This is a genomic window from Undibacterium sp. SXout20W (assembly GCF_049340285.1).
In the GTDB taxonomy this organism is placed as follows: domain Bacteria; phylum Pseudomonadota; class Gammaproteobacteria; order Burkholderiales; family Burkholderiaceae_D; genus Undibacterium.
This window is the reverse complement of sequence record NZ_JBMPPH010000002.1, coordinates 172,021-215,625: the sequence shown is the minus strand read 5'-3', so window position 1 is coordinate 215,625 and position 43,605 is coordinate 172,021. Positions and strand designations below refer to the sequence as shown.

Below are 43,605 nucleotides of genomic sequence, written 5' to 3'. Positions count from 1 at the left end.
GTCTTGGGTAAGATGTGTGTATGTCATTTCGGGCAACTTTGACTTGGAGGTCTGGAAGGCCGGATGCTACTGCATCTTCCCACCTTTAACCATTTATCTTCAGTTGCACTTCATAGTTGAACTCGCGATTCATTAAAATTTGATTATTTCTCTAATTTACCTCTTTAGGCTTCGCTTCTTCGCGGCGATTAAATCCTGCCACCATGTCAAAGCGGAACAAACGGCATTCCAAAGCACCGTTAAAAAATGGCGTCTTGCGCGATTCTTTTAAGCGCAGCATTTTTGGCACAGTTAAATCGGCCGTGAACAAGAATACACTCCAACCTGCAAAACGTTGCTTCAAAGTTGTACTAAATGCCGTAAAAAATTCTTTTGCCAGTTCATCTGTTTCAAGTGTACTGTCACCACGTACTCCGATCCGTTCACCGTAGGGTGGGTTGGTCAGCAATACGCCTGGCTGCGTCGTCGGTGCTTTAATTTCTTGCGCTTCAATTTGCTTCAGAGGCACTTCAAAGCGAATTCCTGCTTTATTCAAGTTATTACGCGTCATGACCACCATATCACCGGAGATATCACTGCCAAAAATACTTGGTTCTGCAGGCAGAGGATGAGGTTTGGCGCTCGCTTTGATTGCTTGCCATTCTGCCTCATCAAATTGATGAAACTTCTCAAATGCAAATTCACGCTTCAAGCCCGGCGGGATGCCCGCCACAATTTGTGCTGCTTCGATCAAAATTGTGCCCGAACCACACATAGGATCAAACAAGGGTACGCCGGGTTTCCAACCAGCCGTACGCAACAAGCCTGCCGCCAGATTTTCACGTAAAGGTGCGTCACCGGTTTCCATACGCCAGCCACGTTTAAACAAAGCTTCGCCGGACGTATCGAGATAAATTGTAAAGTTACGTGCATCCATAAAACCAACGATGCGCATATCAGGTGTTTTGGTATTGACGGAAGGACGTTGGGTGAACTGATCGCGGAAGCGATCGCAGATCGCATCTTTAATTTTGAGCGTTGTAAATTCCAGACTCTTGAGTGGTGACTTAACAGCGGTCACATCAACGCGAATTGTATGGTGATAGCCGAACCAGTCTTCCCATGGTTGCTCCAACACCAGATCGTAAATATCGTTCTCATTCACATAGCTCGATTGCGCCATGCGCATCAAGACACGTGAGGCAATGCGTGAATGCAAATTGATACGCCAGCTATCTTGCAGACTACCAGAGCAATGGACGCCACCTGGCACCTGATTGTGCACCGCCATGGTTTTACCAAGCGCAGCAATTTCAGTGAGCTCTTCAGCGAGCGCGATTTCCATACCACGTGGGCATGGGCAAAAATAGGAATGTTTTGTCATGGGGAACCTTTTATCCGTTAAAAATCAAAAAACCTTCGCAACGACCAGACGGGTCGTTGCGAGAAATACATTACATCAAATTCTTTACTTCGTTTCTGTAAAGAACAAAGCAATAAGCAATAAGCAATAAGCAATAAGCAATCAGCAATCAGCAATCAGCAATAGCAGGCAGCTTACACCCGCCCTACACAAGCAAATATACCAACTTAAAATGGTTGGACAACGACCATGATTAACACGATCAGCAACAAAATCACAGGGACTTCATTAAACCAGCGGAACCAGACATGGCTACGTTGATTCACGCCTCTTTCAAATTTTTTGAGCAAACTACCACAAGCATGGTGATATCCGAGCAACAGCAATACGCACGTCAATTTAACGTGCATCCAAGCATTGCCCGGACCTTTGCCGATACCAATGACCAGCCACAAATATAAACCTAAGGCCAACGCTGGCACTGCCAGGATCGTCATAAAACGGTACAGCTTACGGGCCATTAATAATAAACGCTCCGTGGTCGCTGAATCATTCTCCATCGCCAAATTCACCAAAATGCGTGGCAGATAAAACAGACCCGCAAACCAGGAAATTACAAACAAAATATGAAACGCTTTAATCCAGAGCATTGTTTTCTTTCAAATTTATTGACGGATTTCGCCATGACCAAAAACCACATACTTTAACGACGTTAAGCCCTCTAAACCAACCGGGCCACGCGCATGCAGTTTGTCATTGGATATACCAATTTCCGCACCGAGACCGTATTCAAAACCATCCGCAAAACGGGTCGAGGCATTCACCATGACCGAGGCTGAATCCACCTCTCTTAAAAACCGCATAGCGCGAGTATAGTCCTCGGTAATAATCGATTCTGTGTGCTTCGATGAATAATTGTTGATATGCGTGATTGCCTCATCCATATCAGCGACGACTTTGACGGCCAATATCGGCGCCAGGTATTCGGTGCTCCAATCAGCGGATGTTGCGTGCGCTAAATGTGGATAGTTTGGCAGAATCGCAGCAGCCGCCTCGTCACACCGCAGTTCTACCTGTTTGCTGGCATACAGGTCGCTTAAAGCAGGTAAAACCTGGGCTGCAATGCCTTGCGCAACGAGCAAGGTTTCCATCGTGTTGCAAGTGCCGTAGCGGTGGCATTTTGCATTGAAAGCGACATCAATTGCTTTTTGAAGGTCTGCTTTATCGTCGATATACACATGGCAAATCCCGTCCAGATGTTTAATCATCGGTACGGTAGCTTCACGGATCAAACGTTCGATCAAACCTTTGCCACCACGAGGCACGATCACATCGATATATTGCGGCATGGTAATCAGTTCGCCAACGGCAGCACGATCGGTGGTTTCAACGATTTGCACCGCATCTGGTGGCAAGCCGGCACCTGCCAGACCTTCTTTAACAATTTTTGCGAGTGCTTGATTGCAATGAATTGCTTCCGAACCACCACGCAATATGGTCGCATTACCGCTCTTAATGCATAAACCCGCAGCGTCAACGGTGACGTTGGGACGAGCTTCATAAATTATTCCGATGACGCCCAGTGGAACACGCATTTGCCCCACCTGAATCCCAGTCGGGCGATATTTCATATTCGATATTTCACCAATTGGGTCGGCCAGACTGATGATTTGCTCCAGCCCCTCTGCCATGGTGGCTATCGCTTTATCGGACAATGTCAATCGATCGAGCATCGCAGGGTCCATACCTGCCGCACGGGCAGCTACCAGATCGAGCTCATTGGCGGCACGCAATGCGGCAGCATCGCGCCGGATAGCGTCAGCAATCAAACGTAGTGCCGTATTTTTGGCGGCGGTATCGGCTCTGGCCATAGCGCGCGAGGCGGCGCGGGCACGCAAACCGAGGTCATTCATGTAGTGCTTAATATCCATGATGTCGTTTTAGTGTTTTCGGGGAATATACTCCCCCTATGTATTTTTAAACATCCATTATTTATAAGGACGTATGATATATATTTTTCAGATACTCCCCTATTTTTAAGGAAAGCCTAACAAATATTATGCGGTATTATCTGCATCTTCTGAATGCGCGCAAAACCTTGACGTAGTTCAGTAACTAAGAGGTGCGAGCAACGCGTAACCCTAGTTGCAATATGGCATCCCAGGCATCGCCTGCAAATGCTTTGGCGCGTAAGCCTTTGACCATTTTATCGACTTGCGATGCTTCTTGCAGTGCGGTTTGCAACGTCGGCAAACTGACTCTGCGCAATGCTGGCTCCATGAGTTTTTCTCTAGGTCCCCAGATGCGATATTCTTTGAGCAAAGCTGACAAAGGGCGCCCCTGGCTCATGCCAGATTTCAATTTCAATAGCGTGCGAATTTCTTCCGCCATCGCCCATAAGACCAAGGGCAATGCCTCACCCTCGCCTTTCAAGCCATTCAACATGCGGGACAAGCGAGCCACATCGCCGCTCAGCATCGCTTCGTTGAGTTTAAAGACATCATAGCGGGCAACATTCAATACGGCATCGTGAATTTGCTCAAAACTCAGTGTGCCCGCCGGATGTAACAAGGCCAGCTTTTGAATTTCCTGGTGCGCGGCCAATAAATTACCTTCAACACGGTCCGCGATAAAATCCAGACTTTGACGGTCCGCACTTTGCTGCTGCATCGCCAATCGCTGATTAATCCAATTGGGTAATTGATTTCGCTCGACCAATGGAATATCAATGTACACTGCAGCCTGCTGCAAGCTGGTGACCCACGCAGCCTTTTGCGTTGCCCAATCTAACTTAGGCAAAGTAATCAGAGTTAAATTATCTGGCGATAAATTACTGACATAATCTTGCAGCGCCTGTCCACCATCTTTGCCCGGCTTGCCGGTCGGGATGCGCAGATCAATTAATTTTTTATCGCCAAACAAAGACTGCGACTGATTAGCGGCGAGCAACGCGCCCCACTTAAAACTGCGCTCTACACTTAAAATTTCACGCTCAAAAAAACCTTGCGCCTTGGCGGTGCTACGAATTTTATCGGCAGCTTCCAGCGCCAACAAATGCTCATCACTGGTGATCACATACAGTGGCGCCAGTGTTTTCGCCAGATGGCCATCGAGGGCATCGAAGCGTAATTGCATATCAATCGTCCATTTTCACGAGAGAAAGCCGACGCATCACTTGCTGAACCAAATCTTTTTGCATATCGCGGTACAAGGTCGCCTCTTCCGATTCTTTTGCCAAAACCACGGCTTCGTTATAAGACAAGTTCCGTTTCAACTGCATTTTAACGGGTTCCAGAAATTCCTTGCCCCGGGCATCCCGCAAACGAAAGCTGAAGTTGTAGATCAGGGTATATTCGCGTACCCGACCTTGGCTATTCAACGACAAAATTTGCTTTTCCTTAGACTCTTGCAACACATCCATGATCACCTGCGCGCCCTCGGCGCTGGTTAACACGTCAGTATGTCCATTGGCATTCAATTGCCGACGTAGCTCACCGCCAAGTGGTGAGGTTTCCGGTATCGCGACATAAATAGAATGAAACGGAAAATCGACGGGGCCACGCATTTTAAATCCGCATGCCGACAAACTCATGAACATGGCAACGATCAGCAGCCAGGTCAGTTGACGGTGAAAAAATAAGCGCATGCGGACTTCTCCTGACTAACGGTTAAACAACAATATTGACCAACTTACCAGGCACAACGATCACTTTCTTTGGCGACCCTTCAAGGAAACGTTGCACGCTTTCACTCGCCAATGCGGTCGCTTCGAAGGTTGCTTTATCCGCGTCTTTGGCGACCTTGATACTGCCACGCAATTTACCATTCACTTGGATCATTAATTCGATTTCGTCTTGCACCAACGCAGCTTCGTCAACCACAGGCCATGGTGCATCAATCAATTCGCCAAGTTCAGACGCAAAGCCTAACTCTTGCCATAAGGCGTGCGTAATATGCGGGCAAACTGGATACAAACCACGCAACAAGACGCTGAACGCTTCACGTATCGCTGCCGCATGACCTTCAGCTTCCGACTTAAACGACTCAATAGTATTGAGTAATTTCATCGCACCAGAAACGACCGTGTTGTATTGCAAACGGTCGTAATCACCATCGATTTGCTTCAAGGTCAGATGCACTTCACGACGCAAGGCTTTAACGTCTGCAGCATAACTTGCCGGCGCTGTCGTTCCCGCGGCAACAGTCCCTGATAAACGCAGGGCATTTGCCCACAAACGACGCAAATAGCGCGATGCGCCTTCGACACCACTATTGCTCCATGCCGCGCTTTGATCCGGTGGGCCTGCAAACATGGTGAATAATCGCGCCGTATCAGCACCGAATTGGGTAATGATATCTTTTGGTTCAACGACGTTATTTTTGGACTTCGACATTTTTTCAATGCCGCCCATTTGTACAGGCTGACCGTCGCTTTTCAAGATCGCAGAAATCGGGCGACCTTTGTCATCGTGCTGAACTTCGATTTCATTCGGATAAAACCAGGTTTTTTTGCCGTTTGCTTCTTCACGGAAATACGATTCATTGAGCAACATTCCTTGCGTGAACAAGTTTTTGAATGGCTCATCAATCTTCACCAGACCCAGATCGCGCATCGCTTTGGTCCAGAAACGCGCATACAACAAGTGCAACACCGCGTGTTCTACACCACCGATGTACTGGTCCATCGCCATCCAGTAATCATTGCGCTCATCGACCATTGTCTTGGCATCCGGGCAGGTATAACGCATGAAGTACCAGCTCGAATCCACGAAGGTATCCATCGTATCGGTTTCACGGTGCGCTGGTTTGCCGCATTTTGGACAAGGCACGTTCAAAAATTCGGCGTGGGTTTTCAATGGATTGCCGGAACCGTCAGGAATACATTCGGTTGGCAAGACCACTGGCAAATCTTCATAAGGCACAGGTACATCACCGCAGCATTCGCAGTGGATGATAGGAATTGGCGTGCCCCAGTAACGTTGGCGTGAAATACCCCAGTCACGTAAACGCCAGGTGGTTTTCTTTTCGCCTAATTCTTTAGCAACTAAATCCGCAGCAACTGCATCGACGGCGGCTTTAAAGTTCAGACCGTCATATTTGCCGGAATTGATCATGACGCCGCGTTGTTTATCCCCGTAGGAGTCTACCCATGTGTCGGTCGTAAAAGTTTCACCTTCTACTGCAACAACTCGCTTGATCTTGATACTGTATTTTTTTGCAAACGCAAAGTCACGCTCATCGTGTGCCGGAACGCCCATCACAGCGCCATCGCCGTAGGTCATTAGCACATAGTTACCAACCCAGACTTCAACTTGTTCGCCAGTCAAAGGATGCGTCACAAACAAACCGGTAGGCAGACCTTCTTTTTCTTTGGTTGCCATTTCGGCTTCCGTCGTACCGCCTGCTTTACATTCTTCAATGAAAGCGGCGAGTTGCGGATTGTTTTTTGCAGCCAAAGTCGCCAACGGATGCTCTGCCGCCACCGCGCAGAATGTCACACCCATAATCGTATCTGGACGCGTCGTGAAGACAAACATTTTACCGTCTTGCACCAATGCGCCAGATTCGTCAGTGATCTGATGCGTGAACGCAAAGCGTACGCCTTCGCTCTTACCGATCCAGTTGCGCTGCATAGTGCGGACTTGTTCTGGCCACCCATCGAGCGTTTCTATGCTATCCAATAATTCGTCGGCATATTGGGTTATGCCGAAGTAGTAACCTGGAATTTCGCGCTTTTCAACCAAAGCGCCCGAGCGCCAACCACGGCCATCAATGACTTGTTCATTCGCGAGCACAGTTTGGTCAATCGGGTCCCAATTGACGACCTGCGTTTTTTTGTAAGCGATACCTTTTTCCAGCATCTTCAAAAACAACCATTGATTCCAACGGTAGTAATCTGGATCACAAGTCGCCACTTCGCGGGACCAGTCAAATGCCAGACCCAGCGGTTGCATTTGTGACTTCATGTCTTCAATGTTCGCATACGTCCATGCGGCTGGCGATTTTTTATACGCAATCGCGGCATTTTCCGCCGGCAGACCGAAAGCATCCCACCCCATAGGCATCAGGACGTTATAGCCCTTCATACGTAGCTGGCGTGCCAACATATCGTTGATGGTGTAATTACGGACGTGACCCATGTGCAATTTACCGGAAGGGTAAGGTAGCATGGAGCAGGCGTAATACTTGCCTTTCGGGAAACGAGGGTCGTTTTCCGTTGCCGTATAGGCATCAATTTTTTCCCAATGGGATTGCGCCGCTTGTTCGACGTCGGAGGGAGTATATTTTTCTTGCATGGCGTGACCGGAGATAGGTGCGAAAATGACTCAGAACCTTAGATTATAACTGGTTAAGCGTCTTTTTAGAGCAAAGCCGAGGCTTCACTTTGAGGTATCGGTGACAAAAGAGATTTTATTGAGACCTTTTGCCTGGGCTGCTGCCATCAGTTTGGCAATCATTTCATAGCGTGTGGCTTGATCTGCTCGCAATTGCACATCGGGCGGTGAAGTTTGACGCCCAGCCTCTGCCAATTTCAACTCCAGTGCCGGAAAGTCGATGCGGTGATCATTCCAGAATACTTGCCCTTCGGCATCGATAGAAATATGCAATGCCTCGATTGGCTGCGGAGAAGCCTTAGCGACCGTTTTTGGTAAATCCAGCTTAACCACTGGCGTCATCAGCGGTGCGGCAATAATAAATATCACCAATAACACCAACATCACGTCCACCATGGGAGTGACATTAATGTCTACCATGGTTGGTAGCGGTTTCGAGGCGTTGCCATGTTGAAATTGACCGAATGCCATTTGACTTTAGCCCAATGCCTGAGATGCTTAAGTTGCTTACGATGCTTGAGTAGATGCTCTATGACTATTTTGCTCACGTTGCCGACTCAAGTGAACATGCAAATCATGCGCAAAACCATCTAATTCAGCCAGAGAAATGCGATTAATTCGGTTAAACACATTGAATGCCAAGACTGCTGGAATCGCCACCATCAAACCAAGTGCCGTCATGATTAGCGCCTCGCCCACGGGCCCCGCCAGTTGATCGATTTGCACTGCGCCCTCAAGCGAAATATTGGTCAGAGCATGATAAATCCCCCAGACCGTACCTAATAGTCCGACAAATGGTGCCGTTGCACCGATCGACGCCAATGAGGTCAAGCCATTTTCAAGGCGGATAGTCGCATTCTGCAATGCCTGACGTAGCGCCCGCGTCAACACTTCACTGACGTCACGATCTGCACACAGGGTCGCGAAATACTGCTGTGGCTCGGCAGCATCGACCGCGGTTTGTGCCAACGATACGAACAATTTTTCTTTATCGCTGAACCGTAACAAGGTCACAGCGTCATTGATCGATGGCGCCTGCCAGAATGAACCCAACTTACCGGCTGCCTGACGAACTCGCCAAAACGTCCACGCTTTAGCGAGAATCAACGTCCAGCAAGCTAACGACATGATGAATAACAAATAGGCAATGGCATGCCCAAATTGATCCGATTGCTGCCAATAGTGCGCGATTGCGTTCTGCATGAAAGCGGGTTAGCGCAGATTTAACACATCAAACATGTCAAACAAGCCAGTTGGCTTATCCGCCAGATAGCGTGCCGCGCGCAAGCTACCATGGGCATAAGTGACGCGACTTGACGATTTATGTGAAATCTCAACGCGTTCCCCAATACCTGCAAACAATACTGTGTGATCACCCACAATGTCGCCACCGCGTATTGTGGCAAACCCTATCGATGAAGGATCACGTTCGCCAGTTACGCCTTCGCGAGAAAACACGCCGACCTCATTCAGATCACGACCCAGCGCATCGGCGATCACTTCGCCCATTTTCAATGCCGTACCAGATGGCGCGTCGACTTTGTGACGGTGGTGCGCCTCGATAATTTCGATGTCGTAGCCCGTCGCAAAGCTTTTTGCCGCCATTTCTAGTAATTTGAGCGTGACATTCACGCCAACGCTCATATTCGGCGCGAACATGATGGCAGTTTTCTCTGCTGCTTTGGCAATCGTCGCTTTGCCCGCGTCGTCAAAACCTGTGGTGCCAATAATCATCTTAATACCATGCTCGGCACAGTAAGCCAGATGTTTTAAAGTGCCTTCTGGACGGGTAAAGTCAATCAAGAAATCAGCATCTGCCAATCCAACCGACAAATCAGACTCAATCTTGACACCGGTCGGTTTTCCAAGAAACGCACCCGCATCAACGCCCAACGCAGGCGATGTAGCAACATCCAGCGCGCCGCTCAATTGCAGATCCGCTGCCGCAACGATGGCTTCGACTAACATTTGCCCCATCCGCCCTGAGGCGCCAGCGACGGCTACTTTTAATACTGTCATACTAGATTCTCTTTATTTTTTATCTTTTTTCTTAGGATTGCCATCGATATCGTTCAACGATTCAACTTTTTCTAAGCCCAAGGCAGATTCAGTAATCCGCGCCAAATATTCTTTTTCCGTCGGCAAATTGCCGCCTTCAAATTTTGACACGGTATTATTTTTAAAATAAATCGTCACCAGACTTGATACTTGCTCGCCTTTTGGTTTAGTCAGACGGAATGGAAAATCCCAACGATCTTCGTGAAACATATCTGTCAGCAACGGCGTACCAAGAACGAAGCGCACTTGCTCACGCGTCATTCCTTCTTTGATTTGCGCCATCATTTCTTCGGAGACGAAATTACCTTGTTGCACACTAATGCGATAAGGTGAAATGTACCCTAGGAATTTTTTGACCCCAGTTGGCGTATATACTTGTGTCCCACTAGCGGTGTTGACCACCGTGTCAGGTGCGTTTGCATTCTGATCGGCGAGGACAGACGTTTTGGACGCGCAAGCGGACAGACTCACCAGCAATGCCATACTTGTATAACGTAAAGCATTTGCTTGATTCAATTTCGAAAACAACAATCGCATAGGTACCCTCAGTATTTGAGCAATATGCCCTAAAACCCGATATCATAAAGCAGATAGACATCTTTTGACCGAAAACATGACAAACAGCACGACAAATCTCAAAGCAAGCGGCCTGAAGGCGACTTTGCCACGACTAAAAATCCTTGAAATCTTTCAAAATAGCAAAGTAAGACATCTGACGGCTGAAGATGTTTACAAGATATTACTGAACGAAAACATGGATGTCGGACTGGCAACAGTGTACCGTGTACTCACGCAATTTGAGCAGGCTGGCCTGCTCCACCGCAATCATTTTGAGACCAATAAAGCTATTTTTGAACTGAACGAGGGTTCTCACCACGATCATCTCGTCTGCTTAGACTGTGGCCGCGTAGAAGAGTTCTTCGATGCTGAAATAGAAAAAAGACAGCAAACTATTGCTTTGGACAGGGGCTTTAAAATTGCCGACCATTCACTGGCGATTTACGGAAGTTGCACCAAAGAAAATTGCGAGCACAAAGAAAACTGAGCGAAGCGACCGATCGGCGCTTCCAGGAAGACGAACTTGCCAGAATTTGAGGGGCGGGTGCAATCCGCCACCCTCTAAAACCTTCAAGAAATTTATTTTGAGAGAAACAAAAATCCAAAAAACGCGAACGATTTAATTTTTTGGCTTGATCTTGGCAACGACCCCGCCAACGGTATCAATAATTTTTTGTGCATTAAACGGCTTCAGGATAAATCCATGTATTCCCGCTTTAACTGCCTCGGCAATTGTTTCACTGTCCTTGCTTGCGGTCACCATCAAGACCATCGCTTCAGGAAGCATATCTTTAATTTTAGGCAATATTTCCAGACCACCAATTTTAGGCATCACCACATCTAACAAGATCAGATTAGGTCTGTGTCTTAATACTAGTTCCAAACCTGTGCCGCCATCAGCTGCTTCACCGACAACGTTATATCCCTCGCTACGCAAGACAACCCTCAACACTTCGCGGGTAATATCGTTATCATCAATCAACACGATAGAGACATTTTCTTTCAACATAATGAACCTTTCTACTGACTCAAAGCATTAGAAAGCAATTTAGCAGTGATATCAACAATAGGAATAACCCGCTCATACGCCATTCGCGTCGGGCCTATCACACCTAAAGTCCCGACGATTTTGCCGTTTACGCCATAAGGCGCCGTAACAATACTCATCTCATCCATTGGCACCAACTGCGACTCGCCGCCAATAAAAATCTGCACGCCCGTTGCTTTACTCGACACATCCAATAGTTGCATTAAGCCACTTTTTTGCTCAAACATGTCAAATAATTTCCGCAAAGAATCCATGTTTGAAGATAAATCTTGCACATTAAGCAAATTTCTCTCGCCAGAAATCACGACTTCTTCGCCTTGCTCAGCCAATGCATCACTACCCGCCTCGACGGCAGCCTGCATCAGGCTCGTCATGTCAGACTGTAATTGACGCAATTCACTATTAATACGCAAACGCGCCTGATCAAAACTCAGACCGCTGAAATTCTGATTCAGATAATTTGCTGCCTGGACCAATTGCCCAGGTGTGTAATCCGCCTCGGTTAACAATAAACGGTTATGTACATCGCCAGAAGGGGCAACAACTACCAACAGAATACGCTTTTCAGACAAGCGCAAAAATTCGACTTGCTGAAAAATCGATTCTGTACGTGGCGTCATGACAACACCAGCAAACTGCGATAACGACGAAAGTATCTGCGCCGCATTAGCTATAATTCTTTGCGGTTGCTGCGTTAAAAAACCAGGCTGCAAACGCGAACTTAATGCACTTTCGTCAATTTCTTGCACAGTTAGCAACTCGTCGACAAAAACGCGATAGCCTCTTGGGGTCGGAATACGACCCGCCGACGTATGCGGACTAGCAACAAAACCTAGCTCTTCGAGATCGGCCATCACGTTACGGATGGTCGCAGGAGAAAGCTCAAGACCAGAAATTTTCGATAAAGCACGCGACCCTACAGGCTGACCATCAGCGATGTAGCGTTCAACGAGCGCTTTTAACAATGTTTGGGCACGAATATCAAGTTGCATAAGTGCATTTTATTCCAGCCAAGCCAATATGAACATAAGGAATTTCATAACCATTGTGACAAATCATGCAAATCGTTAAATTCCGCATCTGGTTTGATATGTTGATGGCGCACCTCCTCAGTCGGTACCCCGCGCCGGTTCATCCATGCTGCTTGCAAACCGGCTGCTTGCGCTCCTTGTACATCAAGTAATAAGTCATCACCAACATACAACACTTCCGCTGGTGACAAACTCAGCGCGTCGCACGCGGCATGAAATATCCGCGGGTCCGGTTTTGCGCAGCCGAACTGATGAGCGGCAATCGATACCTGAAAATAAGACGCCAACCCAATCGCTTGCAAATCAGCAAAACCATTCGATATGGTACCCAATTTGACCCTTTGCCCTAACTGTGTCAAGGCCGCAGTCACATCGGGGTAAAGACTGACCTGATTACGTGCTGCCGCAAACACCGCCATGGCGTGATCTGCTTTGGCACCATCCTCACCGTGCTGTACAAATACATCTTGCAGCAAACGATGGCGCAAAGCCCATAAGTCGAAGCTAAATCGCGGATTTGTTGCTACCAGAGCCTGGCGCCTGGCGCGTAAAGACGCGATGTCATAGTTCGCGGTGACACTCGGCACATGCTCCTGCATCCAGGCGTACAAAGTAGCTTCTGCGTGCTGAATGACCGGCGCCACTGGCCACAAGGTGTCGTCTAAATCGAGCAATACCGCTTTAATTGTCATATCGTGCACTCAGTTAGTTCATTTTTGGCGTAATTATGGTCTAATCTGACGAATCACGTCACCCCTCATTTTCTATGACTGTTCAGGCTAAAACAATTGCACTAGTTGGTAAATATAATGCGGCTGGCATTACTGAGTCGATGTACGAATTGGCACGTTTTCTGAATGATGCCGGACATACCGTGGTTCTGGAAGCAGAAACGGCAAGTTATATTCAAATTGAGGGACTCGCATCGATGTCCGTCGTGGACATAGGAAAAACAGCAGATGCGGCAATTGTGGTCGGTGGCGATGGAACGATGCTGGGTATTGCGAGGCAACTCGCGCCTTACAACGTGCCCCTGATCGGGATTAACCAAGGCAGACTCGGCTTCATTACCGATATTCCATTGGATCGAATGATTCCCGTCATCAGCGAGATGCTGCAAGGGAAGTATGTTTCTGAGCGACGTAGCTTGCTACAGGCCATTGTGGTACGCGAAGGTAATCAAATTTTTAGCGGTGTCGCTTTTAACGATATCGTCGTTGCGCGTGGCGCAGGCTCCGGCATGGTGGAGTTACGGGTCGAGGTCGATGGACTCTTTATGTACAACCAGCGTTCGGATGGCTTGATTATTTCGACACCAACGGGTTCAACTGCTTACGCACTTTCAGCAGGTGGCCCTTTGTTACATCCAAGCCTGAGTGGCATTGTCATGGTACCAATCGCTCCGCACGCCTTATCAAACCGCCCTATCGTGCTGCCAGATAGTAGCGAAATCGTCATTGAAATCGCAGCCGGTCGCGATATCAGTGTGAATTTTGATATGCAAACATTTGCCAGTCTGGCCCATCAAGACAGAATCGTTGTAAAACGCTCTGCACATACGGTGACTTTTTTACATCCACATGACTGGAATTACTACAATACCTTGCGTGAAAAATTGCATTGGAATGAATATCCTTCTGTGGAAGGCGCACTTAACTAGTCAGGGATTGTTACAATAGTCAACAATCTGATTTTCGCTCACTAACGTTCATTACACTTACTACACTCCCGCTATTATGCTGCGCACGCTCGCTATTCGTGATTTTGTTATTGTTGATATTTTAGAGCTCGAATTCTCTTCTGGTTTCAGTGTATTGACAGGTGAAACTGGTGCTGGAAAATCAATCTTGATCGACGCCCTTAGCCTTGCCTTGGGTGGACGCGGCGATGCCAGCATGGTGCGTGAATCCGCCGCCAAAGCCGATATCAGTGCCGAATTTTCTATCAACGATACCGTCAGTGTCTGGCTAGAAAATAACGATTTCAGTGACCCTGACCAACAACTGATTTTGCGGCGTACGATCGACAACGCAGGACGCTCAAAGGCTTGGATCAATGGGATTACCGCAACGGCCGCTCAATTACGCGAACTGGGCGATTTGCTGGTCGACATTCACGGCCAGCATGCGCATCAATCTTTGCTCAAAAGTGAAGCACAGCGCGCACTTCTCGACATGCAAGGTGGCTTGGAAACACAAGTCATAGAGGTCGCCAACTTATACAAAGCCTGGCGTAGCTTGAGCAAACAACGCGAAGAATTTGAAACCAACGCTAAGAGCGTTTTACAAGAACGTGAACGTCTTGAATGGCAGGTCGGCGAACTCGATAAATTGCAGATTAAACCTGGCGAATGGGAAAATATCACCCAGGAACACAGTCGCCTCGCGCATGCAGCCAGTTTGCTCGATGGGGCGCAAGAAGCAGCGGCGTTAATATCTGAATCAGAACATCCCGTCTTATCACAGCTCTCAGCAATTCAACAGAAATTATTAAAACTGCTTGATTACGACGCAGCTTTAAAGCCCGTCACCGATGCATTGGAATCCGCCTGCATCCATTTGCAGGAAACCACGTATGCGCTAAACGATTACTTAAGCCGCACTGAACTCGATCCAGCACGTCTACGTGAAGTAGAGAGCCGTGTGGAAAGTATTCATTCGACGGCAAGACGTTTTCATGTTGTGCCGGAAAATTTGCATGAAGAATTCGCTGTGTTATCAGGGCAATTACTACAATTATCGAATGCCAGTGATATTGACGCACTCAAAGCGGAACAAGAAAAAGCGCATCAACGGTATATAAAAACAGCACAAAAATTAAGTAGTGCTCGCCAAAAAGTCGCGACAGAATTGAGTGCCGCCGTCACCGCCGCAATGCAAGATCTCAGTATGAGCGGTGGTAGTTTTGCTGTCTCACTGGTGCCGGTTGAGGCGGCGGCGTATGGTCTGGAGCAAATCGAATTCCTGGTCGCCGGCCACGCCGGGGTGCAAGCGCGACCTCTCGCCAAAGTCGCATCAGGTGGCGAGCTGGCGCGTATTTCTCTAGCCATTTCGGTGATTACCTCCTGCGCTACCGCAACACCAACGTTGATCTTTGACGAGGTTGATAGCGGCATCGGCGGTGGTGTCGCTGAAGTTGTCGGCCGCCTGCTTAAACGTCTGGGACAAGATCGTCAGGTGCTCTGCGTGACTCATTTACCGCAAGTCGCCAGCCAGGCTAATCAGCATTTCCAGGTCAGTAAAATGAATCTCGACGGAAAAACAATTTCATCCATTTCTCCACTCGATAGTAAGCAACGTGTTGAAGAAATCGCGCGTATGTTGGGTGGAATAGAAATCACTGCGACAACACGTAAACACGCCAGAGAATTACTGGCCTCTTAATTTTTGCAAAGTACAACCATGAGCTTTCTGAAAGAACCCGATTACTCCCACGGAAAAATAGGCAAAACGGCCGTCGTTTTGGTGAACCTCGGCACCCCAGATGCGCCGACCAGTTCTGCTGTACGCCGGTATTTGAAGCAATTCTTATGGGATCGACGTGTCGTCGAAGTGCCACGCATCATTTGGTGGTTCATTCTCAATTTGATCATCCTTCCATTTCGCTCCAGTCAATCAGCAAAAAAATATGCTTCGATCTGGACGAAAGAAGGATCGCCGCTAAAGATTCACACTGAAAAACAAGCATTGCTACTCAAAGGGTATCTGGGTGAACGCGGACACGAAGTCAATGTCGTCTATGCAATGCGTTATGGTTCACCGTCTATTCCTTCGGTATTGCAAAAACTGAAAGCCGAAGGCTACGAACGCTTGCTCGTTTTGTCAGCTTATCCACAATATTCTGCAACCACAACGGGCTCTAATTTTGATGCCGTCTTCAGTCATTATCAACAAGTACGTAATGTGCCTGAACTACGCATGATTAAGCATTATCACGATCATGAAGCCTATATCGAAGCATTAAAACAATCCGTGCTCAATCACTGGCAAACACATGGTCGGCCAGAAAAATTAGTAATGAGTTTTCATGGATTGCCAAAGGCGTTTTTGATGCGCGGAGATCCCTACCATTGCGAATGCTACAAAACGGCACGTTTACTTGCTGAGTCACTGGGATTAAGTAAAGAACAATATCTGGTCACATTTCAGTCCCGTCTGGGACGTGCAGAATGGCTGCAACCCTATACAGCGCCCACTGTTACGCAACTCGCGAAAGACGGGGTGAAGCGAATTGACGTGATTTGTCCTGGTTTTATCGCTGATTGTCTGGAAACACTGGAAGAAATCGCGATGGAAGTGCGGATCGACTTTTTAAATGCGGGTGGCAAAGAATTCAATTACATTCCATGTCTCAACGAATCCCCGGAATGGATGCGCGCATTGGCAGAAATCGCCGAACAGCATTTAATCGGCTGGCCAACGATGATGACGACCAGCTTGCGTGAAGAGCAAAAACAACAAGCCTTGTTCAGTCGCGCTGAAGCAAAGCGTCTCGGTGCAGAGCATTAAATTTGTATGGCTAACACTTATTTTATTGGCGATATTCAAGGTTGTGCTGATCAGCTACAAGAGTTAATCAACAAAATCGAACAAACCTCGGCCAATAACTACTATGTCTTTGCAGGTGATTTAGTTAATCGCGGCCCAAAATCTCTTGAGACGTTGCGTCTGGTACGAACGCTGCAACAAACGGGCCATGCTGAAAGTGTTTTAGGCAATCATGATTTGCATTTGCTGGCTGTCGCCAATGGCATAAGACCTAGTCATCGTAGCGACACACTAGACCAGATTTTGCAAGCACCAGATAGGGATGAATTGCTGCATTGGCTGCGACAGCGCCCCTTGGCAATACTTAAAAATCATCATTTAATTATTCACGCGGGTTTATTTCCTTCCTGGACTGCAGAAAAAACGATGTCCCTGGCCCATGAAGTCGAGACGACGCTGAGAGGTTCTGCGTGGTTAGATTTTCTCCACACGATGTATGGGAATACCCCGGATACCTGGAGTGACGACTTGCAAGGCAATGATCGCCTGCGGTGCATCATCAATGCACTGACGAGAATGCGATTTTGTACGATTGATGGCCGTATGGACTTCGCAACGAAGGATGGTCTGGGCAATGCACCAGAAGGCTATTCACCATGGTTTGATGCGCCAAGAGCCAGCGCAGATACCACCGTCGTTTTTGGACACTGGTCGACGCTGGGCTTGGTGTTAAGACCTGATCTCATCAGCCTCGATACGGGTTGCGTTTGGGGTGGAAAACTCACAGCAGTGTCTATGAACGAACGCAAGCTCATTCAAATTGATTGCCCGCAACAACAAAAACCTGGTTAATCACGCCTGAAATCAACTATTATTTCAGGAATAGTTACTCGTAGTTAACGCACTTTCTGGCAATACGACGATCAAGCATGATGATTAATGATTGACGACTAACAACCAGTAATCAAGGATTAATGATCAACGATGCATTGCTTTCGCGATGGAATTTTAATGGTGTGCCTCAAAACACAGAAACAAGATTCAACTTCAATACTTCATGGCCGTTAACGTTAACCTCATTCTAATTTAACGTTAAGAATAGCGACAATCAATCATAGTGCTCTAACAGGTTCGCCCTAAAGTAAACGTGATTAAAATTGTTAAAAATATTAGTGTTGACGTTTTTACAGCAAAAATCCGCATATACTATCGAATTAATTTACAAATGCACAAGTAAGAGCGTTTTCACACTATGTACCAGGCCCTTAAGGGATAAGCATGGACCCGAATGAACTTTTGCCAATCATCCGTATGGAATTTCAAAAGGCGTTCTTAGCGTCCTTAGCGCAAGCCCTTCCACAATCCATTGAAGCTCTATTTAAAAAAGCTGAAAGTACTTATTCTTATACAGAACAAGGACAATATTTGCACGCCTGCAGTTTGCTGCGCAGAACAAAAGAACTGACCGATCAGATGGACCTGAGCATGGATGCCTTGCTCACACGGAGTTTTCAGACAACTTACAATAAATTTCGTCCGGTATCTGCATTAAGCATTAAAAGTAGTAACTTGTCGCTGGTCGATGCCAGCGTATTTGATGATGAGTTACTGTTGAACGAGATCACTGAAAAATTCCGCATTGAGGCCGGTGATCAGATTCGTGACTTAAATATACGGATTGCGATTCTTTTTGCACAGGATAATATTAAAGAGCGAGAAAACCCTTTTCGCCCTTATCTACTGGCACGATGTATCGCCAATACCTTAGAAGATTTAAAACTTGAACGCGACCTGTGCAACATTTTACAAACCCAGATTGCAGAAGACTTTTCGCAGCATGTTTTTAAAATATATGAAGCCGTAAATGATAGTCTGGCATCACATGGCGTAGCCGCTGAACTTCAGTTTAAACTCAAAAAAACGAACATCGCAACGCCAGGGGCATCCGATAGTAATGTAGGGGACGAAGATGCTGGCACGGACAATGACCTCGTCGCGACATGGTCACCCAGTACCTTTCAGCGTGCACAAGCACGAGTTCGCTCATACCGTAACGGACAGAAAAAGCCGATATCTGGTTTTGCAGAAATTGGCGGTAAAATTTACGATACTGCCGCCAGAGATATTTCTTCCGATCAGCCAAAAAATCGCGTTGAACAATTATTTGATGCAGTTCGTCACATCGCCTCCGGCATCGGTGGCGCCATCGATCGTGATCAAGCTGCCATAGCGAAAAATCAGGCGGAGTCACAAAATTTTTCTGAAGACATTCAAGCAGAGGTCATCGCCAATGGCATCTCGTCTGTCGATCAGCATGGCACCTTGCGTGATTCAGAAGCGATGCCACGCTCAACTGACGCAACCGCAAGTACGCAATTTAAATGGTTGGCGCAACATCAATCGATAGGCAAAGTACTCCGACAAGTCTTTAGCGGATCTAGTCTCGCTACGACCTCACGTAACACCGCTTCGCATGAACAATCAGTATCCAGCGCTGAGGCAAATGAGATGCCGTCAGACAATCCAATCAATGAGGGCGAGACTGGCACGGTAGACATGCGTGTTGACGTTGATAATGCATTAACATCATCACATCAAGCAGGGCAAGAAACAGCGCAGCAATCGACGACGCCGGCTTCTGGTGAATTTCAAGAGATGCCACGCTATTCAGGATCAGGAATCGTCCAGTCTGTCCAGCAATTGCAAAGAACTCATACCGCGGCCGCGGAGCAAATGTTTGACCAGCTGGGTCGGATTCGCAATCTGATTCTTGAGCAACGCGCCCAACTTTCTGACATGACCGACGATGTCGATGAGCAAATGACCATCGACGTAGTCGCCATGCTGTTTGAATTTATTTTGTCAGACAATCAGGTACCAGCAGAAATTCGCGCGCAACTCGGACGATTACAGTTTCTCGTATTAAAAATTGCGCTGCGTGACCAAAGTCTGCTGACACAAAAAGGCCATCCCGCACGCTTACTGATTAACCGCGTAGGTTCTATCTCCTTAGGTTTGAAACAGATTGACCCGAGTGGCGTTCATATCACGAAGGAAATTTGTCGTATCGTTGAAACGCTGCTCGAAGACGAAAGTGAAACCTCCCAGCTTTTCACTCGCATGCTCGACGAATTCGATGCTTTCATTGCACGCGAGCTGCGTCATAGCGATAAACAGACGGAAGAAACCGTTGAAGCGGTCGAAGAAGTACAAAATCGTACCTTACGGATCGTACATATCTCAGCGCAACTGCAAGCCGTGCTGCAAAAACTCACGATCAATCCGTTTTTGCGTGAATTCCTGGAAAATAACTGGGTATCGGCCATAGAAATGGTCGAGCGTGACGATATACGACGTGGTATTCGCTACCGGTTACTGGTGCCTGACCTGCTGTGGAGTATCGTGCCAAAAGCGGCAGGCGATGATCGCACGCAATTATTCGCTTTGTTGCCAATTATTCTCAGCACGATCCGCGAAGCGCTGGCATTAATTCAATCTGATCAGGAATATCAAAAGACCTTACTGGACTGGCTCGTCGATGCCCACACGGCGGCATTACGCACTGCACAAAACAATGCAGCAGGTCGTACTTTGTCCTTGCCATCGATTCATCAGCACTTTCAGCCTTTCGTCTATCCCGCCGACACGCCACACGAGCAACTTCTCAACGATGCGGACAAACCGGAGATTCAAAAAATACTCGACAAAGCTATTCGCGAACTCGATCTTCAAGTGGAAATGCTGGATCAAATTTGCGATCAGGAATTAGCGGCAGAATCTGATCCACCCACCGCAAAGTCAGCTTTCAATAGTATGAATGTCACACCAGAAATCATTAAAGAACGATTGCGGACAGGTGTCAGTTTAGAATTGCACTTAGGCTTCAAACCGAGTGCAGGAAAACTCAGTTGGGTCGATCCACAATTGCGCAATCTGGTATTGCGTCTGGAAGGACATGACAAACCATCGCTGGTGAGTGTACGCATGTTTCGACGAATGATCGCCCATGGAAGGGTGCGTTTTTTAGAAGCCGAGCCTTTGTTTGAACGGGCGGTACAGGCTTTACTGACCTCAGCGGATGTCCTCGATCAACCAGAAATGGCGTGAACAATGTGTCAGCAGGGTTAAACCTGCGTCACGCCAATCTCGCATTCAACCCATCAAAATTTGTTCCGAAAGCCAGTGCGGTAATTGTTCAGTGATCACTGATGCCGAGTTCTTGTAGCACTGCTGCTCTGGCTTGTTGTGCTACTTCACGTCGATGAGCACCTTCCGTGGCGATTGCGGGTAAGCGAATTAACTCTGCCGTCATCCGTGGTGCCTTTAAAATGATGGCCATACTTTCAGCAAATGTCATGTCACCAATAAAATCGGCGGCTGGATGGAATGCACCGTGACTATCAACATAGCGAACAACGAAAGGCTGCACAGGCACTTTAGCTTCGATTGCCGCTTCAAATAAATTCGCATGAAATGGCAATAATTTTCCTTGCGCTGCGGTTGTTCCTTCTGGAAAAAAAGCAATGCGTTTGCCGTCAGCAATTTGATGTACCAAGCCTTCGTAGATGCGGCGTACTTCACGCTGTTTACCTCTGGCTAAAAAAATGGTTCCGGCTTTTTCACACAAGAAACCAATCAAAGGCCACTGCCGAATATCTGACTTCGCAACAAAGTGGCAAGGGTGCACCGTATTAATGACAAAAATATCTAACCACGAAACGTGATTGGAAACAATTAATGCGCGCTCTGCTATCGCTCCCTGACTTGAATCAATAAACCGGACATCAACCGTACAAATCGCCAGTAATTGCGCCGACCAGCGCCGCACTCTTTGCTGTTGTTGCTCGGCACTGACAAACGGGAATACGACAATACACGTCGCCAACCCCGACAACAAATGAAGAAACACACGAAAAAAAGACCAAAAAAGCATGCTGAGCTCACCAGATACTCGTACTGAGTATCAATAAATAAATGAATATGTCATAACAAAATAAAGGGGAGTCAGGCTATTGAAACCTATACTCCCGCTTTTTAAGCCTTTTGAAGCTTCCTGAAACTTCCCGAAACTTCCCGAAACTTCCCGAAACTTCCCGAAACTTTAACGATGATGGAACAGAGATTGTTCAGCCAACTAAATATCATGCAAATACCATGCAAATATTATGGAAATATCATGGAAACATGATGGAACCATGATGCAAACATAGAGCAACCCAAGAACCAGCAATTCGACACTAAAATTAAACCAGAAAGCACCAACGATTACAGCAAAGTACTAAACGCAACGCGACCAGACACCATCGTCAACTTCACAACACCTGGCAATTCATAGCCCAAAAACAAGGTATGTTTTCCTTGGCTGACCAACGCTTTAGCTTCGACTTTCCAGCGCTCGTCCAGATTAAATAGGCACAAGTCAGCGGCCTGACCGACAGCAAGACGACCGCCATTGATACCAGCGACGTCCGCTGCCTGATGTGTGATCGTCGCTAATGCTTGCGTCAAGGACACATCACCACGACTATCTTCTGCCCATTTCAAAGCCAATGACAAAAGCAGTTCAAGACCCGTTGCGCCAGCGGAAGCTTCTGCAAATGGCAATAATTTCTCATCATCATCGACCGGCGTATGATCAGAACAAATTGCATCGATCGTCTGATCAGACAATGCCGCTTTAATCGCATCACGATCGCGTTGACTACGCAATGGCGGCGTCATTCTGGCATTCGAATCAAAGAACCCGATATCTGCATCAGTCAAGTGCACATGATGGGCGCCAACATCGCAAGTCAATGGAAGCCCTTCTTTCTTCGCTTGTCGCACCAACTCTAAACCAGCTGCCGAAGAAATCCGGCATAAATGCACTTTTGCACCCGTCGCACGCATGAGCTCAAAAAGGGTGTGTAAGGCAATCGTTTCTGCCATCACTGGCACACCCGACAAACCCAAACGGGATGCCAATGGACCGCTATGGGCAATGCCGCCTTTGCCTATATAGGCATCTTGTGGACGTAGCCATACCGTGTAGCCAAATGTCGCTGCATACTGTAGTGCCCGCTGCAAAGTGTTGGTATCAGCGATGGTTTCTTCCGCTTGCGAAAAGCCGATACAGCCAGCATCTGTCAAGGCGGCCATTTCTGTCAACGACTCACCTTTGAGTCCAACGGTTAAGGCACCGAGCGGATAAACGTGGGCTTTATGTTGCGTCCGTGCACGTTGCTTCAACATTTCAACCAGACCTGCTTCATCCAGCACCGGATCAGTATCAGGTGGACAAACCAGACTAGTTACACCGCCACGCATGGCTGCTTGCAACTCTGACTCTAAGGTCGCTTTATATTCAAAACCTGGTTCACGCAAACGCGCGCTCAGATCGACAAAGCCAGGTGCCACAACTAAGCCGCTGGCATCAATCACCTGCTCTGCAGTAAATCCTTCTGGCGCACGACCCAATCCCTGAATTTTCCCATCCGCAATGAACAAGTCTTGCACACCATCAAAGCCACTGGCTGGATCAATGACTCGACCATTTTTAATCTGTATTTTCATGTTCTATATTCCTCGTACAGCATCACAATCAGGCATTTTTATTGCTCCGTTTGCCGATGTTTTCAAGCATCTCCACCGCTATTACCAGCAACGATGCTCATCACCGACATCCGCACCGCGATACCAAATGTGACCTGCGGCAGTATCACTGCTTGCGGACCATCGGCGACAGCGGAATCAATTTCAACACCGCGATTCATCGGACCAGGATGCATCACAATCGCGTCCGGGTGTGCCAGTGCCAAACGTTCAGGTGTCAGGCCATAGCTTTTGAAATATTCCTGCGCTGACGGTAGTAAGGCGCCGCTCATACGCTCATTTTGCAAACGCAACATGATGATGACGTCAACGCCTTTCAAGCCTTCATTCATATCCGTAAAGACCCGTACTCCCATTTGCTCCAACCCGCCTGGCAACAAGGTGCGTGGGCCGATGACGCGCACTTCAGGCACGCCCAACGTCGTCAGAGCATGAATATCCGAACGCGCCACGCGACTATGTAAGACGTCACCGACAATGGCCACCGTCAGATTAGTAAAGTCTTTTTTGTAATGTCGGATGGTGTACATATCGAGCAAACCCTGGGTAGGATGTGCATGTCGACCATCGCCTGCATTCACGACGTGAACATGGTGTTGCTTCGTATCATTGAGATGCTTAGCGATCAGAAATGGCGCCCCCGACGTCGCATGTCGTACCACGAACATATCCGCATGCATCGCCGCCAAATTATCGATGGTGTCAAGCAAAGACTCCCCTTTGCTGGTACTAGAGGCGGCAATATTGAGATTAATCACGTCAGCAGATAAACGCTTGGAGGCGATTTCAAAGGTCGTACGAGTACGCGTAGAATTTTCAAAAAACAGATTGAACACGCTCTTACCACGCATTAGCGGCACTTTTTTAACTTCCCTGTCGCTGAGACTGACAAACGATGATGCTGTATCAAGAATGTGATTGATAATCGATTTGGGCAAACCTTCAATTGTCAGCAGATGTTGTAGCTCGCCGTGTTTATTGAGTTGTGGATTATGCATGATCAATAGAAAAGCTCAGTGTGCCATCTTCTGCACGTTGCAGATTGATAGAGATAGCGGGTTCAAATGGGGCGACATGGGCGACAAAATCGGCGGCAATAGGCAGTTCACGACCACCACGATCAACCAGCGCAGCAAGCATGATGCGTGCCGGTCGACCATAGTCGAATAATTCATTAATAGCGGCCCGGGTGGTGCGACCGGTATATAAAACATCATCGACCAGGAGTATATGCGCGCCATCAACAGCAAAAGGAATATGCGTCGGCTTCACCTCGGCATGTAAGCCCTTCGCTGCATAATCATCGCGATAAAAAGACACATCGATCTGACCAGCGTTCGCTCCCACGCCAAGATCGCGAACCAGGCGTTCCGCAATCCACGCGCCGCCAGAATAAATGCCAACGATCGCCAATGGCTGACTGTTTGTGGCAACATGTTTTTTTATCTGGTTCAATAACTGCTGATACAGTGCTTCAGCATCCAGTGTCGTAGCAAGAGTAGTCATGGAGTCTCATCAAAATATTGTTGCAGAATCAGCGCCGCAGCGTCGTCATCGATATATTCACCACGTTGGCCGTTCAGTACCGCCGACGAATAACGTTCATCGACCAAGACCGCAGGTAATTGAAAACGACCTTGCAATTGATTGGCAAACCGCTTACAGCGTTGCGTCATTTCATTCGCTTCGCCATCTGGATGCATAGGCAAGCCGACAACGCATAAAACGGGTTGCCAATTTTCAATCAGTGCCGCTACTTCGGCAAATTTGCCATCGTTGGTCGCCGCGTGAATAATCACGAGTGGTTCAGCTTGTCTGAGAAAGGTATTACCAACAGCAACCCCAATACGCTTTAAACCAAAATCAAATGCAAGAATCGTCCCTTCTGCTGAATTGGCTAGCACGGGATTCTGCATCAGGCGTGCCCCGCAGTCGATGCGAGCATCAGCGGATCAATACCTAGCAGTTTGATCGCCGCATTAAAACGTTCTTCAAGAGGTAAGGCAAAAACGATTTCTGGATCTGCCGGTACCGTCAACCAACTATTGCCGAGCATTTCTTTCTCTAATTGGCCTGCCCCCCAACCGGCATACCCAACGCTCATCAATACCCGCTCAGGACCGTCACCGGCAGCAATTGCTTCCAGTACATCGCGCGAGGTTGTGAAGGCAATATCATCGGTCACCTGGAGTGAAGATGTGTATTTCCCAACCGGGGCATGCAACACAAAACCACGATCATCCTGCACCGGACCGCCAAACATCACAGGATGCTTACCTAATGGGTGTGAATCGGGAATGTTTTCGAGTTTCAGATCAATGCGGTCAAATAAACCTGCCACCGTCATATCGGTAGGTCGATTAATCACGATCCCCATCGCACCGCGCGGACTGTGTTCACACACAAACACAACCGCACCGCCAAAAACAGGATCCTGAATCGAAGGCATTGCGATCAAAAAATGGTTCGTCAGATTAAGTTCAGTTGCCAAATGATGGCCAACAGCCTGAGATTCGTCTGTATCGGAGATTGCCATTGAAGACCCTGGCTTGTTATCGCTGGAGTCTGTTTGAGGGGATTTTATTTGCTTCACCATTCTCGTATTCTAGCATTTTTAGCGTGTTTTTTCGAGCTATACAAAGTTGGAAAATTTTGCTTTTATTGCAATAATCGCACCAATATCCATGATGTGTGGCATCGTAAGGCCTTGTATAATTGCATTATTGCATTATTGCATTATTGCATTATTGCATTATTGCATTATTGCATTAATACAATATTAACAATAAGTAATTTACCCCTGGTCGAGCTACCACCACTTCGCTTTCTGAGCACGACAGCGATTGCGCGAGGGCGACAATATACCTTTTACGCGGATTCACTGTGAGGCGGACACTCAAGGCATGGCGAATCTGGCGCTGCGCATAACTCGATTCTGCAGGCGAGTTAAAATAGCGGTGGCAGATCATGCCAAGATCAAAAGTCAAATAGTGATGTCTTAAATAAATTCATCGTTTTAGCATCCTTTGCAAATCCACCCGTATTTACCTTCTGAATTTTATGAGCAAAATCGTTTCCGACATTCCCCTCTCTTTAGTTTGGTTCAGACGTGATTTGCGCAGCTTTGATCATGCGGCGCTGTATCACGCATTGCGACAAAGTGAGGCAGTCGTCGGCGTATTTATTTTTGACAAAGCCATCCTTGATCATTTACCTGCCAATGACAGACGAGTGAAATTTATCTATGACAGCGTGCTCGAACTGCAACAATCGTTGGAGCAACTTGGTGGTGGTCTGATTATCCGCTACGGCGATGCCGCTACCGAAATTCCACAATTGGCCGCTGAACTCAAGATTCATGCCGTTTTTGTCAATCATGATTACGAGCCTGCCGCAATCGCCAGGGATCATCAGGTGGCATCGGCATTACATAAAATGTCGTGTGATTTTTTTAGTTTTAAGGATCAGGTTGTTTTTGAGAAAGAGGAGGTATTGTCTTTGTCGAATACACCATTTTCGGTATTCACTCCCTATAAAAACGCCTGGCTTAAAAAGTTTTATGCGCAGACAGATGACTTTTATTCTCGCGCCTATCCAGTAGAAAAGTATGCCACTCGCTTGCGCGCCATGTCATCTGCAGCGCCAAGTTTAGAGGTGATGGGGTTTGGTGATGCGCAATCGAATGACATCAATCTCCCCGCAGGCATGTCGGGGGGCAAACAATTATTCGATGATTTTGTCCACCGTATGAAAGACTATGATGTAACCCGCGATTTTCCTGCGGTAAAAGGACCTTCGTATTTATCGGTACATTTACGTTTTGGTACGGTGTCTGTGCGCCATCTGGTGCGCACTGCGATGCAACATATTCGTACAGAAGCACATCCTGGTGCGCAGATCTGGTTGAACGAACTGATTTGGCGTGATTTTTATTTTATGATTTTGCATCATCACCCTCGCGTCGAAAAAGCGGCATTTAAAGCGGCCTACGATGCGATCCAATGGGAACAAGGGACTGAGGCAGATACCCATTTCCTGGCCTGGTGTGAGGGTAAAACTGGCTATCCCCTGGTCGATGCAGCGATGCTGCAATTGAACCAGACCGGTTATATGCATAATCGTCTCCGCATGGTAACTGCATGCTTTTTAATCAAAGATCTCGGTATCGACTGGCGGCGTGGCGAGGCCTATTTTGCCGAAAAATTGAATGATTTTGATTTATCCGCAAACAATGGCGGCTGGCAATGGGCGGCGTCGTCAGGATGCGATGCACAACCGTATTTCCGGATTTTTAATCCTATTACCCAATCTGAAAAATTTGATGCTGAGGGTAAATTTATTCGTCGCTATCTACCGCAATTAAACAAATTGGATCACCGTTCAATTCATGCGCCATGGAAAGCCGCACCGTTATTATTGCAACAAGCAGGTGTGAAGCTGGGTCAGAATTATCCGCATCCGATTGTTGAGCATGATGCTGCACGTAAAGCGACGCTCGCACGCTATGCAGTGGTCAAGAAGGCCGATGTCGACGCTGAGTAAATTGATATCGTTGTATGTGTGGGGGGGGTACACCCAAAAAAAGCAGGATCCCCTGCTTTTTTTGATGAATGAAAACGAAATATCAAACAACGACGTCGTGATCTGATTCAATAAAGTGCCGAATCGCTGCCAATAAATCATCCTCACGATAAGGCTTACCGAAATACTCATTTACGCCCAATTCTTTAGCATAGTTACGATGTTTGTCTGCGGTCCGCGACGTAATCATGATAATAGGAATATGGCTAGTGCGGGCATCACTACGCACGTTGCGGGTCAAATCGAAACCATCCATGCGGGGCATTTCAATATCCACCAACATGATATCCGGCGTGACTGACTGCAATTGTTCCAGCGCATCAATACCATCTTTCGCCAAAATGACTTGATAGCCTTCACGTACCAGTAAACGTTGCGTGACGCGACGAACTGTCAATGAGTCATCCACCACCATCACACTGTGCTGGGTACGCAATCCTTGCACAGCTTCCGTATGACTTTTTTCCTGATATTGTGTCTCATGGATATCGGCCACTGCACCAACATTCCTTGTTTCTACACCAGGTTGCGGCAAACGGGCATGTTCATGTTCGACCCGCTGCGCTAACGGTACAGGGTTAATAATCAAGACAATATCACCTGACCCAAGTACGGTAGCGCCAGCAATCCCTATCATCCGTGATAGCTGTGGGCCGATATTTTTTACGACCACCTCACGGTTGCCGACGATATCGTCAACATGAATAGCCACGCGATCAGTACCACTCTTCATAATCAACAGCGGTGTGTATTGCTGTGCAGTTGGTATCGCATCACGATAGCCTAACAAGGACGACAAATAATGCATCCTCACACGCTGCTCTTGCCACATGATTGCGCCATCGTTATATGCATTGGCCAAGGCATTTGATTTCAAATGCTGTACTTGCTCGACCAACACCGACGGTACGGCAAATGTTCGGCCACCAGAACTCAGCAAAACCACCTGCGTCACTGCCAGGGTAAGCGGCAAGTGAATTGTAAATTCAGCGCCTTTTCCTGCAGCCGTTGCGACTTCAACACGGCCGCCCAAGGACGCTGCTTCTGAACGCACCACGTCCATCCCTACGCCACGGCCTGCTAACTCAGTAACCTCGCTTACTGTCGAGAAACCTGGTTCAAAAATCAGGTTGGCAGTTTCAACATCGCTCACGGTTTCATCAGAAAGCAACAAACCTGAGGACTGCGCTTTTTCGCGGATCACGTTTAAGTTCAGACCTTGGCCATCATCATTGAAACGAATAACGACTTCATTTCCTTCCTGGCGCACTTCGATCAGCAATTCGCCTGTTTCGTCTTTACCAAGCTGACGACGGGCCTCGCGTGATTCAATGCCATGCACAATGGCGTTACGCAACAGATGTTCAAACGGCCCGACCATTTTTTCCAGAACACCCCTATCCATCTCAACGTTAGTACCGCGAATATCCAGATTCACGCGTTTATCGACTTCTTTGGCTGTTTGTCGGGCAACACGATACAAACGTTCCGAAACGCTGGCAAACGGGATCATCCGCACCCGCATCAAATCTTGCTGTAACTCCCTCGTCAGGCGTGCCTGGGTGTGCAAATTCGTCGCCGCACCATCGATGGTGCGGTTTAAATTAGTCTGTACGGTTGCCACGTCACTGACACTTTCGGCCATCATGCGCGTCAATTCTTGTAAGCGCGTAAAGCGGTCGAATTCTAGTGGATCAAACTCACGATCTGCGGAATGCGCCATGCGCGAGGTAATCTGTGTTTCCGCCTGAATTTCAACTTCACGTAGCTGATCGCGCAAACGGGTCACATTCTCCGTCAACTCACTTAAGGACGAGCGCAACGTTGTTACTTCATTTTCAAGCCGGGAACGAGAAATCGAAACCTCACCAGCCTGGTTAACCAAGCGATCCAAAACGTCCGCGCGCACCCGGACCAGAGGCACTGGGGCGGCCGGAACAGGTGGCGTCGCGGCCGTTGCAGGCGACAAAATGGCGGTTTTCTGTGCCGCGTTCGAATTCACGAGCGTTTCTGAAGACTGCGGACTCGCCATCGCATTGGTGACTGCAGAGCCATCTTTTTCTTTTGCGGCTAAGTCTTCCTGGAATTGGTCAAGCTCTTGCGCCGCGGTGAGTGATTCGGTAATGAGGCTGGTCGCGCTGGCCGCGCTATGAGCGTCTGGATGCTGCAAGCGATCAAACAACAACATGCTGTGATCATGACGCGCTAACAGATCTTCTAACAATGGTTGACGGACCAGACTGCCGGCATGCATCAGACTCTCGATACGCGTTTCCATGTCATGGATATGTTGCCCCAAGCCCATCGCTCCTGCCATCCGGGCACTGCCCTTGATGGTATGCATCAAGCGCGCGATCGATTGCGGTATGGCGATATCGCCAGGTTGTTCCTGCCAACTCCGCAACAACTGCCCTACCATTGGTAATAAATCGTGACCTTCTTCCAAAAAGACGGGTAAGAGATCATGATCCAGCTCATCGTTAATGGCAGAACCATGATGATCGATCTGCGACATCAGAGTCGTTGCAGCCTGGCTTGGCGCAGCATCATGGATGTTTTCGGCGTCAGCTATCCAATCATTCAAATCCAATTTTTCATTGGTGGAGGTGATAAATTCTTCATCAGCACCTGCATCAGAGCGGCCAATCACATCTTGCAACAAGACCTCTAATCGCCGTACTTCATCGGGCACAAATTCAGCCAATTCAGACAGCGCAAATTTTTGCAACATGCGTTTGGCGACATCAAGGGCATGCTCGAGGGTATCAAACTCAGTTGAAGTCAAAACAACAGGATGTCGTTCCAAACGTTGTAAAACGAGCTCTAAACTATGCGCTAATTCTTGCAATGGTTTCAGTCCCACTGTCGCCGAGCTACCGGCTAAAGTGTGACTGGCATGGATTGCATGGGTCGTCACATTGCGATGTGGTTCGTGACGCCATTCTGCAAAATCCTGCGACAAGAAACGCACGATTTCATCAGTTTCTGCCATGTAGATCGAATACAAAGGCAAACTAATTTCAAGATCACCGATACGTTTAATGTTGTCATCAATCGTTGGACTAGGAACTGGCTTGATTAAATCAGGGAATTCCAAGATTTTTGCTGTATTCACCAATTCCAGAACATTGTCATTGCCGATTTTCTCCTGAGCAGACTGAGAAGCAGACTGAAAAGCAGGCTCTAGTGCAGATTCTTGTGCAGATTCTTGCGCAGACTCTGGCTCGCTGATCTGGCTGGCAGCCGGAACGTCGGTGACAGATTCAGACAGGACATGTGATTCTGCAATGCCAGATAGAGTCTCCACATCTTCTGGTACATTCGCACTTGCTTGTGGTGCGGAACTTAAGTCAGGAACGCTGTTGGCAGCGCTCGCTGTTGTTCCCAATGCAGCCGCAAGTAACTCATCCATACTGGGCGTTGGTGATAAATCGACGCTAAATTCTTCCGATTCAGGCAAAGCAAATTCTGCTTCTTTGCTGAGATTTTCATCGCTTGGGGACAGGGTCAATGCTTCGGACAAGCTATTTTCGGCCGTATCATCATGGAATACGACATCTGATTCTGTCACCAAAGGCGAAGAGACCGGGAAATCTGTAGCCTGTAGTTCGACGGGTTCAACGCGCGCCTCCGATGCCGCCTCATTTGGTGTTACAACGGCCTGTTCATTCACATCAAAGCTTAAATTATCCAGACCGAGGTCGCTTATGGCGTTGTCATCTAAAACGCGGCCGTTCGTTTCAATTGGAGGTAATAATTCATCGCTTTGACCAAAGACATGCGTCAATTCAATAGGCGTGAATTCTGTGGATTCTGTCGATTTTGTTAATTCAGGGTGAGAAGATGCCTGCTCCACAGGAACATCATGTAAATCCTGCCCCGCTTTTACGCGCTCTGCAGCGGCAATAATTGCACTGCCGTTACGTGATGAATGACCGTGCTGTTTTAGCTCTTCAACCCACAAAGCCATTTCTTTGGCAGTGTGGTCGAGCAAAGCATATAAGGTTTCTGTGCCAGAACGCGATTCCGACAACCACAAATTCATCACCTGTTCCACATTCCATGCGGTTTCGCCAAACACGTTCAACCCAACCATCCGGCTGCTGCCCTTCAAAGTATGGAAGGAACGTCGCAAACTCGTCAGATAATCCTGATTTTCTATATCGCGTTTTGATAAAGGCAAGGTTTCCTGCACAAAGGCCAGTACCTCTTCGGCTTCAGTCAGAAATATGTCTAGTAACTCGGCATCAATCGCCTCATCACTCTGAGGCAAATTCACATGCGCGAGTGGCGCCTGATGATCAGGTGCAGAACTGGTGGCCGCAATGATGTCTTGCAGATTTTCAGAAGTTTGCTCGGACATCGATTTATCCAGCAATTCAATCGCCATTTTTGCGCGCTCACTGGCGCTTTGATCATCCAGCAACGTTGCAACCGAGCGTTCAGATTCCAGGGAATCTTTAAGTCTTGTTTGAATATCTGTATTGTCTGGATTTTCAGAAAGAGAAACGGCCAGCCGTGCCGACTCTTGCTGTTGATGTAGCAGTTCTTGCTCTGCCGTAATCAGTGGGGAGGACTGTACTTCCTCAACCGAAGTATGGCTACCATGGGCGACATCAAATGCTTCTTCTGCATGAGGTAATATGTCTTTTTGTGCCGTAGCCTCAAGCAGATTAGAGCGAAAAATACCCGTATCTGCCTCAAAACTAAATTTTTTCCTCGCGGCGTCCGGTTGCGCTTGTAAAGTTTCAATAAAGAAGCTTAAAGCGCCGATATTTTGTGCGACTTTTTGATGTTCAGCGTGGCGTTCAGCTTTTAAGCTTTGATTATTCTCATCGATAGGTTCAGCAAATTTCGTAATCGTGTCGCGCGTCTGCTCAACGGCCTGCATCGCATCATCCTGATCCAAAATTGCCAGTGCCCCGCCGATCTGATGCAAAACATCGTTCACCGCTTTTAATGAACCATGTTGAGCCGGATCTCTGAAATATTCATCAAGATTTTTTTCCACCTGCCGCAGACTGGCTTGCATTTCGCTGACCAAGACACCCATGGTCTGGCGTTGTTGCGCCTCGCGTGAAATTTCGCCCATCCACGCAGTTTGTGACTGCGGCTCTTCGCCTGACACGATCGACAACAACCGCGCTGTGATTTCATCCGCCCTCTCAGAAAAATGTGCCGGCAAGCGAGTAATTTGATCCAGAGTTGTTTCCACGAACAATAAACTGGTGGCCAATTCGATGCCCAATTTTTCGCGGTCAGCCGAATGTACGACATGACGTGCGATGCCGCTCAATTCTCGTAAGAGCTTGGATAATGCAGGGGCATTGAGGCCAGCGCCTGTATCGGCCAAGTCCTTCATTTTTTGCGAAAACTTGTCGGCTAGAGCATTCTCGCCGTTAGCAATACGCCCCCACAAATTTTTGACCGCAGCTAATTGTTCTTTGGCCGTGCTCTGCACGCCTGCTGCTATCTGACTATAGTGCTTTTGATCATAATCAGCTGGCACTTTGTTTTCTAACTGATACGCATGGCGAATACTTTCTACTATCGGCGTCGATGCGCGCGCCTGAGCCAGGAAGAATAAGGCATCTCGTAACAATCGTTCAGGGATCGCTGTTACACCTTCGACCAACCGTCGAATTTGCAAATTAATCCGTCCAAATATTTGTTTAGCATATTGTTGATTATCAATATTGCCTTCGGCAAAAGCTTCAACAAAAGCACACATCACAACCCAAAACGCCTTCGCTTGTGGGTTAGTTTGCGCGAGGTCGATACTGTGAACGACATCTCGCATTGCTCGCGCGGCAGTTTGTTGCTGTTGTTGATCTTTGCTCGTTAATAAGGTCAGGAGCAGCTTTTCAAACTGTTGGCGTAAGTCAGTATAGGATGCCGGGGCTTTGGCTGGTGTCACGGCTAATGCAGGAACTTTGCTCTGCGCCGACAATGCCGGGAAAAATAAATCGGCAGGATGAATACGTTCAGCGCCTTTCAACTCCAGCAAGGCGCGGTAATAGGGGAATAATCGCACTGGTTGATGCGTAGCACCAGACAATAAATCTTCGAGATACCGTAAGACAGCATGAAACGCGTCAAGAATCACGTCAACATTCGCTGCATTCATTTCTAACTGCGCCGTTTGCAGTCGTTCTAATAGTTCTTCTATGGTTTCCGTAACATTAGAAACACCATCGATATCAACAATCTGCAATGCTCCATGTGCCTGATGCAAATAGCTCTTTGCGTGAAGGATCGTTGTCGATCTGGTTTCAGGGTCTTGCTCAAGTGCCTCTTTGAGCATCTTGCCGGCATTACTTACTGCTTCTCGTACTTCCGCCATGACCCAGGAAAGCGGTCCAGTATCAAACTGATCCTGAGACAGATGTGACGAATTTGAAAAATCGGATGTCATGCGTGCTCCGCAAACTCAAGAGACGATGAAATCAGTTTCATCGTCTCGACATAGGATGAAACCAGAATACCTGGTTCCAAAGACTGAAAAAATCAGGCCGCCACCCGGAAACGTGAAACGGAGTTTTTCAATTCCTCCGCCAACAATGACAACTGTCTAATAGAATCAGCCGTTTGTTGCGTACCGTTTTGCGTTTGCTCTGTGATCGTCAAAATGTGCTGAATGTTTTGCGCCACGCCGTTCGCAGATGTCGCTTGCTGTTCCGTCGCCAAAGAAATCCCTTGAATCAATTCTGCAAGACGGTTAGAAACGCTACGAATATCCGACAACGCTGACCCTGCCGCGTCTGACAATCGGGCACCCTCAACCACACCCTGGGTTGATTTTTCCATCGCAGCTACCGCATCATGGGTATCCGTCTGAATCGTACGAACCAATGCACCAATCTGTTTGGTCGCCTCTGCTGAACGTTCCGCCAATCGCTGCACCTCTTCCGCAACCACCGAGAATCCGCGTCCCGCTTCGCCAGCAGACGCCGCCTGAATCGCGGCATTCAACGCCAGCACGTTCGTTTGTTCGGTAATGTCAGAAATCAGTTCAGTGATCTCACCAATCTCTTGTGATGATTCACCGAGTCGCTTAATTCGTTTGGACGTTTCTTGAATTTGTTCGCGAATTTCATTCATACCCTTGATCGCGTCTTCCACCGCATGCGCTCCTTGCTCTGCCGCAGCAACCGACTGACGCGCCACTTCCGCGGATTCGTTCGCAGAACGTGAGACGTCGGTAATTTCAGCTGCCATCGTCAAAACGATTTGACCGGCATCTGTAATTTCACGTGATTGTTGCTCGGACGCTTGCAGAAGATTATTGGAAATACCCTGCGCATCATTGGATGCTGAAGTCACTTGTTCCGCCGTTTTGGTAACCCGGCCAACCAGTCCACGCAACTCTTCCACGGTGTAGTTAACGGAATCGGCGATCGCGCCGGTAATATCTTCAGAAACCGTCGCCTGCACTGTCAAGTCACCATCAGCCACTTCCTGCAATTCATTCATCAGACGCAAAATCGCAGCCTGATTCTGATCGTTGGCGGCTTTCGCTTCTTCTTCTTGCTTTTGGGCTTGCAGCATTTGTGCGCCAGCTTCTTGTCGACGCTCATTCGCCTCTTTGGCGCGATTACGACTATCCTGCAGCAGGACTAATGCGATACCAACCGCAGCCAGCAAAGCAACAGCGCCTGACAGCAACAATAACCAGAAAGAAAAGCTGATCGAATCTTGTTGTTCGGTGTACGTTTTTTGCAGCTTGGCGAACTTGGTTTTTAAATCTTCGTTTTCATTAAACACCAATTGTTCAGATTGTTTCGCGGCAATAAAATTCTGCAGATTGCCCAGAATACTGGACACCGATCCACGATATTCTTCAAATGATTTTTGCAATTCTTCGAGTTTTTCACGGGTATCTGCATCTTTGGTCGCAGCGAGGCGCAACACATCGCTGCCCTTCAAGAAACCATCCACCAGGTCGCGGAAGGTGTTGGTATCTTTACCGAGCAAGAATGCGGTTTCTGGATTAACGCCTTCAGAAGTCAAAAACTCATTCGCACTACGACCCAAACGCTGAGTCAACATAACTAACTGACCAGAAGCAGAAATTTCACGTGCTGAACCACCGCCTTGTACTTTTAAGGTCGAGATTTGCTCAGTCAATTCAAGTAGAACTGGCGATAAGGTATTCAATTTTTGCAAAGTCTGACCGAAACCAGTCAATTCAGCACGACGTGCCAAAATGGTTTCTGCCGCCTTATTTGAATTTTGCCAGGTTTTTGAGGTGTCTTTTAGCACCGCCTCAAGAGCAGAGCTTGCTTTATCAACGTTACGACCTTGGTAATTACCACCCTTGAGCAGAATATTCAGATCGGAATTGATTTCTTTGCGACTGTCTTCCAGTTGCTTAAACGCTTCGACGTTACCTTGAATCGCATTTGGTGCTGCTTTACCAATCCGCTGAGAATGCATCAGCATGTCACCGGAAATCTGTACCTGGGTAGAAACCAGCGAAGATTGGCTCGCATTGAGCCAGACAAAAAACGCACCTGCCAGCAATGCAGAACCCATCGTCATCGACAGCACACGCATTTGCTTCTGCAACGACATTTTACCGATGAATGGTAAGTGAATATCACCGCCTTTTTCCAAGGCATCACCGATGAATGTCGCATCCGCCCGCTGATCTTGCGGTTCGCTGACATGTTCCCAGTTCGGGGTGGTCGTCGTTACTGGCAGCTCAGGAGTCAGCATTTTGACGTTGCTCGCTTCTTCAACTTCAGATGAATCAGCATTACCGAACGACCTTGGCGCAACTTCTGCTCCGTCAATTTCCGGATCTTCTTTCCCGTTGGACGCGAGCGGTAGCTTAAATTCCATTACTAAGTCTCCTAAAACGATTGACATGCTTCCAGTATTATTTGAATCACAACGACACTTTCTACATCCACCAGATTTACTGCAATGCCTATATTGACTATAACCCGATCTGCAAAAAATCCTGATCCTGAACCAACGTAGCAAGGCTGAGTTTGTGCCAGATATTGCCTTCATTATCACGATACTGCAGTGGCAACCATGCGGGCATCTGGCCCCCTTCCTGTGCGGATATCTCTTCCATATCGGCGATATTACGCAGACCAAGAACCTGGGATACCAACAAACCGCTGTTAAATGCTAATGCTGGCGCAAACGCGACGATCCGACAGCCATGATCGAGGGGTGTAAGTTCACCTCCTTGAAAACGGGGCAAATCAACGACACTTGTCAGATTACCGCGGATATTCGACAAACCGACATACCATTCTTTCGTCAATGGAACGGTGGTCAATAATCCCGCGCTGACGATCTCACCCGCTTCACGCAACTCGAGCAGATAACGTACTTGCCCAACCATGATGCCCAATTGGTTGACCTGAGTAAAATCACCGCGCTGAGCCGCTTGCATACGTTCAACCAACTGCGCCTGAAATTCGCGCAATCGGGTACGTCGTACACCGCTATCGGGTCTACTCGACGCCTGATCAGACGCAACAGGGTCACTCAAATTCTGGGTCATGTGGGCATCCGGGGATGTTTAAATGGGCACGCTTACTCATCGATCAGTTCTGTCATCTCGGTCAGCTCGGTCTGTGCTGTCAGCCAAGACCGTTGTGTAGGATTAACCGAGCGCAGCGATTTTTGCTAACAGCTCTTGCGGATCGATGGGCTTGACCAGGTAATCACGCGCCCCTTGACGTAGTCCCCAGATTTTATCGGTCTCTTGATTTTTGCTGGTGCAAATGATCACTGGTACGTCTTGTGTTTCCGGATCTTTGGCAATTGCGCGTGTAATTTGAAAGCCGTTTTGACCCGGCATCACGACGTCCATCAAAATCAATTGTGGTTTATCGGCTTTAATTTTGGTTAATGCTTCTTCGCCGCTCTCCGCCGTCGATACGGAAAAACCATTCTTCACCAATACATCCGTTAAAAAATAACGTTCCGTCGGGGAGTCGTCTACCACTAAAATTTTCTGAATAGCCATCTTCTTCCTATCTCACATAAAACTGAACTATTTACTATGCTCTTCGGAAGTGTAATTCCGCACAGTTTTCAGCAGACTATCTTTTGTAAATGGTTTAGTCAGATATTCATCTGAACCGACCATGGCACCACGTGCTCTGTCAAACAAGCCATCCTTTGATGAGAGCATGATGACAGGGGTATTACGAAATTTCGCACTTTTTTTTATCAGCGCACAGGTTTGATAACCATCGAGACGCGGCATCAAAATGTCGCAAAAAATCAAATCTGGATGAGAATCATTGATCTTCGCCAGGGCATCAAAACCATCTTCGGCCAACACGATCTTATAACCGGCTTGTCCAAGAAATATCTCGGCAGATCGACGGATAGTACTGCTATCGTCAATCACCATGATTTTCAGGGTTTCGCTGCCTGTCGCTATTGACATAAAATCATCTCTTTTCAACAGAATTGTCTCAATCTAGCACTCTAGCAAAAAAATTTGTATTGGCGCCTATTTTCCTTGAATAAACATTTAATACATCCAAAAAAATGTAAATACGCGGTTAAATCACAACCATTTCAAAATCTTCTTTACGGGCGCCGCACTCAGGGCAAGTCCAATTCATAGGAACATCTTGCCAACGCGTGCCTGCGGGAATTCCCTCATCGGGCAAACCGGCCTCCTCATCATAGACCCATCCACAAATTAAACACATCCATGTTGCAAATTCCTGCTGACTACCTATGTTATCGCTCACGACTAAAACCCTTCAATCAAGTAAAATATTAGAACTAACGTATGAAATTTAAAAAACATCTCAACATTTGAGCTAATACGAATTTATTTAAGCTGGCTATATTAATCTACCCAACGTGCAAAACCAAATTTCTCCGCTTATTCTTAGTTTCGGTGCCTCAGACCCTGTGACTGCCACTGGTCTATACGCCGACCTCGCCTCATTTGCTGCCATGGGTTGCCACGGTTTGCCGATCGTTACTGCGATCCTCACAGGCGACACGGCGCAAGTCGATAGCATCCACCCACTTGAAGCCGATCTGGTGGATGAGCAAGCACGGACAATACTTGAAGACATGGCCGTTGTCACCTTCAAAATCGGGCAAGTTGGCAGTGTCGACAACGCAACAACTATTGCGGAAATTGTCTCTGATTATCCTGAGATGCCGCTGATTCTTGATCCTTTTAATAGCGCGGTCACTGAGCAAATTGCGGATGCTGAAGATTTAACTTTGGCAATACGCGAATTACTTATCCCCCAAGCAACGTTATTATTGATTTCTGCCGTTGAACTTTCCAGATTGGCTGAAACCTGGAAAGAAAATAATGACGCCGAAGACTTAACCGCCGACGCGATGACGTTGATCGATTCTGGTTGTGAATATGTGCTAGTCACCGGCACTCCCTGCGCCAATGGCGAGGTCGCCAATACCTTATTTAATGAAGCTGGCATCGTTCGCAGGGACATCTGGCCGCGCCTTCCTGGTTCACATGCTGGCGCTGGCAGTACATTATCCGCCGCGATCGCTGCATTAATGGCCAATGGATTAGAAGTACCTGAAGCAGTACTCGAAGCACAAGAATTTACCCATGCAGCGATTGCTCATGCACAGCAATTAGGTATGGGGAAACTCATACCAGATCGTTTTTTCTGGGCAAAGGAAGAATAAAAATTCAAGCGATGCGCAAGGTAAATTTAATGAACACTTTGCTGCGTCGCAACCTAATCACTTGATGTGAATCATATGAATCCTATCGGCAGTTTGTACAATACAAACCACATCGTTGTTCCAATTGCTCCAATTGCTCCAATTACTCCAATTGACCCAATTGCTGCAAAACATCCCCGATCACTACCTCAATCAACCTCAAACTTCCCTGATCAGATCGCACACTATGACGAATAATAACGAAGCATTATTTAACCGCGCTCAAAAAACGACACCCGGCGGCGTCAATTCTCCGGTACGTGCGTTTCGCTCGGTGGGTGGCACACCGCGTTTTATCACCCGGGCCCAAGGACCTTATTTCTGGGATGCAGAAGAGCGCCGCTATATCGATTACATTGGCTCCTGGGGCCCTGCGATTGTCGGCCATGCGCATCCTGAAGTCGTAAGTGCGGTGCAGACGGCTGCAGCACGCGGCCTCAGTTTTGGTGCGCCGACCGAAGGCGAGATCCTGATGGCTGAAGAAATTTGCAAGCTCGTACCTGGCGTAGAACAAGTACGCCTGGTTTCAAGCGGCACGGAAGCGACCATGAGTGCATTGCGCCTCGCCCGAGGCGCGACGAAACGCGACAAAATTATTAAATTTGAAGGCTGTTACCACGGTCACGCTGATTCCTTGTTAGTCAAAGCCGGAAGTGGTCTGTTAACTTTTGGCAATCCGACCTCGGCAGGGGTACCGGAAGACTTCAGCAAACATACCTTAGTACTTGATTACAATAACTGCGAGCAACTCGAAGAGGTATTTAAATCCATCGGTGATCAGATCGCTTGCGTCATCGTAGAGCCCGTCGCTGGCAATATGAATCTGATTCGCGCTACGCCAGCTTTCTTAGAAACCATGCGCCGTCTTTGCACGGCACATAACAGCGTACTTATTTTCGACGAAGTGATGTGTGGTTTCCGGGTTGGCCTGCACGGTGCACAAGCCTTATATCAGGTGCAAGCAGATATCATTTGTATGGGCAAAGTCATTGGTGGGGGCTTACCAGTGGCTGCATTTGGCGGCCGTGCAGATTTGATGGGGCATATGGCGCCGTTAGGGGGCGTGTATCAAGCCGGTACTTTATCTGGCAATCCAGTGGCAGTCGCCGCTGGTATGACGACGTTAAAAATTATTCAAGAAGCGGGCTTCTATGAAAAATTGACGGCACAAACACGCAAACTGGTCGATGGATTAAGTGCTGCCGCAAAAGAAGCTGGCGTCACTTTCTGTGCCGATGCTGTCGGCGGCATGTTTGGCCTCTATTTTGCCGCTGAGGTACCAAGTTCGTATGCAGAAATGATGGCCAGCGACAAAGAAAAATTTAATCGATTTTTCCATTTGATGTTGGAGGCAGGTGTGTATCTGGCGCCGTCGGCTTTTGAAGCAGGTTTCGTCTCTATTCAACACGACGATGCGGTGATTGATGAGACTATCGCGATAGCCAAGCGAGCCTTTGCGCAACTCTAAATTGATAGTTTCAAAAAAAATCTGAGGTTTCATGCGGCTTACGAAGGTATTTCCCTTCGTAAGCCTTGTTTTTATTGGATATCCAACTTTCAGGAGATTTTTTATTTTCTGAAATTGACTTCAGTAATACGTCCCGCCAAATTGAGCTTCGCTAACGGTTTCGGCGTTTCGCTGATGATTTTGCCGCGTCGGATAACGTACAGCCTGACCGGGCGCAAACGCAGCGCTTCAATCGGATCGGTTGCGTCAAGAATCACAAAATCAGCGTGGCAACCAGGCGCCAATCCATATTGATCCAATCCCAGGATTCTTGCGGGCGTCGTTGTAATTGCATCGAAACACTGGCGCATCGCATCCTGCCCCGTCATCTGTGCCACATGTAACCCCATGTGGGCAACTTCTAACATGTCACCCGACCCGAGGCTATACCAGGGATCCATCACACAATCATGACCAAATGCCACATCAATACCCGCCGCTATCATTTCCGGTACCCGCGTCATACCGCGACGCTTGGGATAGGTATCGTGACGACCTTGCAAGGTAATATTAATCAAAGGATTTGCAATTGCAGCGACACCCGCCTCCCGGATCAATGGCAGCAATTTGCTGACATAATAATTATCCATGGAATGCATCGATGTCAGATGCGAACCGGCGACTCTGCCATACAATCCTAGTCTATTGGTATGAAAAGCCAGCGTTTCGATATGACGTGACAAAGGATCGTCAGACTCGTCACAATGCATATCAACCCGCAGACCCCGCTCAGCGGCAAACTCACATAACAAGCGGATTGATTCAGCGCCATCCGCCATGGTTCTTTCAAAGTGCGGAATACCACCGACCACATCTACCCCCATCGCCATTGCACGCTGTAAATTAGTCCAGGCTGTCTTACTGCGCAGCAATCCATCTTGGGGAAATGCCACCAACTGCAAATCCAGATAGGGTGCAACCTGGCGCTTGACCTCCAACAGCGCCTCGACTGCTAATAAGCGGTCGTCACAGATATCGACGTGAGAACGAATCGCCAACAAACCTTTAGCGACCGCCCAATCGCAATATTGCATCGCTCTGGCAATCAGCGCCTCCTGTGTGAGGTGCGGTTTCAACTCTCCCCACAGCGCAATCCCTTCTAGTAACGTGCCAGACTGATTGACCCGTGGCAGACCGTAGCTCAGTACCGCATCCATATGAAAATGGGCATCAACGAAAGGCGCGGTCAGCAAATTACCATGTGCATCAAGGACTGGTATATCGTTGAATGGTATATGATGGTCGATACGCTCAATCCGCCCTTGGCGTACCAAAATATCGATGCCGTTTCTACCGTCAGGCAAATTCGCATTGCGTACCAAAAGGTCACTCATCTCACTGCTTCCTTTGTTAAAAGTAATGGCTAGGCTGTCATCGCTCCGCCATGATTGAATAAAGTGAGCTTAGCGGAGCTTGAAGCGGGCAATCTTTAGGATAACAAAAGAATCCCATCAGCCTCAACTGACAACCGTACTATCTTACACTGCAAAAATTCTAACCGTTTCGTTGATCCTACGGCATAATCTAGGCACAGAAAGGCAGGATTTATATGGCAACAATGAAGCAAGTCGCAGAAAAAGCGCGGGTCTCTACCACGACCGTTTCCCATGTGATCAATAATACGCGCGTCGTTAGCGAAGATGCGCGTGAACGAGTATTGTCCGTCATCCAGGAATTGCGCTACATCCCTAGCGCGGTTGCACGCAGCTTAAAAAATGATCGCACGCATACGATAGGGATGATGATTCCAAATAATTCCAATCCGTATTTTGCCGAAGTCATTCAAGGCATTGAAGATGCGTCGTTCAAGCTCGGTTATAACATTATTTTGTGCAATTCTTACGATGATCCTAAAAAGCAAGCCGACTACATTCGCGTTTTGATGGAAAAACGCATTGATGGTCTGATCTTAGTATCGTCCGGTACCGATGAAGATCTGACCCAAATACTGGCTGATGAAGGCATTCCCAAAGTGCTGGTAGATCGAGAGGTAACAGGGGTCGTAGCGGATTTGATTGAAGCGGACCATGTACAAGGTGGATACGACGCCACCCGATATTTAATTAGTCTGGGACATCAAAAAATCGCTTGCGTTGCAGGCCCCGAAACATTGTTACCAAGTGGTGGTCGCGTCACGGGCTACTTAAGGGCATTGCAAGAGGCTGGGATTGAATTTAACCCAACCTATCTCATTCACAGTGACTTTACCAGCCAAGGCGGATTTGATGCTTTTCAGGAATTACTCTCGAAAGAAGACAGACCAACGGCCATATTTGCAAGTAATGATCTGATGGCGATAGGTGGTATATGCGCAGCAAATCAAGCCAATGTCAAAATCCCACAGCAGCTATCAGTCGTTGGTTACGA

The 43,605-nt window shown here is 47.8% G+C and carries 36 protein-coding genes (1 of these 36 only partly in view); 10 read left to right on the top strand and 26 right to left on the bottom strand.

All coding sequences use genetic code 11. From position 1 onward, the window contains the following. Window positions 1–151: 151 nt before the first annotated feature. The 10 genes from ACO0K1_RS02595 to ACO0K1_RS02550 all read right to left on the bottom strand — a co-directional run bounded on the left by ACO0K1_RS02595 (window position 152) and on the right by ACO0K1_RS02550 (window position 10,272). The gene (locus ACO0K1_RS02595) at window positions 152–1,363 is read right to left on the bottom strand and encodes a THUMP domain-containing class I SAM-dependent RNA methyltransferase (protein ID WP_423022379.1); all 1,212 of its coding nucleotides are present in this window, start codon (window positions 1,361–1,363) and stop codon (window positions 152–154) included. A gap of 206 nt (window positions 1,364–1,569) precedes the next feature. Further along, window positions 1,570–1,992, bottom strand: a complete 423-nt coding sequence (locus tag ACO0K1_RS02590; RefSeq protein WP_423022377.1) for a CopD family protein — start codon at window positions 1,990–1,992, stop codon at window positions 1,570–1,572. A gap of 15 nt (window positions 1,993–2,007) precedes the next feature. Beyond that, window positions 2,008–3,273 carry a glutamate-5-semialdehyde dehydrogenase gene (locus ACO0K1_RS02585; protein WP_423022375.1) on the bottom strand — a complete coding sequence of 422 codons (1,266 nt, stop codon included), beginning with the start codon at window positions 3,271–3,273 and terminating at the stop codon, window positions 2,008–2,010. Between the two features lie 184 nt (window positions 3,274–3,457). Continuing rightward, the gene (holA, locus tag ACO0K1_RS02580) at window positions 3,458–4,477 is read right to left on the bottom strand and encodes a DNA polymerase III subunit delta (RefSeq protein WP_423022373.1); all 1,020 of its coding nucleotides are present in this window, start codon (window positions 4,475–4,477) and stop codon (window positions 3,458–3,460) included. 1 nt (window position 4,478) lies between these two features. Then, a complete protein-coding gene (gene lptE / locus ACO0K1_RS02575) occupies window positions 4,479–4,988 on the bottom strand; it encodes an LPS assembly lipoprotein LptE (protein WP_423022371.1) in 510 nt (169 codons plus the stop codon). A 22-nt stretch (window positions 4,989–5,010) separates the two neighbouring features. Beyond that, a complete protein-coding gene (gene leuS, locus ACO0K1_RS02570; protein ID WP_423022369.1) occupies window positions 5,011–7,638 on the bottom strand; it encodes a leucine--tRNA ligase in 2,628 nt (875 codons plus the stop codon). Between the two features lie 84 nt (window positions 7,639–7,722). Continuing rightward, on the bottom strand, window positions 7,723–8,148 hold the full coding sequence (locus tag ACO0K1_RS02565) for an ExbD/TolR family protein (protein WP_423022367.1): 426 nt from the start codon (window positions 8,146–8,148) through the stop codon (window positions 7,723–7,725). A 36-nt stretch (window positions 8,149–8,184) separates the two neighbouring features. After that, window positions 8,185–8,880: a MotA/TolQ/ExbB proton channel family protein gene (locus ACO0K1_RS02560; protein WP_423022365.1), complete on the bottom strand. Its 696-nt coding sequence runs from the start codon at window positions 8,878–8,880 to the stop codon at window positions 8,185–8,187. Between the two features lie 9 nt (window positions 8,881–8,889). After that, window positions 8,890–9,696 (bottom strand): 4-hydroxy-tetrahydrodipicolinate reductase, encoded by an 807-nt coding sequence (gene dapB, locus ACO0K1_RS02555; RefSeq protein WP_423022363.1) that lies wholly within the window; start codon window positions 9,694–9,696, stop codon window positions 8,890–8,892. Window positions 9,697–9,708: 12 nt separating this feature from the next. Beyond that, window positions 9,709–10,272 carry an outer membrane protein assembly factor BamE gene (locus ACO0K1_RS02550; RefSeq protein WP_423022361.1) on the bottom strand — a complete coding sequence of 188 codons (564 nt, stop codon included), beginning with the start codon at window positions 10,270–10,272 and terminating at the stop codon, window positions 9,709–9,711. A gap of 76 nt (window positions 10,273–10,348) precedes the next feature. Here ACO0K1_RS02550 and fur point away from each other — a divergent pair, with 76 nt between their 5' ends. Continuing rightward, window positions 10,349–10,780: a ferric iron uptake transcriptional regulator gene (gene fur / locus ACO0K1_RS02545; RefSeq protein WP_423022359.1), complete on the top strand. Its 432-nt coding sequence runs from the start codon at window positions 10,349–10,351 to the stop codon at window positions 10,778–10,780. 132 nt (window positions 10,781–10,912) lie between these two features. On the opposite strand, the gene ACO0K1_RS02540 is transcribed toward fur, so the two are convergent. From ACO0K1_RS02540 to ACO0K1_RS02530, 3 genes are read right to left on the bottom strand one after another with little or no spacing between them, the layout of a single operon-like run. Further along, entirely contained in the window at window positions 10,913–11,302 is a 390-nt protein-coding gene (locus ACO0K1_RS02540; RefSeq protein ID WP_423022357.1) for a response regulator, read from the bottom strand. A gap of 11 nt (window positions 11,303–11,313) precedes the next feature. Further along, a complete protein-coding gene (hrcA, locus tag ACO0K1_RS02535) occupies window positions 11,314–12,333 on the bottom strand; it encodes a heat-inducible transcriptional repressor HrcA (protein WP_423022355.1) in 1,020 nt (339 codons plus the stop codon). 44 nt (window positions 12,334–12,377) lie between these two features. Then, complete coding sequence (locus ACO0K1_RS02530; RefSeq protein WP_423022353.1) at window positions 12,378–13,064, bottom strand: HAD family hydrolase; 687 nt, start codon at window positions 13,062–13,064, stop codon at window positions 12,378–12,380. 74 nt (window positions 13,065–13,138) lie between these two features. Between ACO0K1_RS02530 and ACO0K1_RS02525 the strand changes: the two genes are divergently transcribed. From ACO0K1_RS02525 to ACO0K1_RS02505, 5 genes are all read left to right on the top strand, one after another. Next, window positions 13,139–14,032, top strand: a complete 894-nt coding sequence (locus ACO0K1_RS02525) for an NAD kinase (RefSeq protein WP_423022351.1) — start codon at window positions 13,139–13,141, stop codon at window positions 14,030–14,032. Window positions 14,033–14,108: 76 nt separating this feature from the next. Then, window positions 14,109–15,755, top strand: a complete 1,647-nt coding sequence (gene recN, locus ACO0K1_RS02520; RefSeq protein WP_423022349.1) for a DNA repair protein RecN — start codon at window positions 14,109–14,111, stop codon at window positions 15,753–15,755. A gap of 18 nt (window positions 15,756–15,773) precedes the next feature. Then, complete coding sequence (hemH, locus tag ACO0K1_RS02515) at window positions 15,774–16,880, top strand: ferrochelatase (protein WP_423022348.1); 1,107 nt, start codon at window positions 15,774–15,776, stop codon at window positions 16,878–16,880. A gap of 6 nt (window positions 16,881–16,886) precedes the next feature. Beyond that, window positions 16,887–17,711, top strand: a complete 825-nt coding sequence (locus ACO0K1_RS02510; protein ID WP_423022346.1) for a symmetrical bis(5'-nucleosyl)-tetraphosphatase — start codon at window positions 16,887–16,889, stop codon at window positions 17,709–17,711. A gap of 426 nt (window positions 17,712–18,137) precedes the next feature. Then, on the top strand, window positions 18,138–20,966 hold the full coding sequence (locus ACO0K1_RS02505; protein ID WP_423022344.1) for a DUF1631 family protein: 2,829 nt from the start codon (window positions 18,138–18,140) through the stop codon (window positions 20,964–20,966). Window positions 20,967–21,054: 88 nt separating this feature from the next. Here the strand turns inward: ACO0K1_RS02505 and ACO0K1_RS02500 are convergent, their stop codons facing one another. The 6 genes from ACO0K1_RS02500 to ACO0K1_RS02475 all read right to left on the bottom strand — a co-directional run bounded on the left by ACO0K1_RS02500 (window position 21,055) and on the right by ACO0K1_RS02475 (window position 25,986). After that, window positions 21,055–21,792, bottom strand: coding sequence for a lysophospholipid acyltransferase family protein (locus ACO0K1_RS02500; RefSeq protein ID WP_423022342.1), 738 nt, complete (start codon window positions 21,790–21,792; stop codon window positions 21,055–21,057). Between the two features lie 332 nt (window positions 21,793–22,124). After that, window positions 22,125–23,411 carry a dihydroorotase gene (locus tag ACO0K1_RS02495; RefSeq protein ID WP_423022340.1) on the bottom strand — a complete coding sequence of 429 codons (1,287 nt, stop codon included), beginning with the start codon at window positions 23,409–23,411 and terminating at the stop codon, window positions 22,125–22,127. A 62-nt stretch (window positions 23,412–23,473) separates the two neighbouring features. Beyond that, a complete protein-coding gene (locus ACO0K1_RS02490) occupies window positions 23,474–24,448 on the bottom strand; it encodes an aspartate carbamoyltransferase catalytic subunit (RefSeq protein ID WP_423022338.1) in 975 nt (324 codons plus the stop codon). Beyond that, the gene (gene pyrR / locus ACO0K1_RS02485) at window positions 24,441–24,956 is read right to left on the bottom strand and encodes a bifunctional pyr operon transcriptional regulator/uracil phosphoribosyltransferase PyrR (protein ID WP_423022336.1); all 516 of its coding nucleotides are present in this window, start codon (window positions 24,954–24,956) and stop codon (window positions 24,441–24,443) included. The genes ACO0K1_RS02490 and pyrR overlap by 8 nt, the downstream gene beginning before the upstream one ends. Further along, window positions 24,953–25,354 (bottom strand): Holliday junction resolvase RuvX, encoded by a 402-nt coding sequence (gene ruvX / locus ACO0K1_RS02480; protein WP_423022334.1) that lies wholly within the window; start codon window positions 25,352–25,354, stop codon window positions 24,953–24,955. The genes pyrR and ruvX overlap by 4 nt, the downstream gene beginning before the upstream one ends. Before the next feature lie 11 nt (window positions 25,355–25,365). After that, a complete protein-coding gene (locus tag ACO0K1_RS02475; RefSeq protein ID WP_423022332.1) occupies window positions 25,366–25,986 on the bottom strand; it encodes a YqgE/AlgH family protein in 621 nt (206 codons plus the stop codon). A 524-nt stretch (window positions 25,987–26,510) separates the two neighbouring features. On the opposite strand from ACO0K1_RS02475, the gene ACO0K1_RS02470 reads away from it, so the two are divergent. Continuing rightward, a complete protein-coding gene (locus tag ACO0K1_RS02470) occupies window positions 26,511–27,992 on the top strand; it encodes a cryptochrome/photolyase family protein (RefSeq protein ID WP_423022330.1) in 1,482 nt (493 codons plus the stop codon). Between the two features lie 82 nt (window positions 27,993–28,074). Here ACO0K1_RS02470 and ACO0K1_RS02465 read toward each other — a convergent pair whose 3' ends face one another. The 6 genes from ACO0K1_RS02465 to ACO0K1_RS02440 form a co-directional block, all read right to left on the bottom strand. After that, window positions 28,075–34,446 carry an Hpt domain-containing protein gene (locus ACO0K1_RS02465; RefSeq protein WP_423022328.1) on the bottom strand — a complete coding sequence of 2,124 codons (6,372 nt, stop codon included), beginning with the start codon at window positions 34,444–34,446 and terminating at the stop codon, window positions 28,075–28,077. A 92-nt stretch (window positions 34,447–34,538) separates the two neighbouring features. Further along, the gene (locus ACO0K1_RS02460; protein WP_423022326.1) at window positions 34,539–36,875 is read right to left on the bottom strand and encodes a methyl-accepting chemotaxis protein; all 2,337 of its coding nucleotides are present in this window, start codon (window positions 36,873–36,875) and stop codon (window positions 34,539–34,541) included. Window positions 36,876–36,972: 97 nt separating this feature from the next. Beyond that, the gene (locus ACO0K1_RS02455; RefSeq protein WP_423022324.1) at window positions 36,973–37,554 is read right to left on the bottom strand and encodes a chemotaxis protein CheW; all 582 of its coding nucleotides are present in this window, start codon (window positions 37,552–37,554) and stop codon (window positions 36,973–36,975) included. Window positions 37,555–37,656: 102 nt separating this feature from the next. Next, window positions 37,657–38,022 (bottom strand): response regulator transcription factor, encoded by a 366-nt coding sequence (locus ACO0K1_RS02450; protein WP_423014649.1) that lies wholly within the window; start codon window positions 38,020–38,022, stop codon window positions 37,657–37,659. Between the two features lie 27 nt (window positions 38,023–38,049). Further along, on the bottom strand, window positions 38,050–38,451 hold the full coding sequence (locus tag ACO0K1_RS02445) for a response regulator (protein WP_423022322.1): 402 nt from the start codon (window positions 38,449–38,451) through the stop codon (window positions 38,050–38,052). A 118-nt stretch (window positions 38,452–38,569) separates the two neighbouring features. Next, on the bottom strand, window positions 38,570–38,722 hold the full coding sequence (locus tag ACO0K1_RS02440) for a rubredoxin (RefSeq protein ID WP_423022387.1): 153 nt from the start codon (window positions 38,720–38,722) through the stop codon (window positions 38,570–38,572). 157 nt (window positions 38,723–38,879) lie between these two features. Between ACO0K1_RS02440 and thiD the strand changes: the two genes are divergently transcribed. Both thiD and hemL read left to right on the top strand, forming a co-directional pair. Next, a complete protein-coding gene (gene thiD / locus ACO0K1_RS02435) occupies window positions 38,880–39,692 on the top strand; it encodes a bifunctional hydroxymethylpyrimidine kinase/phosphomethylpyrimidine kinase (protein WP_423022320.1) in 813 nt (270 codons plus the stop codon). 226 nt (window positions 39,693–39,918) lie between these two features. Further along, entirely contained in the window at window positions 39,919–41,199 is a 1,281-nt protein-coding gene (gene hemL / locus ACO0K1_RS02430; RefSeq protein WP_423022318.1) for a glutamate-1-semialdehyde 2,1-aminomutase, read from the top strand. A 101-nt stretch (window positions 41,200–41,300) separates the two neighbouring features. Here hemL and ACO0K1_RS02425 read toward each other — a convergent pair whose 3' ends face one another. Then, a complete protein-coding gene (locus ACO0K1_RS02425) occupies window positions 41,301–42,572 on the bottom strand; it encodes an amidohydrolase family protein (RefSeq protein WP_423022316.1) in 1,272 nt (423 codons plus the stop codon). Between the two features lie 215 nt (window positions 42,573–42,787). Here ACO0K1_RS02425 and ACO0K1_RS02420 point away from each other — a divergent pair, with 215 nt between their 5' ends. Continuing rightward, window positions 42,788–43,605, top strand: the 5' portion of a protein-coding gene (locus ACO0K1_RS02420; protein WP_423022314.1) for a LacI family DNA-binding transcriptional regulator. The gene runs 199 nt beyond the window's last position; only the first 818 of its 1,017 coding nucleotides appear in the window; its start codon is at window positions 42,788–42,790; the stop codon falls past the right edge of the window.

Bases quoted from the DNA above. Each gene is read 5' to 3' on its own strand.
- ACO0K1_RS02595 (WP_423022379.1), bottom strand. From the start codon at position 1,363: ATGACAAAACATTCCTATTTTTGCCCATGCCCACGTGGTATGGAAATC.
- ACO0K1_RS02590 (WP_423022377.1), bottom strand. From the start codon at position 1,992: ATGCTCTGGATTAAAGCGTTTCATATTTTGTTTGTAATTTCCTGGTTT.
- ACO0K1_RS02585 (WP_423022375.1), bottom strand. From the start codon at position 3,273: ATGGATATTAAGCACTACATGAATGACCTCGGTTTGCGTGCCCGCGCC.
- holA (WP_423022373.1), bottom strand. From the start codon at position 4,477: ATGCAATTACGCTTCGATGCCCTCGATGGCCATCTGGCGAAAACACTG.
- lptE (WP_423022371.1), bottom strand. From the start codon at position 4,988: ATGCGCTTATTTTTTCACCGTCAACTGACCTGGCTGCTGATCGTTGCC.
- leuS (WP_423022369.1), bottom strand. From the start codon at position 7,638: ATGCAAGAAAAATATACTCCCTCCGACGTCGAACAAGCGGCGCAATCC.
- ACO0K1_RS02565 (WP_423022367.1), bottom strand. From the start codon at position 8,148: ATGGCATTCGGTCAATTTCAACATGGCAACGCCTCGAAACCGCTACCA.
- ACO0K1_RS02560 (WP_423022365.1), bottom strand. From the start codon at position 8,880: ATGCAGAACGCAATCGCGCACTATTGGCAGCAATCGGATCAATTTGGG.
- dapB (WP_423022363.1), bottom strand. From the start codon at position 9,696: ATGACAGTATTAAAAGTAGCCGTCGCTGGCGCCTCAGGGCGGATGGGG.
- ACO0K1_RS02550 (WP_423022361.1), bottom strand. From the start codon at position 10,272: ATGCGATTGTTGTTTTCGAAATTGAATCAAGCAAATGCTTTACGTTAT.
- fur (WP_423022359.1), top strand. From the start codon at position 10,349: ATGACAAACAGCACGACAAATCTCAAAGCAAGCGGCCTGAAGGCGACT.
- ACO0K1_RS02540 (WP_423022357.1), bottom strand. From the start codon at position 11,302: ATGTTGAAAGAAAATGTCTCTATCGTGTTGATTGATGATAACGATATT.
- hrcA (WP_423022355.1), bottom strand. From the start codon at position 12,333: ATGCAACTTGATATTCGTGCCCAAACATTGTTAAAAGCGCTCGTTGAA.
- ACO0K1_RS02530 (WP_423022353.1), bottom strand. From the start codon at position 13,064: ATGACAATTAAAGCGGTATTGCTCGATTTAGACGACACCTTGTGGCCA.
- ACO0K1_RS02525 (WP_423022351.1), top strand. From the start codon at position 13,139: ATGACTGTTCAGGCTAAAACAATTGCACTAGTTGGTAAATATAATGCG.
- recN (WP_423022349.1), top strand. From the start codon at position 14,109: ATGCTGCGCACGCTCGCTATTCGTGATTTTGTTATTGTTGATATTTTA.
- hemH (WP_423022348.1), top strand. From the start codon at position 15,774: ATGAGCTTTCTGAAAGAACCCGATTACTCCCACGGAAAAATAGGCAAA.
- ACO0K1_RS02510 (WP_423022346.1), top strand. From the start codon at position 16,887: ATGGCTAACACTTATTTTATTGGCGATATTCAAGGTTGTGCTGATCAG.
- ACO0K1_RS02505 (WP_423022344.1), top strand. From the start codon at position 18,138: ATGGACCCGAATGAACTTTTGCCAATCATCCGTATGGAATTTCAAAAG.
- ACO0K1_RS02500 (WP_423022342.1), bottom strand. From the start codon at position 21,792: ATGCTTTTTTGGTCTTTTTTTCGTGTGTTTCTTCATTTGTTGTCGGGG.
- ACO0K1_RS02495 (WP_423022340.1), bottom strand. From the start codon at position 23,411: ATGAAAATACAGATTAAAAATGGTCGAGTCATTGATCCAGCCAGTGGC.
- ACO0K1_RS02490 (WP_423022338.1), bottom strand. From the start codon at position 24,448: ATGCATAATCCACAACTCAATAAACACGGCGAGCTACAACATCTGCTG.
- pyrR (WP_423022336.1), bottom strand. From the start codon at position 24,956: ATGACTACTCTTGCTACGACACTGGATGCTGAAGCACTGTATCAGCAG.
- ACO0K1_RS02475 (WP_423022332.1), bottom strand. From the start codon at position 25,986: ATGGCAATCTCCGATACAGACGAATCTCAGGCTGTTGGCCATCATTTG.
- ACO0K1_RS02470 (WP_423022330.1), top strand. From the start codon at position 26,511: ATGAGCAAAATCGTTTCCGACATTCCCCTCTCTTTAGTTTGGTTCAGA.
- ACO0K1_RS02465 (WP_423022328.1), bottom strand. From the start codon at position 34,446: ATGACATCCGATTTTTCAAATTCGTCACATCTGTCTCAGGATCAGTTT.
- ACO0K1_RS02460 (WP_423022326.1), bottom strand. From the start codon at position 36,875: ATGGAATTTAAGCTACCGCTCGCGTCCAACGGGAAAGAAGATCCGGAA.
- ACO0K1_RS02455 (WP_423022324.1), bottom strand. From the start codon at position 37,554: ATGACCCAGAATTTGAGTGACCCTGTTGCGTCTGATCAGGCGTCGAGT.
- ACO0K1_RS02450 (WP_423014649.1), bottom strand. From the start codon at position 38,022: ATGGCTATTCAGAAAATTTTAGTGGTAGACGACTCCCCGACGGAACGT.
- ACO0K1_RS02445 (WP_423022322.1), bottom strand. From the start codon at position 38,451: ATGTCAATAGCGACAGGCAGCGAAACCCTGAAAATCATGGTGATTGAC.
- ACO0K1_RS02440 (WP_423022387.1), bottom strand. From the start codon at position 38,722: ATGTGTTTAATTTGTGGATGGGTCTATGATGAGGAGGCCGGTTTGCCC.
- hemL (WP_423022318.1), top strand. From the start codon at position 39,919: ATGACGAATAATAACGAAGCATTATTTAACCGCGCTCAAAAAACGACA.
- ACO0K1_RS02425 (WP_423022316.1), bottom strand. From the start codon at position 42,572: ATGAGTGACCTTTTGGTACGCAATGCGAATTTGCCTGACGGTAGAAAC.